Source organism: Pseudomonas paraglycinae, assembly GCF_021601625.1.
GTDB classification, from domain to species: Bacteria; Pseudomonadota; Gammaproteobacteria; order Pseudomonadales; family Pseudomonadaceae; genus Aquipseudomonas; species Aquipseudomonas paraglycinae.
In genome coordinates this window covers 57,672-114,290 of the sequence record NZ_BQHR01000020.1, presented here as the reverse complement: position 1 = coordinate 114,290, position 56,619 = coordinate 57,672, and the positions used below count along the sequence as shown (strand labels likewise).

The window sequence follows — 56,619 nt, the reverse complement described above, 5'->3', positions numbered from 1 at the left end:
AATCACCAACGGCAGATTCCCACCCCGGCTGATCAGATACGGCTTGAGCACGTTATCCACGCCACTGATGATGAACGTCCCCCAGATCCCGAGAAACACCGCCATCCCGTACTCGCCCTTCCAGGCCAGCCAAGCCGTGGCCGGAATCCACACCAGCGGCGGCCCCATCGGAATCAGACTGAGCAGGAACGTCACGATCCCCAGCACCAGCGCCCCCGGCACCCCCGCAATCAGGAACCCGATCAGCGCCAGCACCGCTTGCGCCGCCGCCGTACCGATCACCCCGTTGACCACCCGCTGCACCGTACCGGCCACCAGATCGATGTAGTACCCGGCCCGGTCACCGATCAGGCGCTCCAGCAGACTGTGCACGAACGCCGCCAATCGCGGCCCGTCGCGGTAGAAAAAGAACACGAAGACAATGCTCAGGGTCAGTTCGAGAATCCCGCTGCCGATCTGCGCACTGCGCGCCAGCAACCAGTTGCCGACCTGCCCCAGATAAGGCTTGACCGCCACCATCAGGGCCGCGCCCTGCTGATCGATGCTGTTCCAGATCCCGACAAGCCGTTCGCCCACCACCGGCACGCCACCCAGCCAGCTCGGCGCTTCGGGCAGTCCGTCGACCTGCACATCCTTAATGAACGCCGTGGCATCACGCACATGATCGGCCAGATTGAAGCCCAGCCACACCAGCGGCCCCGCCACCAGCAACATCCAGCCCAGCGTCAGCAGCAGCGCCGCGAGGGATTCCCGGCCGTTGAGCCAGCGGGTCAGCAAGCGCATCAGCGGCCAACTGGCAAACGCCAGCACCGCGCCCCAGAACAGCGCCGACCAGAACGGCGCCATCACCCAGAAACTGGCACCAAACAGCACCAGCAACAGGATCTGCACAAGCAGACGATCATTATTGGGCATGTGAAATCTCGAAAAAAATCAGTCAGGCAAAGAGTAGGCGAACACGTCGAGCGTGTCCGCCAAAGACACCTTATCGCAACAGATCGATGCGCAGACCTTCGCCATCGACACTGCCGGTTTCCATTCGCGCGGCGCGCACGCCCTGCCCGATCAGCGCCTGCCGCCAGGCCTCGGCCTTGGGCCCGGACACCGTCACCCGCAAGGTGGTGTCGAGGTTCAGGCCACGGGACAGCAAGCGCAGCCAGGTGTCATCCGGATCGCCGGCCAGTTTTGGAAAATCCAGTTCGCCGGTGCTTTTCAGTTCCCGCAACAGCGTGGCCGAGGTCGGCAGCAGCTCACCGAGCGGTGCCAGTGCTTCAAACTGTTCAACGTGCAGATAAGCTTTGCGATTGCCGCGGGTGATGCTGTACAGCGCCACCAGCGTGTTGTCGCGCGGGGCCGCGAGCCTCAGCAGCAGATAGGCCTGCTGCTCGTCGGCACCGTACAGCTTGGCATTGCCGAACACCTCGTTGGCCCACAGGCTGCTCTCGCCGCAATCCCGGGCCTGGCACCAGAACAACAGCTGGGCATCCTGCTTTTGCAGGGCTTCGCGAGCGAGAGTGAAGGCTTCGGTGGCGGAATGTTCCGGTGGCAATTCGTAGGTCGCCGAGGTGGTTTGCCCCCGGGCGCTGATCTGGCCGTCAAAACGCAACTGGCCGCTGATCTTGCGGATCGAGCCGAGCGGGTAGATCCGCTCCAGCTCCACGGCGGGGCGATAGTCGACGATCTGCGCATCGGCCAGACGCGGCACGATCGGCAGGTCCTGACTGCCCGGCAGGTCGGCAGCGAATAGAAAGGGACTGAAACAGCACAGCGCCAGCAGACTGATAGATCGCATGGACAGGCTCATCGCAGGGGCATGGCCTGGGTGCCTTGAGGGCAGTTCGAAGTCGCAGCGGTGTAGAAATCCATCTTGGTTGTCTCCCATTTCAACCTGCCCAGCCTCGACAGTTGCCGGGAGCAAGTCAAGGAATGGCGAAGAACCGATTGAAACAGTCTGCGACAAGGTCGGCCCCGGCCTCATTGTTAAGGTGCAGATGGTGCCCGCCCGGCAGCTGTTCCCGGTCAAAGGGTAGACGTTCCAGCAGCTCCGGATGTTTGGCCAGCATGCCATCGGCGGCGACCACCAATTGTGCGGGGCAGGCAATGCGCTGCACGAACGCCATCGCCTGTTCCTGGGTCAGACGCAGCGGCGAAGGCAAAGTCAGGCGGTTGTCGGTGCGCCAGGTGTAACCGCCGGGCACCGGCATCAGACCGCGCTGGGCCAGCAGTTCGGCGGCTTCGCGACTGACCGCCACAAGCCCTTTCATCCGTGCTTCGATCGCCCGGTCAAGGGTGTTGTAGACCGGTTTGCGCTTTCCCCGAAGATCGAGCTGCGCCTGTAAGGCCATGCCCATGCGCTCGGCGGCATTTTCGCCTTTGTCGGTAGGAGGAATAACCCCGTCGATTAACGCCAGATGGGTGATGCGTTCGGGCAACGACCCGGCCAACACCAGCGAAACAATGGCGCCCATGGAATGCCCGAGCAACCCGAAACGTTTCCAGCCCAGTTGCTCGGCGACCTGCAGCACATCATGGGCGTAATCCCACAGTGCGTAACCGGCGCCGTTCGGCCGGTGCCCGGAATGTCCGTGGCCGGCCATGTCCAGCGCGACGATGCGCAAGCCTTTGAGCTTCGGCGCCAGGCGCGCGAAGCTGTTGGCGTTGTCCAGCCAGCCGTGCAGGGCGATCACCGGTAACCCGTCTTCCGGGCCGAACAGGTGCGCTGCCAGTTCGATATGCGGCAGGCTCAGGCGCACTTCTTCGACGCCGGGGTTCATGCGCAATCCTTGTCTTGCCGACGCTCCCAGCGATCGAACAGGTTTTTCAGTAATTGCGCGGTGTCCTGCGGGCGCTCAAGCGGAAACATGTGCCCGCCGGGCACGGTCAGCGCCTCGCCCTGAGGCAGGCGTCCGACGAAGCGGGTGTGGTGGTTCATCACCACGCGGCTCTTGTGTCCACGTACCACCGCCAGCGGCACTTTCAATTGCCGGGTATGCGCAGGACTGGTGTGCGGCACGCCGCGATAGATGCTGATCTCGGTCGCAGGATCGAAGCGCAGGCGCAACTTGTCGCCGACCTTGTGCAGGCCGTGCTGCAAGTAGGCATCGAAACATTCCGGATCAAAGCTGCGGAACAGGGTTTTGCCGGCAAAATAACCTCGGGCGCTGTCCAGATCGGCAAACTCTTCGCGGCGTCCCAGCGTGCGACCGGCCGGGGTCAGTTTGTCGATGAAACCAAAGCGCTTGGCGGCGCGGATCACCCATTGATCGGTGCGGGTCAGCACCGGCGAGTCGAGCATCACCACGCCCCGATACAGTTCAGGGCAACGCAGTGCAGCGTGCAAATGCAACATGCCGCCGAAGGAATGGCCGACGCCCCACACCGGCTCATCTTGCTGTTGCAGGTGATGGATGAGTTCGTCGACCAGGTGGTACCAGTTGTCACCCGCCGGGAAACGCGGGTCATGGGCGTGTTGTTCCAGATGCGCGACCCGGTACTCGGGCGCCAGCGCCGCGAACAGTTTGCCGTAGGTACCCGAAGGGAAACCATTGGCGTGGGCGAAGAAGATCGGTTGCGACATACCGGCAAATCCATGAGCGGAAAACAGGCGTTGATTGTCCGTAAGACCGCGTCCTTCAGCAATGACCGTAACTGCCAGGAATGATGACAGTCCGGTCAGGGCTATGACGCTTCGGCCATCAACGCGCCGGCGGTTGTTCCCCAAGTGGAACAACCGCCATGGTCAGGCGCGACACGCAACTGGCCTTGCCTTCATCGCTGGTCAGACGGATGTCCCAGACGTGGGTGGTGCGGCCGATGTGAATCGGTTTGGCCACCGCCGTCACCCGTCCGCTGCGCAGGCCGCGCAAGTGGTTGGCGTTGATTTCCAGGCCCACGCAATAGAACTTGCTGGCGTCGATGCACAGGTAACTGGCCATCGAGCCGACGCTCTCGGCCAGCACCACCGAGGCGCCGCCGTGCAGCAGGCCGTAAGGCTGATGGGTGCGATGGTCGATGACCATGCTGGCCGTCAGCGATTCTTCGTCGAAGGACTCGAAGCGGATGTCCAGCACTTCGCCGATGGTGTTTTTCTGGATTGCGTTCAACTGCTCGATGTTCGGAGTGGTGCGCCACAAGGTCATCGCAGGCTTCCTTTGTTGTTTTGATCGACGCTCAATCCTGCCACAGCACCGCCTCGCTGCGCTCGCTCCATTCTTCGAAACGTGCTCCGTAGGTGTCTTCGATGATGTTGCGTTTGATCTTCAGGGTCGGCGTGAGGAAGCCGTTCTCCACCGCCCAGCTGTCCTTGACCACTACCAGCCGACGCAGGCGCTCGTGCTTGTCGAGCACGGCGTTGACCTCCTCCAGCAGTTTTTCCAGGCTCGAATGCAGCGGCGCGCGGGGCTCTTCCCGGCCCACCGCCGAGAGCACGCACAACCCCAGCGGCGCACTCAGGCCATCGCCGACCACGCAGACTTGTTCGATCCGCGAATGCACCGCCAGCCGGTTTTCGATCGGCGCCGGGGCGACGTACTTGCCCTTGCTGGTCTTGAAGATTTCCTTGAGCCGCCCGGTCAGGCGCAAGCGCCCTTCGGCGTCCTGTTCGCCCTTGTCGCCGGTGCGCAGGAAGCCGTCTTCGGTGAGGGTCTCGGCGGTTTTCTGCGGTTCCTTGAAATAGCCGAGCATGTTCGCCTGGCTGCGCACCTGCACTTCGCCGGACTCGTCGATCCGCACTTCCACGTCGGGGCATGGCCGGCCGATCCAGCCTTCCTTGTATTGCCCCGGCAGGCAGATGTGCGAATACCCGCAGCTTTCGGTCATGCCGTAGACCTCCAGCACGTCGAGCCCGAGTTTCTGATACCAGCGCAACAAGGTCAGCGGCACCGGCGCCGCGCCGGACAGCGCCACGCGCAACGCATCCAGCCCCAATCCGGCCAATACCTTGTGGCCGATGCGTTTGCCGATAAAGGGCAGACCGAGGAGGAAATCCAGGCGTTTCGCCGGGATCTTGCTGTAGACGCCCATCTGGAATTTGGTCCAGATCCGCGGCACACCGAACATCGCCGTCGGCCGCGCCCGCTTGAGATCGTCGAGGAAGGTGTCGAGGCTCTCGGCGAAAAACACCGTCTGCCCGGTATAGATCGACGCCAGTTCGACGAACATCCGCTCGGCCACATGACACAGCGGCAGATACGACAGCAGCCGGTCGTTCTCATTGAGACCGAACAGTTGCGTGCCGCGCGTCGTCGCGAACCCGAGATTGGCGAAGCTGTGCATCACGCCCTTGGGCAGGCCGGTGGTGCCGGAGGTGTAAATGATCGTCGCCAGTTGCTCGGCGGCGGGACGCGGATCGTCCTGGATCGGCGAACTGCGCTGCACATCGTCCCAGTTGAAATCGAACGTACCCGACGGATGCAGCGGCAGGCTGACGGTGGTCAGGCCAGCCGGTACACCCGGCGACATGCCCGGCCAGTCATCGAGCTTGCCGATGAACGCCAGCACGCTTTCCGAGTGAGTAAGCACCTGATTCACGGATTCGGCAGTGAGGTTCGGATAGAGCGGCACCGAAACGTGTCCGGCCATCCAGATTGCCAGGTCGGCGATGATCCAGTGCGCGCAGTTTTTCGAGATCAGGGCGATGTGGCTGCCTTGCGGCAATTCCCGGGAGCGCAACCAGTGCGCGGCGCAGCGGGCCTGATGGCCGACGTCGGCCCAGGTCAGCGTCTCGACCTGCCCGCCGCCGATCGGCTGCACCAGAAAACGCTGACGCGGGTGCCGGGCCTCGCGTTCGTAAAACACGTCCAGCGGCAAACGGAAGGCGGAAGACATTCGACTCGCTCCTGTTTTTTGGTCTGGAGCAAGCGTAGTCAACCAAGCAAGTGCTTGGTTGACTATTTCGTACAAAAAATTTCAGGGATGTTTAAGGCTGTTGAGCGTCATCGAACCGATCAGCAACTCGCTGTGTTCAAGCTCGGCCAGCCCGGCGGTACTGACCTTTTCCGGTGGGTAGCCCGCACCGTGTTGCAGGTAGCTGAGCAGATTGCCCACCAGCGGATTGTGGCTGACCAGCAGCACGTTGCTCACCGACACCAGTTGCTCGGCCACGCGGTCCGGATCAACTTCCGGGGTCAGCCACTCGACCGTGCGGATCTCCGGCTCGAAGCCGAGGGCTTCGCGCACCAGTTGTGCCGTCTGCTGCGCCCGCAGGTACGGGCTGGCGTAGATGGCGGTCAGCGGCTGGCCCATCAAACGGGCCGCGCTGCTCAACACTTCCTTGCGACCGTGAGCGGTCAGTTCCCGCTCGGAGTCGGGGCGCGAGCCATAAGGCTCGGCCTCACCGTGACGCAATACCCAGAGTTTCATAGCTTGGGTTCCTCATCCCGGGCCGGATGCGGTGCCGGCGCAACAACGTGTGGCGCTTCACCTTCCGGCGTACGCGGCGCCGGCCAGTCGGCGAACGGCCAGGGTTTCTGGTCGCTGTGGAAGCTGCCGAAACGGCCGATCTGCGCCAGAAACTGGCTCAGGCTGTCGCCGAAATTCATCAGGCTGGCGCTCGGGGCGCCATAGATCAAACGATAGATCAACTGCACCAGCACCACCGCGCCGAGGATGAACTGCGCCACCTGCCAGACCAGGATGTAAACAATCATCCACAACACCCGCAGGAGGATGGATTCATATTTGGCTTCGGTTTTCGGATCGTTCATGGCCTGCTCCCTGCTGAATCAGTTGAAACCACTGGTGGAAATAAAGTCGACATCGGTTTTCGGCTCGGCGCGCATCAGCAGACCGATCACCTGCTCAAGCGTGCGCCCTTCGAAGAGGATTGCATGCAGTCCGGCGACCAGCGGCATGTAGACGCCAACCTCCTGAGCCTTGGCCTTGAGCACTTTCAGGGTATTGACCCCTTCGGCCACCTCACCCAGGCGCGACACCGCTTCGTCGAGGCTCAAGCCCTGACCAAGGGCGAAACCGACCTGGTAGTTGCGGCTTTTCGGCGACGAGCAGGTGACGATCAGATCGCCGACCCCGGCCAGACCGAGGAAGGTCATAGGGTTGGCCCCCTGATTCACCGCAAACCGGGTCATCTCGGCCAGGGCGCGGGTGATCAGCATGCTCTTGGTGTTCTCGCCCATTTCCAGCGCCACCGCCATGCCGGCGATGATCGCGTAGACGTTTTTCAGTGCGCCGCCCAATTCCACGCCGAAACGGTCGGCGCTGGCGTAGACGCGGAAAGTGCGGCCATGCAACGCGGCCTGCACGGCTTTGCAGAGTTCTTCGTCTTCACTGGCAACCACGGTGGCAGTCAGCGCGTGCTCGGCGATTTCCCGCGCAAGGTTCGGCCCGGACAGCACGCCGATACGTGCCTGCGGGGCGATCTCTTCGAGAATCTGGCTCATCAGTTTGAAGGTGTGGGCTTCGATGCCCTTAGTCAGGCTGACCAGCATCTTGCCGCTCAGGCGCTCGGCATGAGGCGCCAAAACCGTGCGCAGCGCGCTGGACGGCAACGCGACGAAACACAAATCGCAGGCGTCGAGGGTTTCCTGCAGGTCGGTGACCGCGGTCACGCCCGGCAGAATCTTGATGCCTTTGAGGTAACGCGGGTTCTCGCGATTGATCCGGATGGCCTCGGCCTGTTCGGGGTCACGCATCCACTGCCGGACTTGATGGCCGTTCTCGGCCAACAGATTGGCCACGGCGGTACCGAAACTTCCGCCTCCCAGGACCGCAATCGGGCGCTGTTCAGTCATATGTAATCCGTTAATCCATACCAGTGGCGATGCCGGCATTATACGGAGCGTCCCCTTCTCGGACAGCCCCGGCGTCAATTACCCGCACATGTAGGAAGAAGACCAATAAAACCGAGGAAAATGCCTGTAACGTGACTGGAAAAGTCGTCGAGCTCGGTTAACATGCGCGCCAATTCTTTGCTATCAAGGCTGCGTCGTGTTTTCTGGCCCCCCTTCCCCGCGTTCGTCCCTGCTGCTGGCGCTGCTGTTCAGCCCGGTGCTGCTGGCGGACGACCTGTTTGTCGACAGTGAGGCCTTGCCGCAGATCCTGACCGCCACGCGCCTGAAACAGTCGCCGGCGGAAGTCCCGGGCAGCATGACCGTACTGGACAGCGAACTGATCGCCGCCAGCGGTGCCCGGGACATCAGCGAACTGTTGCGGCTGGTGCCGGGGATGATGGTCGGCAACATCAGCGGCAATCAGGCGGCGGTGAACTACCACGGGACCAACGCCACTGAAGCCCGACGCATGCAAGTGTTGATCGACGGCCGTTCGGTGTACCGCGCCGGTCTGGCGACCGTGGACTGGAGCGACATCCCGGTGGCGATGGAAGACATTGAGCGCATCGAAGTCTTTCGCGGCCCGAACACCGTCAGCTACGGCGCCAACGCGCTGATGGCAGTGGTTAACATCATCACCCGTAACCCGGCGGACAGCCACGGCACGCGGCTGAAGCTGACGCGCGGCCAACGCGGCATCAACGACTTCTATGCCAGCCAGAGCACCGGCTGGAATGGCGGCGACCTGCGTCTGTCGCTGTCCGGCCAGGAAGACGACGGCTTCGACAGCGACCGTACCGGCGCCGATTACCGCGACAACCGCCGCTTGAATCGCTTCAGCCTCGCCGTCAGCCAGACCCTGAGCGACAACCAGAGCCTCGACTGGCAGATCAACGCCAAGGACGGGACCAATCAACGGCCTTACACCTACCGACCGGTGTTCTCCGGGATTACGGCTGCCGGGAACAATTCCGACGTGGTTGCCAAGGACTACGCCGGTTCGGTGCGCTGGAATCTGGACCTCAACCCCGATCACAGTCTTTATGTGCAGGGCTCGGCACAACACTGGGATCGCCAGCAAACCTGGCGCGCCTGTGACGCCGAGGTGTCGTTCAGCCCGCAGCTCACGGAGCTGTGGCAACTCAACCCGAACTACACCGAACGCCTGGCCCGCAACATGACCCTGTTCACCGGCCCCGGCGCACCCGCCGGCACGCCGCAGGAAATGGCCCTGGCCAATCAGGTGCTGGATCAGTGGCGCAACGGCGCGCGCCAGACCCTGTGCGGCGACATCGACCAGAGTGCCCGGGAATCGCGCTACGACCTGGAGTTGCAGGACACCCTCAGCCTGTCCGATAGCCTGCGTCTGGTCAGCGGCCTGAACTATCGTTACGACCGTGCCGATTCCGAGACCTATTTCAACGGCACGCTGGACGACACCACCTGGCGCGCCTTCGGCCAGCTGGAATGGCGCGCCAGCGAACACTGGCTGTTGCAGGGCGGCGCCATGTTCGAAGACACGCAATTGATCGGCAGCTCGCTGACGCCCCGGTTTGCGGTCAACTACCTGTTCAATCCGCGCCACAGCCTGCGCGCGGTGTATTCGGAAGCCATCCGTTCGCCGGACATGTTCGAGAACAACGTCAACTGGAGTTATCAGGTGACCAACCTGCGGCCCGCCGCCTATGGCCAGTCTTCGGCCCGCTACTTCGTCAAGACCCGGGGCCCCGGCGATCTGGACCAGGAACACATGCGCTCGCGGGAACTGGGCTACAACGGCTTTTTCCCGGAATGGGGCCTGGCGCTGGATGTGAAGCTGTTCTACGACGAAATCACCGGGATGATCAGCGAGCCGCTGCGCAACAATCAATACATTGCCAGCAACGCCAACGATTCGCGCTTTCGCGGCACCGAGACGCAACTGGACTGGCGCCTGAGTGCGGCCGACCGCCTGCGCCTGACCTACGCCTTCGTCGACGCCGAGGCGAGCAACCCACTGGACCAGCAATTCACCGCGCGCAACAGCGGCTCGGCGGGCTGGCTGCGCGATTGGGGCCACGGCTGGAACAGCGCCCTCTTCTATTACGGTGACAACGCGCTCAACGGTTACCGCTTCGAGCGGGTCGACACGCGCATCGCCAAACGCATCGCCTTGGGCAAGGCCCAACTGCAACTGGCCGGCGTGCTGCAACAACGCCTCGACCATGAGCCGACCACCTTCGTCGACAACAATTACGACGAACGCCGCGTGGTGTATTTCAGCGCCGAGCTGGAGTTCTAGATGCGCTACGCCATGTCACGGAAGATGCCAACACTCGGCCAATGGCTGGCCGGGCTTTGTCTGTTCCTGACAGCGTGGCTGCATGGCGTGGCGGTGCAGGCGGCCGACATTTTGCTGACCGGCGCCGAGGAAAGCCCCGGCGTGCAGTCCTTCGTTCAGGCCCTGAGCGAACTGCGCCCGACCGACCGCGTGCATTTCCAGCCGCTGGCCAGTTTGCCGGCGCCGGGCAAGTTGCCGTCGAGCCTGCGCCTGATCCTGCTGGATCTCCCGAGTCTCGACTGGCGCATGCAGGAAAGCCAAGGCCCGGCGACGTTGGTCCTGCGCATCAGCCGCCTGCAAGCCCGGCAACGCTTCGGCGACGCGCAACCACCCCACTTGAGCCTGCTGTGGGCCGATCCGCCGCTGAGCCGTCAGTTGCAACTGATCCGCCGGATCCTGCCCCAGGCCGGGCGAGTCGGCGTGCTGTTCGATCAACACAGCGAGTTCCTGCTCAAGGAGCTGCAATCGGCCGCCCAGCCGCTGAATCTGCAAATCGTCCCCCAACGCTGGGACAACACTCACGACAGCCGCCCCCTGCAGACCGTGCTGAAAAACAGCGACGTGCTGCTGGGCCTCGACGACCCAGACCTGTACAACCCGAAAACCGCGAAGAACCTGTTGCTCAGCAGTTACTCTCGGCAACTGGCGCTGGTCGGGCCGAATGTCTCGTTCGTTCGCGCCGGCAGCCTGGCCAGTACCTACAGCGATCAGAACGACTGGCTGGCCGTTCTCGACGAATTGCTCGACCGGCCACCGACCACCTGGCCGCGCACGCTCTATCCCGGGCGTTTTAAAGTCTCAAGTAATGCGCAGGTGGCTCGTTCCTTAGGGATAGAACCGATGAATGAAGCGTCTGTCGCCGCAGAACTGGCCGAAGGAGAGCGCCGCCCATGATTTTCCGCCGTTGGGACATCAACACCCGCACCCAGTTGATCAGCCTGGGCCCTGCGCTGTTGCTGACCTTGCTGCTGATCAGCTTTTTCACCTTCGTGCGCATTCAGGATTTGCGTCAGGAGTTGAACCACACCGGCCAGTTGATCGCCAACCAACTCGCACCGGCCACCGAGTACGGGGTGATTTCCGGCAACAACGAAGTGCTGGAAAGCCTGCTCAAAGCCACGCTGGCCACGCCGAACGTGCGGTTTCTGGAAGTGCAGGACAGCGCCAACCGGATTCTGGCCTACGTCGAACAGCCGGCGGATGCGCACAATCGTCCGCATCAGGTCGAGGTGTTCCAGGCGCCGGTGCGGCTGCAACGCATTGCCCTGCACAACGATTTCTTTCAGGACGGCAAGAGCAATCCCGGCGTGGCCAGCGAGGATTATCTGGGGCGGGTGATCGTCGGGCTGTCGAATGACGCCTTCAGTCAGCGCCAACAGGAAATTTTGCTCAAGGCCGGGATTCTGGCGTTGTTCGCCCTGCTCTTCACGTTTGTGCTGGCGCGGCGGCTGGCCGGCAGCCTGTCGCAGCCGATTCGCGACATCGGCAATGCGGTCAAGGCGATTCAGGACGGCGACTACAAGACCCCGCTGCCGATTGTCGATGACACCGAGCTGGGCGCCCTGTCCCAGCACATCAACAACCTGGCCCAGGCGCTGGAGCAGGCCAGCCGCGAACAGCATCAGGCGATGGCGCAACTGATCCAGACCCGCGAAGAGGCGGAGAAGGCCAACAACGCCAAATCGGATTTCCTGGCGATGATGAGCCATGAACTGCGCACCCCGATGAACGGCGTGCTGGGCATGCTGCAATTGCTGGAAACCACCGACATGACCGAAGAGCAGGTCGAGTACGCGGCGCTGGCTTCCGAGTCCACCGAGCATTTGCTCAAGGTGATCAACGACATTCTGGATTTCTCGCGCATCGAGCGTTCGGAGCTGGAGCTCGAGCACATTCCGTTCAATCTCGCCGAAGTGATCGGCGCCTGCGCCCAGTCGTTCCAGCACAGCGCGGCGCAACGCGGGCTGGCCCTGCAACTGCGGATTCCCGACGACATGCGCGACTTGCAGGTACAGGGCGATCCGACGCGGATCCGGCAGATTCTGGTCAACCTGGTCGGCAATGCGCTGAAGTTCACCGAACAGGGGCGCGTCAGCATCGAGGCGCAGTGGCAGTCGCTGGATCACGAATTGCTGTGGTTCACCTGCGCGGTGCGTGACAGTGGCATCGGCATTTCGCCGGAGAGCCTGGAGCTGATGTTCAACGCGTTCCAGCAGGCCGACAGTTCGATTTCCCGTCGATATGGCGGCACCGGCCTGGGCCTGCCGATTGCCCGCACGCTCGCCGAACGGATGGGCGGCACCTTGCGCGCTCAGAGCGAAGAAGGTCGCGGGTCGGTATTCACCCTGGAAATACCGCTGGCTTTATATAAGCAGGCACTGCCCGCGCTGGCAGCACCGCGCACACTGAACGGCGACAGTCACGGCGAAGGACGCAATGTGCTGCTGGTAGAGGACAACCCGGTCAACCAGACGGTGATCGAAGCGATGTTGCGCAGTCTGGGATTTACCGTCAGCGTCGCCACCGATGGTGTGCAGGCGGTGCGCAGCGCCGGGGACAACCGTTTCGAAGCGATCCTGATGGATTGCCGCTTGCCGCTGATTGACGGTTACGAGGCAACCCGACAGATCCGCCGCCTGCCCGGCTGCGGCCATGTGCCGATCATCGCCCTGACCGCCAATGCGTTGCAGGGCGACCGGGAAAACTGCTTGTCGGCGGGGATGAACGATTACCTGGCCAAGCCATTCAAACGCAATGATCTGCAGCAGATTCTGCAGCGATGGGTGCAGTAACGGGGCCCTTTCGAGCATCTGCGACTGGCGTGAAAAGCGAAAGTGCGGCAGTCTTAGGCACCCGAACGAGCCTCAAAAGGGGCTTGATTAAAAATTTCAGTGCACAAGTGTACATTCATGTCCTTGGTGCTGTGACTTTCACCACAACGCAATAGTCTATGAGTAGGCTGCCGGTTCGAGGCATGAACGCGTCGATCGGCCGGGAAGATTTGCCCCACCTGCCGCATGGGATTATTGAGGAGCTCGCATGACCAAACAAAACGCCTTTACTCGGGAAGACCTGCTGCGCTGCAGTCGCGGTGAGCTGTTCGGCCCAGGTAACGCGCAACTGCCCGCCCCGAACATGCTGATGGTGGATCGCATCACCCTGATCAGCGAAGAAGGCGGCAAGTACGGCAAAGGTGAATTGGTCGCCGAGCTGGATATCAACCCTGACCTGTGGTTCTTCGCGTGCCACTTCGAAGGCGATCCGGTGATGCCGGGCTGCCTGGGTCTGGACGCCATGTGGCAACTGGTCGGCTTCTTCCTCGGCTGGCAAGGCCTGCCGGGCCGCGGCCGTGCGCTGGGTTCGGGCGAAGTGAAATTCTTCGGCCAGGTCCTGCCGACCGCCAAGAAAGTCACCTACAACATTCATATCAAGCGCGTCCTCAAGGGCAAGCTGAACCTGGCCATTGCCGACGGTTCGGTGACTGTCGACGGTCGCGAAATCTACACCGCCGAAGGCCTTCGCGTCGGCGTGTTCACCTCCACTGACAACTTCTAAGGGTTATTCGCATGCGCCGCGTCGTTATCACTGGTCTGGGCATCGTTTCGTGCCTGGGCAATGACAAAGAGACCGTCTCCGCTAACCTGCGTGCAAGCCGCCCTGGCATCCGGTTCAACCCGGAATACGCCGAAATGGGTCTGCGTAGCCAGGTTTCCGGCTCCATCGACCTCAACCTTGAAGAGCTGATCGATCGCAAGATCTATCGCTTCGTCGGCCACGCAGCGGCTTACGCCTACCTGGCCATGAAAGACGCCATCGCTGACTCCGGTCTGACCGAAGAGCAGGTGTCCAACCCGCGTACCGGCCTGATCGCAGGTTCCGGCGGCGCGTCGACCCTGAACCAGATGGAAGCGCTGGACATCCTGCGCGAGAAAGGCGTGAAGCGCGTCGGCCCATACCGTGTAACGCGGACCATGAGCAGCACCGTTTCGGCTTGCCTGGCCACCCCGTTCAAGATCAAGGGCCTGAACTACTCCATCGCTTCTGCCTGCGCCACCAGTGCTCACTGCATCGGTACCGCCATGGAACAGATCCAGATGGGCAAGCAGGACATCGTGTTCGCCGGCGGCGGTGAAGAAGAGCACTGGAGCCAGTCGTTCCTGTTCGACGCGATGGGCGCCCTGTCCAGCAAGCGTAATGACACCCCGGAACAAGCTTCCCGCGCCTACGACGCCGACCGTGACGGTTTCGTCATCGCCGGCGGTGGCGGCATGGTAGTGGTCGAGGAGCTGGAACACGCTCTGGCCCGTGGCGCGAAGATCTACGCGGAAATCGTTGGCTACGGCGCAACTTCCGACGGCTACGACATGGTGGCTCCAAGCGGCGAAGGCGCCATCCGCTGCATGCAGCAGGCGCTGTCCACCGTCGATACCCCGATCGACTACCTGAACACCCACGGCACTTCGACTCCGGTCGGCGACGTTGCGGAAATGAAAGGCGTGCGTGAAGTGTTCGGCGACAAGGCCCCGGCCATCAGCTCCACCAAGAGCCTGTCGGGTCACTCCCTGGGCGCCGCCGGCGTTCACGAAGCGATCTACTGCATGCTGATGATGGAAGGCAACTTCATCGCCGGTTCCGCCAACATCGACGAACTGGACCCTGAAGTGGCCGATCTGCCGGTGCTGACCAAGACCCGCGAGAACGCCACCATCAACACCGTGATGAGCAACAGCTTCGGCTTCGGTGGCACCAACGCCACCCTCGTGCTGAAGCGCTGGGAAGGCAAGTAATTCCCTCCCGCTGAGCCGCACATGAAAACGCCCCGACTGGTTCGGGGCGTTTTTTTTCGCCTGGAGAAAGGCATTTTCAGCGGCGCCAAGATGAAACGTTTGTCATGCAACTTACCGCCCTGCGACTGAATGTCGCGGATTCAGCGGGCTCCAGCGCTGTTGCAGATTTCGCAAGAATACATTGCACAAATCGGGCGTTTACTTAGCAGGCTAACAAAATCTATAAAAGAGTCCTGCACACGCCTTGCTGCAGATAACAGAGATTGGAGCTAGCAGATGACTGTAAAAGTAACTGAACGCGACGATTCACACATGTCCCATGAAGGCGTAGCCGCCGGCGTACGGATCTGGGATGTGCATCAACAAGACTTGCTGGTCGGCATGTTCCACAACGAGATCGACGCCCACAACTACAAGGCCGAACTGGAACTGCAAGAACGCCAGCGGGATCTGAAATCCGCCTGAAGCAAAATCACAGCATTGAAAACGACAAACCCCGCCATGAGCGGGGTTTGTCGTTTATCTCAGGGCCACTTTGCGGCCCGGTGAAATCTTTACCACATCAGATCATCAGGGATCACATAGGCCGCGTACGGATCGTCCTCGGCATTGACCTCTTCGACCTTCTCGTTGAGCTGCACGATGCGCTGTGGATCGCGCTCCTGAATCTTCAGGGCCGCCTCACGAGGAATCACTTCGTAACCGCCGGCATGGTGCACGATCGCCAGCGAGCCGCTGCTGAGCTTGTTGCGCATCAGCGTGTTGACCGAGATGCGCTTGACCTTCTTGTCGTCGACGAAGTTGTAGTAGTCCTCGGTCGTCAGCTTCGGCAGACGCGAGACCTCGATCAACTGCTTGACCTGCGCGGCGCGGGCCTTGGCTTCCGCCTTCTCCTGCTGCTGGCGGTTCAGCTCCTGGTCGCGCTTGACCTTCTCGGCCATGGCTTCCTGGGCAGCACGCTGCTGGGAGTCGTCCAGTTCGATCTGGCCTTTGTGGGCCAGGCGCTGTTGTTTCTGTTTGTCTTTGCTGACCTGCTTGGCCTGCTTTTGGTTGACCAGTCCTGCCTTGAGCAACTGGTCGCGAAGGGAAAGGCTCATTGATGCTTACTCACTTGGGCAACGGCTCAGCCACAGCTGGGCGAATTCTTTTCCTGACGTTTGGCTTCGCCCCACAGGGCGTCCAACTCTTCGAGGGTGCAATCTTCCATGGGTCGGTGGGTGTCGCGCAATGCCTGTTCGATAAAACGGAAACGTCGCTCGAACTTGGCGTTGGCGCCACGCAACGCGCTTTCCGGATCGACCTTCAGGTGCCGGGCCAGATTGACCACGGAAAACAGCAGGTCACCAATCTCGTCGGCCACCGCTTGCGGGTCATTTTCGGACATGGCTTCGAGTACTTCATCGAGCTCTTCACGGACCTTGTCCAGCACCGGCAAGGCATCCGGCCAGTCAAAACCGACCTGCCCGGCGCGCTTCTGCAACTTGGCCGAGCGGGACAGGGCCGGCAATGCAGCCGGCACATCGTCGAGCAGTGACAGTTGCTGCGGCTCGGCGGATTTCTCGGCGCGCTCTTCGGCCTTGATCTCCTCCCAGCGCTGTTTGACCTGCTCTTCGTTCAGGCGCGGCACATCCAGCGGCGCATACAGATCACCGGTGGGAAACACATGCGGATGGCGACGGATCAGCTTGCGGGTGATGCTGTCGACCACGCCGGCGAATTCGAACCGCCCCTCCTCCCGTGCCAGCTGGCTGTAATACACCACCTGAAACAGCAGATCGCCCAACTCGCCCTGCAGGTGGTCGAAGTCGCCGCGCTCGATGGCGTCGGCGACTTCGTAGGCCTCTTCAAGGGTGTGCGGGACGATGGTCGCGTAAGTCTGCTTGATGTCCCACGGGCAACCGTACTGCGGGTCGCGCAGACGGTTCATCAGGTGCAGCAGGTCTTCAAGGCTGTAGATCGGTTTCATGGAGTCCGGTTACGCCGCGTTTCGATGATGTTCGGCAACTGGGAAATCCGCCCCAGCAACCGCCCCAGCGCGTCCAGACCCGGAATCTCGATGGTCAGGGACATCAGCGCGGTGTTGTCCTCCTTGTTCGAGCGGGTGTTGACCGCCAGCACGTTGATCCGCTCGTTGAGCAGCACCTGCGAAACGTCACGCAGCAGACCGGAACGGTCGTAGGCGCGGATGACGATGTCCACCGGATAGGTGAGCACCGGCACCGGGCCCCAGCTGACCTGAATGATCCGCTCCGGCTCCCGCCCGGCCAGTTGCAGCACCGAGGCGCAGTCCTGACGGTGAATGCTCACGCCACGGCCCTGGGTGATGTAGCCGACGATCGCATCGCCCGGCAACGGCTGGCAGCAGCCGGCCATCTGGGTCATCAGGTTGCCGACACCCTGGATCTGGATGTCGCCGCGCTTGCCCGGTTTGTAGCCGGTCGCCTTGCGCGGAATCAGTTCCAGCTGTTCGTTGCCGCGTTCCGGCTCGACCAGTTGTTGCGCCAGATTCACCAGTTGCGCCAGACGCAGGTCGCCGGCGCCAAGGGCGGCGAACATGTCCTCGGCGGTTTTCATGTTGGCCTTGTCGGCCAGCTTGTCGAAATCCACCGCCGGCAGGCCGAGGCGACTGAGTTCGCGTTCGAGCAGGGTCTTGCCCGCCGCGACGTTCTGATCGCGCGCCTGCAACTTGAACCAGTGCACGATCTTCGCCCGCGCCCGGGACGTGGTGACGTAACCGAGGTTCGGGTTCAGCCAGTCACGGCTCGGCGTGCCGTGCTTGCTGGTGATGATCTCGACCTGCTCGCCGGTCTGCAGGCTGTAGTTGAGCGGAACGATGCGCCCGTTGATCTTCGCGCCACGGCAGTTGTGCCCGATTTCGGTGTGCACGCGGTAGGCGAAGTCCAGCGGTGTCGCGCCCTTCGGCAAGTCGATGGCGTGACCGTCCGGGGTGAAGATGTAGACCCGGTCCGGCTCGATATCGACCCGCAGCTGTTCGGCGAGACCACCGATGTCGCCCAGCTCTTCGTGCCACTCGAGGACCTGACGCAGCCAGGAGATTTTCTCTTCGTAGTGGTTCGAGCCGGACTTGACGTCGGTGCCCTTGTAGCGCCAGTGCGCGCAGACGCCGAGCTCGGCCTCTTCGTGCATCGAATGGGTCCGGATCTGGACCTCCAGCACCTTGCCTTCCGGGCCGATCACCGCCGTGTGCAACGAGCGGTAGCCGTTCTCTTTCGGGTTGGCGATGTAGTCGTCGAACTCTTTCGGGATGTGCCGCCACAGGGTGTGGACGATGCCGAGCGCGGTGTAGCAGTCGCGCATTTCCGGCACCAGCACGCGCACCGCACGCACGTCGTAGATCTGGCTGAATTCCAGACCCTTGCGCTGCATTTTGCGCCAGATCGAATAGATGTGTTTGGCCCGGCCGCTGATGTCGGCTTCGACGCCGGTGGCCTGCAATTCGTCCTTGAGCTGGGTCATCACGTCGGCGATGAAACGCTCGCGGTCGAGCCGCCGCTCGTGCAGCAGCTTGGCAATCTGTTTGTATTGATCGGGTTCCAGGTAACGGAAGGACAAGTCCTCCAGTTCCCATTTGATATGACCGATGCCGAGTCGATGCGCGAGCGGCGCATAGATATCGAATACTTCCCGGGCGACCCGGTTACGTTTTTCGTCGTCGGCGGTTTTCACCGCACGGATCGCGCAGGTGCGTTCGGCGAGCTTGATCAGCGCGACACGCACGTCGTCGACCATCGCCACCAGCATCTTGCGCAGGTTTTCCACCTGGCCCTGGGTGCCGAGGACCATCGACTGGCGAGGGCTGAGGCTGGCACTGATCGCCGCCATGCGCAGCACGCCGTCGATCAGCTTGGCGACCACCGGGCCGAAGCGCTGGCTGACCGCCGCGAGTTCGATCTGGCCTTCGCGCACGCCGCGATAGAGAACCGCAGCCACCAGCGAATCCTGATCGAGCTTGAGGTCGGCGAGGATCTCGGCGATCTCGAGGCCCGTGCTGAAACTGCCGCTGCCTTCGGACCAGAGATTCTTCGCCGCATTGGATTGTTGCTCGGCCTGGCGAGCGTACTCGCAGGCCTCTTTCAAGGCTTCGCGATCCAGTGCCAGATCGACACTGACCGCATGATCGAGCCAAGCCTCGAGATTGATACTGCCGTCAGTGTTGATCGGCTGGTGTGCTCTCACCTGTACCATCTTGCTTTACCTTCCCTACGACGCAGATTCAATGCGTCAAATCACTGACCGTCAATGCCCGTTCGCGCTCGCGGGGCCAATGCGAGCGCTACGGACGACCAGTCGGATCAGACGAGCCATCCTGGCTCGCTTCAAATAACGCCATGGCCTCGACATGTGCCGTCTGAGGAAACATATCGAGAATCCCGGCACGTTTTAACCGGTAGCCCTGCTTGATCAATTCGACCGTATCGCGCGCCAGAGTTGCAGGGTTGCACGACACGTACACCAACCGTTTGGCGCCCAGGGTCGCCAGCTTGCGCACCACCTCGAAAGCACCGTCGCGCGGTGGGTCCAAGAGTACCGCAGAAAAGCCGTTTCCGATCCACTGGGCATCGGTCAAAGGCTGGGATAAATCGGCCTGAAAAAACTTTGTGTTATGCAAATTGTTGCTAGCGGCATTGGCCGCCGCGCGATCGACCATGGTCTGCACGCCTTCGACCGCCACCACTTCACGCGCGGCTTTCGCCAGCGGCAGGGCGAAGTTGCCCAGACCGCAAAACAGGTCGAGCACGCGCTCATCGCTCGTCGGTTTCAACCAGTCCAGCGCTTGCGCAACCATGGCCTCGTTGACCCCGGCGTTGACCTGAATGAAATCCCCCGGCCGGTAGGCCAGTTGCAGATCCCATTGTTCCAGGCGATAGCCGAGCGACAGTGCATCATCCACCGGCTGCGGCTCGCCTTCGCCATGCAGCCAGAGTTGCGCTTCATGGAACGCGCAGAAATCCTTGAGGATCGTCAGGTCGGCCTCGGACAGCGGCGCCATGTGACGCAGCAGAACGGCGAGTGACGAGCCACTGAACAATTCGACATGCCCCAGCGCCTGAGGTTTGCTCAAGCGACGAAGCATCTCCGGCAAGCGGGTCATGATCGGCTGCAAGGGCTGTACCAGCACCGGGCATTCGCTGATCGCGACGATGTCCTGACTGCCGGCGGCACGGAAACCGACTTCAAGCTTTTTGGCCTTGCTGTCCAAGCGTACGGCGATCCGGGCGCGGCGACGGTAGCCGAATTCTGGACCGGTCAACGGCGCCGCCCACTCCTCGGGTTCGGCACCGGCAACTCGCGACAACTGCTCGGCGAGCATGCGCTGTTTCAGGGCAAGCTGTTCGTTGTGGGGCAGATGCTGAACGCTGCAACCGCCGCAACGGCCGGCGTGCTGGCAAGGTGCGGGACGGCGCAATTCACTGGCGGTGAATACGCGCTCGGTGCGCGCCTCGACCACTTTGCCGTGGGCGCCAAGCACCCGCGCTTCGACCTCTTCACCCGCGAGGGCGCCGAGGACGAACCAGGTTTTGCCTTCAAAAAACGCGATGCCGCGACCGTCATTGGCCAGGCGCTCGATGCTCAAACGCTGCTTTTTGCCGGTCGGAATTTGCGGGGCCTTGCTGCCGCCGGTGGGCTGGAAGCGCAGGCCTCTCTCGTGCTTGGCCATCAGTTGGGCGCGTCGAAAATGCCGGTCGACAGGTAACGGTCGCCACGGTCGCAGATGATCGCAACGATCACCGCGTTTTCAACTTCTTTGGACAGGCGCAGCATCGCTGCCACCGCACCGCCCGAGGACACGCCACAGAAGATGCCTTCTTCGCGGGCCAGACGACGAGTGACGTCTTCGGCTTCACTTTGCGCCATGTCGACGATGCGGTCGACACGCTCGGCCTGATAGATCTTCGGCAGGTATTCCTGCGGCCAGCGGCGGATGCCGGGAATGGCCGAGCCTTCCATCGGTTGCAGGCCGACGATCTGCACCTTGTCGTTCTGCTCCTTGAGGTAGCGCGACACGCCCATGATGGTGCCGGTGGTGCCCATGGAGCTGACGAAATGAGTGATGGAGCCCTGGGTCTGACGCCAGATTTCCGGGCCGGTGGTGGTGTAGTGCGCTTCAGGATTGTCGCCGTTGGCGAACTGATCCAGCACCTTGCCACGGCCTTCGGCTTCCATCCGCTGGGCGAGATCGCGAGCGCCTTCCATGCCCTCTTCCTGGCTGACCAGAATCAGCTGCGCGCCGTACGCGGTCATCGCCGCTTTACGTTCGGCACTGGAGTTGTCCGGCATGATCAGGATCATCTTGTAACCCTTGATCGCGGCGGCCATCGCCAGGGCGATCCCGGTGTTGCCCGAGGTCGCTTCGATCAGCGTATCGCCTTCGTGGATCTGCCCGCGCAACTCGGCGCGAGTAATCATCGACAACGCCGGACGATCCTTGACCGAACCCGCCGGGTTGTTCCCTTCGAGCTTGAGCAAAAGGGTGTTGCTGGTGACACCGGGCAGGCGCTGCAAACGCACCAGCGGCGTGTTGCCGACGCAATCGGCGATGGTTGGGTACTGCAAGGTCATGGCGTTTTTCGCAATCCGGACAGCGGGGGCGCCTATCATACCGGCAAACCTGCGCAGGCCATATCACGCAAAGTGTGGTGCTTATGGTTTCTTGGAATAAGCAATAAAAGTCGCGCCAGTGGTGCGACTTTTAAATAGTGTCAGCAGCGCTGACACTTTCTTGTGCAGCTCAAACTATCTGCGGGCGGCTCATGTCCACGGTGGGAGCTGGCTTGCCAGCGAAGACGTCGGGACTGACAGCACTGTCATCCGCCACCAACCGCAGATTCAGTCGCAATCCCGACGGGCCGTTCTCGGCCCACAGGGTTCCGCCCTGGCGTTGCACCGCGTTCCTCGCGATGCTCAGTCCCAGACCAAATCCACCGTCCCCCGGCCGCGAGCCGTCGAGGCGAATGAAGGGCGAGAAGATCCGTTCCAGATCCGCCTCGTCCACGCCGCCGCCCTCGTCCTCCAGCCACAGGTGCCAGTAATCGCCATCTCGCCGACCATCGAGCCGCACGATGCCTCCCGGTGGCGAATGGCGAATCGCATTGCGCAGGATGTTTTCCAGAGCCTGGGCCAGGGTGTTGAGATTGCCGCGCACCCAGCAGGAAGCTTCAACCCCGCACTGCAACTGCCTGATCGGGCAGCAACTTTCGTAGCAGGCGTTTTCGGTGAGCATTTCCCATAGCGCCTGAATCTGAATCGCTTCGTCCGGCAACGGTGCGCGTTCGGTGTCGAGCCAGGCCAGTTGCAGGGTGTCTTCCACCAACCGCTGCATCACGTCGACTTCGCGACCGATGCGCTCGCGCAACGGTTGCAGTTGCTGCTCGCTTTCGCTGGCGACCCGCAACCGGCTCAGAGGCGTACGCAGTTCGTGGGACAAATCGCGCAGCAGCTGCTGTTGCAGGGCGACGGTGGATTGCAGGCGTTCGGACATCGAGTCGAAGGCGCGGGCCAGTTCACCGAGCTCATCGGGGCGCTGGGTGATGCCGCTCGACAACCGCACATTCAATTGATCGGCGCGCCAGGCATTGGCCTGCTCGCGAAGATTGTTCAGCGGCACCACCAGCAGGCGATACAGGCCGACGCACAGCAGCAAGGTGAACAGACCGGGAATCACACCGTTGGTGATGACGCGCCAGAACACCCGGTATTTCCCCGGCAGGAATCGCTCGGGCAACTCGATCACCAGACTGCCGGCAGTCGGGTCAGTGGGGAACGGGACCCGCAGCCACGGCCGGCCCTTTTTGTGAATCGGCCAGTCAAGGCCTCGCAGGAAAGTCAGGTGCTGAAGCTCTTGAGTGCTCAACGGCTGGCTGCCCAGCGACTGCAGGTTGCCACCGATCACGCCGACCCAGCCGGCTTCGCGCAGCTCCATGCTTTGCAACCAGCTATCAATGCCATCGCGCTCGCCCTGCTGCCAGGCGCGTTCGGCCTCGGCGGCATAACGGCTCAGCGTGCGGCGGGCGTCGTCGGAGAGGAACTGGTTGCGCTGTTCCATGTACCGGCCCCAAGACCAGCTCAACCAGATCATCAGCAGACAGAACGCCACCAGCAGGCAGGCGAGTTTCCAGAACAGCGAGTGCCGGCCCGGCAGGTCAGACACTTTCATCGACGGCACTCAGGACGTAACCCTTGCCCCACACCGTGCGCACTTCACGCTCGGTGTAGCCGACCGACTTGAGTTTGCGGCGGATCTGGCTGATGTGCATGTCGAGGCTGCGGTCGTGGGCCGCATAACCGCGCTGAAGAACGTGCTGATAAAGGAAGGCCTTGCTCAGCACTTCCTCGTCGTTGCGGTTGAGGGTTTCCAGCAGGCGGTATTCGCTGCGGGTCAGGCCGGCGGGCTGGTCGAGGTAGAACACGTCGCACTGCTCGTCGTCGAAACGCAGCCCGCCGACCGGCACCACCGGGGCGATGGCCGCCGGACGACGGTCTAGGGCGACCCGGCGCAGGATCGCTTCGATCCGCACATGCAGCTCGGCCATGCTGAAGGGCTTGGGCAGATAGTCGTCTGCGCCGAGGCGAAACCCGCTGATACGGTCGGCTTCGGCACCGAGGGCTGACATCAGCAGCACCGGCGTGGAATGGCTCTGACGCAGTTGGGTCAGGACGTTCAGACCGTCCAGCCCCGGCAACAGAATGTCCATCAGCACCACATCGAACGGCTGGCGCCGGGCAATGCTCAGGCCTTCGCTGCCGTTCTGGCACCAGGTAACCTGGAAGCCGCTGCGACCCAGTTGTTCATGGACATAGGCACCGAGGACGGGATCGTCTTCGATGGAAAGAATGCGGGGTTGGCCAATAGAGACAGGAGTCATGACTATCTGCAAATAATTCTCAGTTGGGCGATTATTCAAGATTGCCCGGCGCCCGGCAACCCAAGCTTGACCTGTCGGACAGATGACCGGCCTGCGAGTGAACAACCACGACATCATTTTTCCCAAGATTGCCCGCAAGCAAATCGCTACACTGCGCCGATACCGCGTGCCGGACGCACGTGTGAGTCAACGATCAGCGGGATGCAGGAGAAAGGCGTGCTCAAGAAACTGGGAATCAAAGGTCGCGTGTTGCTGCTGACCCTGTTGCCGACCAGCCTGATGGCACTGGTGCTGGGCGGGTATTTCACCTGGACGCAGCAGTCCGACCTGCAAGCCCAATTGATGCAGCGCGGCGAAATGATCGCCGAGCAACTGGCCCCGCTGGTAGCACCGGCCATGGGCCACGGCGATGCCGAACTGCTCGAGCGCATCGCCACCCAGTCTCTCGAACAACCGGACGTGCGCGCCGTGACCTTCCTCGCGCCCGACCGCTCGCCACTCGCCCACGCCGGCCCGACCATGCTCAATCAGGCGCCCAGCGGCGACAGCGCGCATTTGCTGCGACGCAGCGGCAACGACGCCACGCGCTATCTGCTGCCGGTTTTCGGTAAACACCGCAACCTCGCCGGCGAACTGATCCCGCAAGAGTCCGACCGCCTGCTCGGCTGGGTCGAACTGGAGCTGTCGCACAACGGCATGCTGTTGCGCGGCTATCGAAGCCTGTTCGCCAGCCTGCTGCTGATCGGCGCGGGTCTGGCCGGCGCCGCCTTGCTGGCCTTGCGCATGGGCCGCACGATCAACCGCCCGCTGAGCCAGATCAAACAGGCCGTCGCGCAGCTCAAGGACGGTCACCTGGAAACCCGTCTGCCGCCATTGGGCAGTCAGGAGCTGGATGAACTGGCGTCCGGCATCAACCGCATGGCCGGCACCCTGCAAAACGCCCGCGAAGAATTGCAGCACAGCGTCGATCAGGCCACCGAAGACGTGCGCCAGAACCTGGAAACCATCGAGATCCAGAACATCGAGCTGGACCTGGCCCGCAAGGAAGCGCTGGAAGCGAGCCGGATCAAATCCGAATTCCTCGCCAACATGAGCCACGAGATCCGTACACCGCTCAACGGCATTCTCGGTTTCACCCACCTGTTGCAGAAAAGCGAGCTGACCCCGCGCCAGCTCGACTACCTGGGCACCATCGAAAAATCCGCCGACAGCCTGCTGGGGATCATCAACGAGATCCTCGATTTCTCGAAGATCGAGGCCGGCAAACTGGTGCTCGACCATATTCCGTTCAACCTGCGCGACCTGTTGCAGGACACCCTGACCATCCTCGCCCCCGCTGCCCACGCCAAGCAGCTGGAACTGGTGAGTCTGGTGTACCGCGACACGCCGCTGTCGCTGGTCGGCGATCCGCTGCGCCTCAAGCAGATCCTGACGAATCTGGTGAGCAACGCGATCAAGTTCACCCGCGAAGGCACCATCGTCGCCCGCGCCATGCTCGAAGAAGAAAACGACGACAGCGTGCAGTTGCGCATCAGCATTCAGGACACCGGCATCGGTTTGTCGAACGAGGACGTGCGCGCGTTGTTCCAGGCCTTCAGCCAGGCTGACAACTCGCTGTCGCGCCAACCCGGCGGCACCGGTCTGGGGCTGGTGATTTCCAAGCGCCTGATCGAGCAGATGGGCGGCGAGATCGGGGTCGACAGCACGCCGGGCGAAGGTTCGGAATTCTGGATCAGCCTGAACCTGCCCAAGACCCGCGACGACGCCGAAGACCTGCCCTGCGCGCCGTTGCTCGGGCGCCGGGTGGCGGTGCTGGAAAACCACGAACTGGCGCGTCAGGCCCTGCAGCATCAACTGGAAGACTGCGGCCTCGATGTCACGCCGTTCAATACCCTGGAAAGCCTGACCAATGGCGTTACCGGCGCCCATCAGACCGATCAGGCGATCGATCTGGCGGTGCTCGGCATCACCAGTAACGATATGCCGCCGGAGCGCCTCAACCAGCACATCTGGGACCTTGAGCACCTTGGTTGCCGAGTGCTGGTGTTGTGCCCGACCACCGAACTGACGCTGTATCACCTTTCGGTGCCCAACCCTCACAGCCAGCTGCAATCGAAACCGGCCTGCACCCGCAAACTGCGCCGGGCCTTGTCGGACATGGTCAACCCGCGCCAGCCGCGCAGCGAACCGGGCGAGCCGTTGTCGAGCCGCGCGCCGAAAGTGCTGTGCGTCGACGACAACCCGGCCAACCTGTTGCTGGTGCAGACGCTGCTCGAAGACATGGGCGCCAAGGTGCTGGCCGTGGAAAGCGGTTACGCCGCGGTCAAGGCGGTGCAGAACGAAACCTTCGATCTGGTGCTGATGGACGTGCAGATGCCCGGCATGGACGGACGCCAGAGCACCGAAACCATCCGCCAGTGGGAAAGCGAGCGGCATTGCACGCCGCTGCCGATCGTCGCCCTCACCGCCCACGCCATGGCCAATGAAAAACGCGCGCTGCTGCAAAGCGGCATGGACGACTACCTGACCAAGCCGATCAGCGAGCGGCAACTGGCGCAAGTCGTGCTGAAGTGGACGGGCCTGGCGTTGCGCAATCAGGCGCCGGACCGTGGCGGCGAAAGCCTGCTGGGCAATCAGGAATTGCCAATTCTCGATCACGAAGAAGGTTTGCGCCTGGCTGCCGGCAAGGCGGATCTGGCGGCGGACATGCTGGCGATGCTGCTGGCTTCGCTCGAGGCCGACCGCGAAGCCATCCGCACCGCCCGCGACAGTCAGGATCAGAACAGTCTGCTCGAACGGGTGCACCGTCTGCACGGCGCCACCCGTTACTGCGGTGTGCCGCAATTGCGCGCCGCCTGCCAGCGCAGCGAAACCCTGCTCAAGCAGCAGGACCCCAAGGCATCGACTGCGCTGGACGAGCTGGAGCGGGCAATCAATCGCCTGGCGGCCCAGGCGAAGATCAGCGCCTGATCCACGGCAATGCCGGTCAACGCCGACGCAGCTAAAGTTGTCGCGGGTGATTTGCGCCCGCGTCGATGCTCCAGGAGGATTTCATGCGCACGATCGTTTTCAGCAGCCAGACCTACGACCGCGACAGTTTCCTCGCCGCCGACTGCCCGGCCGGGATCGAACTGCACTTTCAGCCAGCCCGGCTCAGTCTCGATACCGCAGCGCTGGCCGAACATCACGAAGTAGTCTGCGCGTTCATCAACGATGACCTCAGCGCCCCGGTGCTGGAGCGTCTGGCCGCGGGCGGCACTCGCCTGATCGCCTTGCGTTCGGCCGGCTACAACCATGTGGATCTGGCCGTCGCCAAACGTCTGGGGCTGGCCGTCGTGCGCGTACCGGCCTACTCGCCCCATGCGGTGGCCGAACATGCGGTGGCGTTGATCCTCGCCCTCAACCGTCGCCTGCATCGCGCCTACAACCGCACCCGCGAAGGCGATTTCAGCCTGCACGGTCTTACCGGTTTCGATCTGGTGGGCAAGACGGTAGGCATTGTCGGCACCGGACAGATCGGCGCGACCTTCGCGAAGATCATGCACGGCTTCGGCTGCGAACTGCTGGCCTACGACCCTTACCCGAACCCTGCCGTCGAAGCGTTGGGCGCGCGCTACCTCAGCCTGCCGGACCTGCTGGCGCAAGCACGGATCATCAGCCTGCACTGCCCGCTCAACGAACAGAGCAAACACCTGATCAACCGCGATTCGCTGGCGCACATGCAACCGGGGGCGATGCTGATCAACACCGGGCGCGGCGGTCTGGTGGACACGCCGGCGCTGATCGACGCCCTGAAGGACGGCCAGCTCGGTTATCTGGGACTGGATGTGTATGAAGAGGAGGCGCAGCTGTTCTTCGAAGATCGCTCCGATCTGCCGCTACAGGACGACGTGCTGGCGCGGCTGCTGACGTTCCCGAATGTGATCGTCACCGCGCATCAGGCATTCCTGACCCATGAGGCGCTGGGCGCGATTGCCGCGACCACCTTGCACAACATCGCGACCTGGGCGGCGGGTACGCCGCAGAACCAGGTCGAAGGCTGAACGATCAGACTCAGACCGGAGGCGGCGTCGGGGTAATCGCCACGCACAGGATCAACAGCGCCAGCCAGCCGAACCCCAGCAAACGTTGCTTGAGGGAGTGGCCGCTGCGCAGCAGGAACCAGACAAACACCAGCGGCATCAGAAACGCCATGATCTTCAGCCAGCCTTCCACCGGGCGCGAACCGTCCGGGTTCAACACCGGTTCGACAGGCTGCGAACGACGGCGTCGCCCCGCCGCGGCCGGCATGATCTTCGGCCGCTCGGGGGCCGGCGGCGGAACGAAGGCCTCGGGCACTGCCTTGTTACGCGGCAGGCTGCCAAAGGAAATCGTCGACGCGCCCTTTTCGGCGTGAGGAGCCTGTGCATCTGCCAGCGGAGCCCCGCAATGAATGCACGCCGTGGCTTCTGAGCTGATGCTCCGCTTGCATTCATAACATTCGATCAGCGCCATGTTCCGTTCCTTGAAAATGAAGGCGGCAGTTTGCCACGACTGTGGTGTCGATTTGAACCGGATCGAAGGTCGCACGCGCGCATCATTCTGCAATCAAGCCCGTGCTAGCATGTCGCGCATATTTGGAGGACCCATGGTCGAACACGATTTCCGCTACACCCTGATGAACCCGCAACATACCCTCACCGAATGCCGCGCCCTGGTTCCGGGCCGCTATCAGGTCACCGGCAACGGTGGCTCGATCCGCATCGGCGACGTGCTGGTCGTGACCCTCAAAGGCAGCAAGGACTTGTCCATGCGCCTGACCGTCGACACCGTCCGCCACCTGATCAACCCGCCGGGTCAATGGACTGCCATGACCACCGGCCCGGTGTTCGGTGAACTGGCGATCCACACCTGGCAGGTCAACTGCGACAGCTGCGCCAAGGAGCTGAGCTTCGAATTCGCCGTGGACGCCAAGCTCGGCAAACCTGCGGAAAAACCGGCCGCCACGGCACGTATTGCGGAGCTGGGCTGGAAAGCCGTCGGCGACAAGCACCTGTGCTCGAAATGCCAGGAGCCGGCGTGATGAAACACCTGGCCCTGACCGCCGTTGTCGGCGCCGGCCTGATGGGTTGCGCCGCGGAACCTGTGCAACTGCAACAGAACCGCAGCTACATTCTGGAATGGATCGGCGAGCGTCCGCTGATGGACTACAGCCACCTGACAGTGACCCTCGGCGATGATGGCCGGGCGTACGGTAATGGCGGCTGCAACCACTGGTTCGCGCCGTACACTCTGGAAGGCGACAAGCTGAGCTTCGGCAAGATCGGCAAAACCCGCAAACTGTGTGCCCCGGCGCTGATGGAGCAGGAGCAACGCTTCCTCCAGGCCCTGGAACACGTGGAACGCTGGGATATCTCGCCGATCGAGCAGATGCGCTTTTGGCCGGCTGAAGGCAAGCCGTTGCGCTGGTGGCTGGAAGAAGGTTGATGCTTTAGATCGCCAAGCCCCTCACCCTAACCCTCCCGAAACGTCGGACCGCCCAAAGGGAGAGGGGACTGATTGGGGGATATTGGAGAGATACGCCGACCTGAAAGACCTTCACCGAATCCATAACCAACCGGATTCCACTCTGACGAATCTTCAGTCGACCTGATCTTCCAGGTCGATGGAAATCGCCAGACACCTCGGTCGGCCCCCTCTCCCTTCGGGAGAGGGCTGGGGTGAGGGATGCTTTTTAGCGGCAACTCAATTTGTAGCCTGCAACGCCTCAAGCTTCGCCATCACCCCCGCCGCCGTCTGCTCGCCCATCAACTGTTCCCGCACCTTGCCCTTGTTGTCGATGATGTAAGTCACCGGCAAGGCTTCACTGCGCGGCAGCTCGAACAGTTCCGCCGGGTCCTGCGCCAGCACGGTGAACTTGATGCCCAGCTTCTCGCTGGCGCTCTTCAGCTCTTCACCCTGCACGTTGTCGAAGTTGACCCCGAACACGCCGATCTTCTTGCCCTTGAGCTCGTCGGCCAGGTGATTGAGTTCCGGGATTTCCGTGCGGCACGGGCCGCACCATTCGGCCCAGTAATTGAGCACGACCCATTGTTTGTCGAGGCGCTCGGACGCCACTTTCTGTCCGTTCTGGTCGATGCCGTAGTCGTTACCGCAGCCCCCCAGCATCAACGCCCCGATGATCGTCAATGCCGCTACCAGTGCCCGTGTCATGTCGTGTTCCTTGTGAAAAATTGAATGCGCCTGCGACCCATCGCCTCCCAAGGTTCTGGATTGCGCGCTGCACAGTTAGAATAGCCGCCACTCTACGCAAGAAGCGACCCGCCCATGACCGATCTGACGCTTTATCACAACCCGCGCTGCTCGAAATCCCGCGGTGCGCTCGAACTGCTCGAAGCCCGTGGCCTGACACCAAACGTGGTGCGCTACCTCGAAACCCCGCTGGACGCCGCGCAGATCAAGGCCTTGCTCGGCAAGCTGGGAATCAGCGCACGGCAACTGCTGCGCACCGGCGAAGACGAATACAAGACCCTGAACCTGGCCGACGTCAGTCTCACCGAGAAACAATTGATTGAAGCGATCGCGGCCCATCCGAAGTTAATGGAGCGACCGATTCTCGAAGCCGGCGACAAAGCCGTCATCGGCCGTCCACCGGAGCAGATCCTGGAGCTGCTGCCGTGAGTGCGCCGTACATTCTGGTTCTGTATTACAGCCGCAGCGGCTCGACCAACGAGATGGCCCGGCAGATTGCCCGTGGCGTCGAGCAGGCCGGTCTCGAAGCGCGCCTGCGCACCGTGCCGGCGATCTCCACCGAGTGCGAAGCCGTGGCACCGGACATTCCGGATGAAGGCGCGCTGTACGCCACTTTGGATGACCTGAAGAACTGCGCCGGCCTGGCCCTCGGCAGCCCGACCCGTTTCGGCAACATGGCCGCGCCGCTCAAGTACTTCCTCGACGGCACCAGCAACCTGTGGCTGACCGGCGCACTGGTCGGCAAGCCGGCCGGAGTGTTCACGTCCACCGCCAGCCTGCACGGCGGTCAGGAAACCACCCTGCTGTCGATGATGCTGCCGCTGCTGCACCACGGCATGCTGATCACCGGCCTGCCCTACAGCGAATCGGCGCTGCTGGAAACCCAGGGCGGCGGCACGCCGTACGGCGCCAGCCATCACGCCGGGGCCGACGGTAAAAGCGGTCTCGATCAGCACGAAGTGGCGCTGTGCCGCGCCCTCGGCGCACGTCTGGCCAAGACGGCCCGGAAACTGGGGAACTGAGATGGCCAGAAAGCCGAAAGTCCTGCCCGCCGTAGAGTGGCTGGAGCCGCGGGTGCGGGCGATGCGGGTGATCAGTCTGCTGTGCTTTTTCGGCTTGGCCGGACTGCTCGCCGCTTATTACCTGATGTTCGCCGACCTGCACGGCGCGCGGCCGTGGGTGATTCTGCTGATCGAGCTGATCCCGTGGATCGTGCTCGCACCGGCGATGATCATGGGCAGCGCACGCGGGCATTCGTGGATGTGCTTTGTGGTGAATCTGTATTTCATCAAAGGCGCGCTGGCGGCGTATGACCCGAGCCGGCAGCTGTTCGGCGTGCTGGAGATGATCGCCAGTCTGGCGGTGTTCTGCTCGGCGCTGTTGTATGTGCGGTGGCGGTATCAGCTGAATCGCAAACTGGCGGGCGAAGGCGAAGTCTCCGTCGCCTGACTGCTCGCCAGATCGCCGAGCTAACCGAGTTCACCGAGTCTGCCGGGATCGTTCCCACGCTCTGCGTGGGAATGCCGCCCGGGACGCTCTGCGTCCCTGAGACGCGGAGCGTCTCTTTATGCATTCCCACGCGGACGGTTCGACGCCTCGACGTGGGAACGATCGCTTTGAACTCAATGGTTGACGGTGTAAGCCAGCATCATCGAGATCTGGCTCATCGGCCGTCCACCGCTTTCTTCATGCCACTGGTTGAACGCGTTCTGCACCGTCGCCAGATCTCGCAGGCTGCTCGGCACCTTGTCGACGATCTTCTGTGCATTCAGCGCCGCGACCACGTCGTAGCTCGGCACGAACGTATCCTTGCCAACCATCCGCAAGAACCGTGGCGCCGACAGCCCGCCCAATTGATGACCGTGCTTTTTCAGGTAGGTCCACAAACCGACGATATCGGTCACCGGCCAGTCGGCGAGCAACGCACCGAAACTGCCCTTCTCTTTCTCGACGTCCAGAATGAACTGCGCATTGCGCGGCACGCTCTTGAGCTTGCCCAGGTGACGGATGATCCGCGCATCCTGCATCAGTCGCTCAAGGTGTTCGGCGCTCATCAGCACGACCTTTTCCGGGTCGAACTTGAAGAACACTTCTTCGAAGGCCGGCCACTTGGCGTCCACCAGACTGTGCTTGAGCCCGGCACGAAACACCCGCAGGGCCATGGTCGAGAGATAACGGTCGTCGCTGATCTTGCGCAGTTGCGCCGGGGTCTTGGGAACGGGCAGATGGGCTTCCAGTTCAGCCGCCGAACCGAAGCGGTTCAGACAGTATTCGTGCAGCCACTTGTAGTCGCGCATGCCCTCTCCTAAAAAATGAATTGAAAACGGCGCCCGCGAGCGCCGTTTCTTTCGAGCGATCAGATCACTTACAGGTTCACCACATTGACGAAACGCGAAGCCGCCGTCTCGTCGATCTTCAGGCTGGTGAAATCAAACAGGTTACGGTCAGCCAGTTGCGACGGGATCACGTTCTGCAGGCTGCGGAAGATGCTTTCGGTACGGCCCGGGGTCTTGCGCTCCCAGTCCACCAGCATTTCCTTGACCACCTGACGCTGCAGGTTTTCCTGGGAACCGCAGAGGTTGCACGGGATGATCGGGAATTGCTTGAAGTCCGAGTAGGCCTGGATGTCTTTCTCGTTGCAGTAGGCCAGCGGACGGATGACCACGTTGCGGCCGTCGTCGGCGCGCAGCTTCGGCGGCATGGCCTTGAGGCTGCCGTTGAAGAACATGTTGAGGAAGAACGTCTCTACGATGTCGTCGCGGTGATGACCGAGGGCCATTTTGGTCGCGCCGATTTCGTCGGCGAAGGTGTACAGCGTGCCGCGACGCAGGCGCGAGCACAGCGAGCAGGTGGTCTTGCCTTCCGGGATCAGCTCCTTGACCACCGAGTAGGTGTCCTTCTCGACGATGTGGTACTCGATGCCCAGCTCTTTCAGGTAGGCCGGCAGCACGTGCTCGGGGAAACCCGGCTGCTTCTGGTCCATGTTCACGGCGACGATCTCGAACTTGATCGGTGCAACCTTCTGCAGGTGCATCAGCACGTCGAGCATGGTGTAGCTGTCCTTGCCCCCGGACAGGCAGACCATGACCTTGTCGCCGTCTTCGATCATGTTGAAGTCGGTGACGGCTTCGCCGGCCAGGCGGCGCAGGCGCTTTTGCAGTTTGTTCTGGTTGACCGTAAGAGTGCCCATGACGCGAAATCCGTGAGGTGTGACGAAAGGCGGGCATTTTACGCAAAAACACTTCGCTTGTGGCCACAGGTTGTCGCCGCTTACAGCGCCCGTTTGCACAGACCCCGACGCGATTACCCCGCGGTTTTACAGCGCGATTTGCTCTAAGCCCCTATCACCTGTGCGGTTAAGACCTTTCTATACTGCGACATAAGGTCGCACACAATCTGAAGACCTGTATTTGCTCGGCCGCATTGGCCCGTAGGCGCTCCGCTGGGGGGCGATGGCAATAACGAGAGGAGTGACTGGCATGATCCATCACGTAGTGGGACTTTTTACCCACCCCGATCAGGAATGGAAGGAAATCCGTGGCGACCAGGAAGAAAGCATCAGCCACATGTACCTGACGCACACGCTGATTCTGGCGGCGATCCCCGCTGTTTCGGCATTTATCGGCACGACTCAGGTCGGCTGGGTGATCGGCAACCGCGCACCGGTGATGCTCACCGTCGAAAGCGCGTTGTGGATGACGATCATGTCTTACCTGGCAATGCTCGGCGGAGTCGCGGTCATGGGTGCCTTCGTGCACTGGATGGCCCGCACCTATGACGCCAACCCGAGCCTGGCCCGTTGCGTGGCATTTGCCACCTACACCGCGACACCGTTGTTCGTCGGCGGGCTGGCGGCGCTCTATCCACACATGTGGCTGGGGATGATCGTCGGCACGGCGGCCATCTGCTACACGGTTTACCTTTTGTATGTGGGGCTGCCGACCTTCATGAACATTCCGTCCGACGAGGGTTTCCTGTTTTCCAGCTCGGTGCTGGCGGTGGGTCTGGTGGTGCTGGTCGCCATCATGGCGTTTACCGTGATTGTCTGGGGTCTGGGCGTGGGGCCTGTCTACACCAATTAACGACCGGTTCCTCCCGAGAAGAACAAGATCCGCCAACACAGGCCGCCGCAAGGCGGCCTTCTCATGCCTGGAATGAACGTCGCGACCATTCGGCAGTTTGGCGATACGCAACGCCGAAAGGTTGCGGCATACTCCAAATCTCTGGAGATCCATCAAGCATGCCCGAGCAACTCAATACCCGCGTCGAAGACTGTTTCCAACTCGCTGAATCCTTTTTCAAACGTCCCTTCAAACGCCCCGTGGTGAGCCTCAAGCTGCGCGGGCAAAAAGCCGGGGTCGCGCATCTGCACGAGAACCTGCTGCGCTTCAATCCGCAGCTGTACCGGGAAAACACCGAACATTTCCTCAAGCAGACCGTGGCCCACGAAGTCGCGCACCTGATCGCCCATCAACTGTTCGGCGACCGCATCCAGCCCCACGGCGAGGAGTGGCAACTGATCATGCGCGGCGTTTACGAATTGCCGCCGGACCGCTGCCATACCTATGAAGTCAAACGCCGCAGCGTGACCCGCTACATCTATAAATGCCCGTGTGCCGATAGCGATTTTCCGTTTTCGGCGCAGCGCCATAGCCTGGTCAGGCAGGGGCGGCGCTATCTGTGCCGGCGCTGTCGCAACACATTGGTGTTCAGTGGCGAGATGCGGGTCGAGTAACCCACGAGCTACGCGATGACTTTCGCGGCGCGTAATTCGGCAATCCGCTCAGGACTCAACCCCAACTCCGTCAACACCTGATCTGTATGCTGCCCCAGCGCTGCCCCCACATGCCGCGGCGCCGGCAACGCCTCGGAAAACTTCAGCGGACAGGCGATCTGCGCCTGCACCGTGCCATCACCGCGGGGCACCTGGGTCACCAGTTCCCGCGCCTGCAATTGCGGATGCTGCACCGCCTCGCCCAGGTTCAACACCGGCTCGACGCAGGCATCGATCCCGGCGAACAGCTCGCACAGTTCGGCAAAGTCATGCTTCTCGAACTCGATCCTCAAGGCTTCCTTCAGCGCACGTTGCTGCTCGGGTCTGGGTGACAAGCCCTGCGCCGCCAGTTCCGGCCGGCCCAGCGCCGCACACAGTTGCTGCATGAAGGCCGGTTCCAGACTGCCCACCGACATCCAGCGCCCGTCGCGGGAGCGGTAGTAATCGTAGAAGCTGCCGCCATTGAGCATCTGATCCTCCCAGCCCGGCTCCTCGCCGCAGGCCAGATACCCGGCACCGGCCATGGCGTTCAGGCTGAACGCGCAATCGGTCATGCTCACATCCAGATGGGTGCCCTGCCCGGTCTGCTGGCGGGAAATCACCGCCGCCAACAAGCCGATCACCCCGTGCAGCGAGCCGCCGGCGACATCCGCCACCTGCATGCCCAGCGGCAACGGCCCGCTGTCGGCGCGGCCGGTGTAGCTGGAGAGCCCGGCCAGCGCCAAATAGTTGATGTCGTGGCCGGCGCGATCCTTGTACGGTCCGGTCTGGCCGTAACCGGTGATCGACACATAAATCAGCTTCGGATTGATCGCCTTCAGCGCCTCGTAACCCAGCCCCAGCCGCTCCATCACACCGGGGCGAAACTGTTCCAGCACGATGTCGTAATTCACCAGCAACTGCTTCACCAGCTCCAACGCCTCGGGCTGCTTGAGGTCCAGCGCCAGGCTGCGCTTGTTGCGGTTGAGATAAGCGTGACTGGCCGAGACGCCGTGATCGTGAGGCGGCAACACCCGCACCAAGTCGAGGCGGGTCGGCGATTCGATGCGCAGCACTTCGGCGCCCATATCCGCCAGCAGCAGCGAGGCAAACGGCCCCGGCAGCAGGGTCGAGAAATCCAGAATCTTCAGTGAGGCCAGCGGTGCAGACATGGGCAATCTCCATCAACGATGCATGCAGCCTAGGCAGCCATCGGCGATGGGGCAATTACCGGATCCATCAGTTGCGCTGACCGTTGCGCTCAAACAGCAGGCAAGAAAAAACCCGCCGAAGCGGGTTTTTCCATTCAAGCGATGCTTACTTCACATTGCTCGGGGTCGGGCCTTCGGCCACGCCCAGGTCATCTTCCTCACGCTCGTCGGAGATACCACGACCGCCCGAGGCCAGCTCGGATTGCAGCACATCGGTGTCCAGCTCCTTGACCCACTTGGCCACGACGATGGTGGCTACGGCGTTACCGACCAGGTTGGTCAGGGCGCGGGCTTCGGACATGAAGCGGTCGATACCGAGGATCAGTGCCAGACCGGCCACCGGCAGGTGACCTACCGCCGACAGGGTGGCCGCCAGTACGATGAAGCCCGAACCGGTCACACCGGCTGCGCCTTTGGAGGACAGCAGCAACACTACCAGCAGAGTGATCTGGTGAGTGATGTCCATGTGGGTGTCGGTCGCCTGAGCGATGAACACGGCCGCCATGGTCAGGTAGATCGCGGTGCCGTCGAGGTTGAACGAGTAGCCGGTCGGGATCACCAGACCTACCACCGATTTCTTCGCGCCCAGACGCTCCATCTTGATCAGCATGCGTGGCAGTACCGATTCCGAAGAGGAAGTACCCAGCACGATCAGCAGCTCTTCACGGATGTAGCGGATCATCTTCAGCACGCTGAAGCCGTGCATGCGGGCGATACCGCCGAGCACGATCAGGATGAACGCCAGGCAGGTGATGTAGAAGCAGATCATCAGTTGACCCAGCTGCACCAGCGAGCCGACGCCGTAGGCACCGATGGTGAACGCCATCGCACCGAAGGCACCGATTGGCGCGAGCTTCATGATCATGTTGATGATGTTGAACATCACGTGGGCGAAGCGATCGATGAAGTCCAGGATCGGCTTGCCGTAGGCACCCAGGCGATGCAGGGCGAAACCGAAGATCACCGAGAACATCAGCACTTGCAGAATGTCACCGGTGGCGAACGCGCCGACGATGGTGGTCGGGATCACGTTGAGCAGGAAGCCGACAACGCTCTGGTCTGCGCCTTGAGCAACATAGGTCGCGACTTTCGAGGCATCGAGGGTGCTGACGTCGATGTGCATCCCGTTGCCCGGTTGCACGATGTTGACCACGATCAGGCCGACCAGCAGGGCGATGGTCGAAACGATTTCGAAGTACAGGAGTGCGTAACCGCCGGTCTTGCCGACCGATTTCATGTTCTGCATGCCGGCGATGCCGCTGACCACGGTGCAGAAGATGATCGGGGCGATGATCATTTTGATCAGTTTGATGAACCCGTCACCCAGCGGCTTTACGGCCACGCCGAACTGCGGGTAGTAGTGGCCGAGCGCAATACCGATACAGATTGCGACGATCACCTGGAAATACAGGGATTTGTACAGTGGCTGACGAGTCGTCATTGCAAAGTTCCTCAAGAGTCCCGCGTGGCAACATCCATCTGTTGAACGCGAAACCTGAATTGCGAACCCTCCTGCACTGGAGGGATTTGTTGTGTCGAACGGCGCTTTCCGGACCGGCTCGGCGCACGCTTCTGTCGCTCTTATCGCAAACGTCGTGCCACTTTGGTGCAAATCGCTGCAAGCCTTTTGATATCAGGGGATCCGGCTTTTTCTGTGTCACCGTTCGGTTACTCAAGTGTGGCGGATTTCCGCCAACTCGCCCGACCTCGTCCTACAATTTGGCGGAAATCCGCCTTGTTACCGATCAAAGGCAGCCGCTACCATCGGTCGCCAGAGGAAGGATCTGCCGCTCATGCGCGAACGCACCATCGCCAGTCACTTTGCCCGCGCCGCCCTCGGTGGCGCGCGGCGCTCGGGTTACGACTATTCGGACCTGCTGCAGCAACTGGGCATCAGCCCCGAACTGCTCGACGAGCCGCGCGCGCGGATCGCCCCGGAACAATTCACCCAGCTGATCCAGAACCTGTGGCTGGCGCTGGACGACGAATACCTGGGTTTTGGCAACGCTCCGAGCAAACCCGGCAGCTTCGCCATGATGTGCCACGCCATCATCCATTGCCGCAGCCTGGAGAAGGCTCTGCAACGCGGCTTATTGTTTTATAGCCTATTCCCCGAAGCCCCGCGCCTGACCCTGAGCCATGAAGACGAATGGGTACGTCTGAGCCTCGACGATGCGCAATTGTGGGACCCGGATCACTTTCTCAGCGAGAGCCTGCTGGTGATCTGGCATCGCCTCGGCAGCTGGCTGATCGGCCAGCGGATTCGTCTGGAACAGGCGAGCTTCAGCTACCCGAAACCGGCGCACGGGGCGGAATACGATCTGCTGTTTTCCTGCCCGCTGGAATTTTCGGCAACGCAAAGCAGCCTGGTGTTTCACAGCCGTTATCTGCACATGCCGCTGTTGCAGGATGAACGCACCCTCAAGCATTTCCTCGAACGCTCCCCCGCCGACCTGCTGTCCCGCCCGGACGACGGCAACAGCCTGAGCAGCCGGCTGCGCCGTTTGCTTAGCCATGACAGCGCACGCTGGCCGGACCTCGAAGCCGTGGCCGCGCACCTGCACATCAGCCCGCAAACCCTGCGCCGGCATCTGCGCGAGGAAGGCACCAGTTTTCAGGAATTGAAGGATCAGTTGCGCCGGGACATCGCAATTTATCACCTGGGGCGGGCCGATCTGTCGTTGCAACAGATCGCCGAACAGCTCGGGTTTTCCGAGCCGTCGGCGTTTCACCGGGCGTTCAAGAAGTGGACGGGGCTGACGCCGGGGGCTTATCGGGCGCAGGAGCAGTGAGGCCAAAGATCAAAAGCCCCCTCACCCTAACCCTCCCGAAACGTCGGACCGCCCAGAGGGAGAGGGGACTGATTGGGGGATGCTCAATAAATACGCCGACCTGGAAGCTTGCTGTTGAATCCATATTCGATGCAAATCGCTCAGGTCGATCATTTTCTAGAGACACTTCGATCAGTTCCCTCTCCCTCTGGGAGAGGGTTAGGGTGAGGGCCGATCGTTTTCACACCGCAGGAAAATGAATCCTGAATGCCGCCCCGCCCATCGGTGAATCGCCCAGCGTCAGTTTCGCGCTGTAGCTCTCGATGATGTCCTTGACCACTGCCAGCCCGATCCCCTGCCCTGGGTGCTGGCGATCCAGGCGTTCGCCGCGTTCGAGAATCCGTGCGCGCTGATCCGGTGGTACGCCGGGGCCGTCGTCTTCGATGCACAGCTCCATTCCGGAATGGCTTTCGCGCACGCTGATGCGCACTTCGCCCAGACACAGGCGATAGGCGTTTTCCAGCAGGTTGCCCATCATTTCCAGCAAGGCCCCCTGCTCGATCGGCACGTAACAGTGCTCCGGCAGATCGAAGGCGACGCGCACGTGTTTGTCGCGGTAGACCTTGTCCAGCGTGTCGCACAGGCTTTGCAGCACCGGGCGCAGGCGCACCTGATGGCGTACCAGACCGCTTTTGCGCAGGCTGGCGCGTTGCAACTGATAGCCGATCTGCTGGCTCATGCGTTCGATCTGGGTTTGCAGCACCCACGCCTGATCGCGGTCTTCGGGGCGCTGGGCCATGTCTTCGCTGACGCCTTGCAATACCGCCAGCGGGGTTTTCAGGCTGTGGGCCAGATCGTCGAGGGAATCGCGGTACCGGCTGCGCTGCTGGCGTTCGCTGTGCAGCAAGCGGTTGAGGGAACCGGTCAGGCGCAGCAGTTCACGCGGGTGCTGTTCGCTGAGGCTTTCAAGGGTTCCGCCTTCGATTTCGTCGAGTTCCTGACTGAGCCGGCGCAAGGCTTTCAGGCCCCAGGTCAGGCCGATCCACAGCAGCGCCAGCAGCACCAGCAATGCCGCGCCAAAACCGAGGTAGAGATTTTCCCGCAGGCCTTCGAGGGTGGTTTCGTATTCGCGCACCGGTTGCAGGGCCACGATACTGAAGGCTGCACTCTTGCCGCCGAGCAGTTTGACTTCAACGTCGTAGACGAAGAATTCCTGGCCGTTGGCTTCACGGATCCGCGCGAACTCGTTGCCAAGGCCGTCGTAGCGCGGCGTGTAGTTGATCTTCTCTTCCTGGGTGCCCTTCGAGCGCCAGACCAGATGCCCTTCGCGGTCATAGATGTAGCCGAGCAGGCGATTGTCCGTGAGGTTGAAGCGCTCGTCGGGCAACTGTGCCGGCATCATCAAGCGGTTGTTTTCAACCCGCGCGGCGGAGATCAGCGTGGTGACATCGGACGCCAGCCGCTGCTCGATCGAGTCCTGCAGCGCCAGGCTGAACGCGCCCTGCATCGCCGGGAGCAACGCGAGCATGAACAACACCGCCAGGGTCGTGGCGGCAAGCATCAGCCGGACGCGAAGGGAACGGATCAAGTGCAGCGCTCATTGAACAGGTAACCGAGGCCGCGCACGGTGTCGATCGGCTTGAACCCGGCCGGACCTTCGAGCTTGCGGCGCAGTCGGCCGACCAGCACTTCGATCACGTTCGGATCGCGCTCGTCGTCATCCGGGTACAACTGCTCCATCAACCGATCCTTGGGCACCACCTGCTGGTGATGGCGCATGAGGTATTCGAGGATCCGGTACTCGTAGGCGGTCAGCGCCAGCGGTTGCTCGTCGAGGGTCGCCTGCTTGCGATTGAGGTCGAGCAACAGCGGGCCGGCGACGATGGTCGACTGGGTGAAACCGCTGGAGCGGCGCAGCAACGCATTGAGCCGCGCTTCAAGTTCTTCGAACTGGAACGGCTTGACCAGATAATCGTCAGCCCCGGCTGCCAGACCTTCGACCTTGTCCTGCCAGTTGCCGCGCGCGGTGAGGATCAGGATCGGAAACGTCTTGGCGCCCGAGCGCAGCTGGCGGATCAGGTCGAGGCCACTCATGCCCGGCAGTCCAAGGTCGATCACCGCCAGGTCAAAGTTGAATTGCCCGGTCTGGTACAACGCCTCTTCGGCATTGGCCACGGACTCGACCACGTGACCGCTCTCCGTCAGGCGGGTTTGCAGGTGATGGCGCAACAGCGCTTCATCTTCGACGACCAACAGTTTCATGACGCTCTCCCGGGTAAATCGACAACTCCAAAGGCTTTCGCCTCACATGGCTGCGCCGGGTCGCCCCTCAAAGGACGACCCGGCGCGGGCCTGACGCCAATCGCTTAGAAAGCGTAGTTGGCCGACAGGTAAGTCTGGGCGCTGCTGGTCAAATCCAGCGAGCCTTGCTTGCTGCCGCCGCTCTCTTTCATCTCGGTGCTGGCGTTGCTGCGCAGGTAACGGTAACCGAGTTCGACCGAGGTGTTCTGCGAGACTTGCTGCAACACACCGAACTGGCCGCCGACGGCGTAACCGATGTCGCTGTCACGGCTGTAGCTCGGCGAATCCTGGGTCAACTTGGTCAGACCGGCCGTGGCACCGCCGAACAGCTTGGTGCTGCTGCCCACCGGGTAGAACAGATCGTAGCTGCCCAGCAGGTTTTCCTGGCGCAGTTTAATGCCATTGTGCGAGCCGGACACGTTGTCGTAGGTGGCGTAGTAGCGACCCTGGCTGTTTTGCTGACCCAGGCGCAGGCCGTAGGTGTTGTTGCCGTCGATGGCCGCGGTGGCATCCGGATGGCCGAGGTTGTCGTTCAGGGCGTTGGATTTTTTGATCTTGTCGCTGGTCTGGCCAAAGGTCAGGCCGGCGAAGTTGGTGGTGGTGTCGGCGTGGGCGGCGATGCTTGCGCTCATGACGGTGAAAGCCAGCAGCAGTTTGTTCAAACGAGTCATTGAGTGTTCCTCAGTTGTGCTCTTCGGGTATGGCGCAAGGTTACTGGCCCTCCCCTGTACCGCCCCTGAACGCTCTCTGAACCTGGCCTGAATGAAATGAACTAGGCTGTTTTGACCCCTTTATTGTCCGGAGACCCGATCATGCGCCTGCTTCTAACCCTCGCCCTCCTTGTCTTCAGCGGCCTCAGCCAGGCTGCGATCAAGACCGAGGAAATCCCCTACCAGAGCGCCGACGGCACGAAGCTGATCGGGTACTACGCCTACGACGATGCGATCAAGGGCCCGCGCCCCGGCGTGGTGGTGGTGCATGAATGGTGGGGCCTGAACGACTACGCCAAACGCCGCGCCCGGGATCTCGCCGGGCTCGGCTACAGCGCGCTGGCCATCGACATGTACGGTGAAGGCAAGAACACCGAGCACCCGAAAGACGCAATGGCGTTCATGCAGGCCGCCACGCAAAACGCCGATGCGGCCAGCAAGCGCTTTCAGGCCGGGCTGGATCTGTTGAAGAAACAGCCGCAGACCGACAAGGATAAAATCGCCGCCATCGGCTACTGCTTCGGCGGTGGCGTGGTGCTGAATGCGGCGCGTCAGGGGGTGCCGCTGGCCGGTGTGGTGAGCTTCCACGGTGCGCTGGCCACCAAGACTCCGGCTACGCCGGGCAGCGTGAAGGCGAAAGTCCTCGTCGAACACGGCGCGCTGGACAGCATGGTCACGCCGGACAACGTCGCGGCGTTCAAGTCGGAAATGGACAAGGCCGGCGCCGACTATCAATTCGTCAGCCTCGACGGTGCCAAGCACGGGTTCAGCAATCCCGACGCGGATCGCCTGAGCCACGGCGATCACGGTGGCCCGGATATCGGCTACAACAAGGCCGCCGATGAAAAATCCTGGGCGGACATGCAGGCGTTCTTCAAGAAGATTTTTGGCTGAACCCGGTCGCCCCCTCGCGCTGATGCTGATCGCTCCCACGCTCCGCGTGGGAACGATCATGGATCGAGGCTTCGGCGTGGGAACGATCACTTCCTCTGCACTATCCAGCCCGAGGACAACCCGGCAAAATGCCGACATGACTGCCAGCCCTTTCCTCCCCGCCTGCTGTACCCCGCTCGATGCCCATTGGCCGCTGCCGACGGTGTTGCCCGACACTGTGCTGCTGAGCACCCATTTCGATCCGTCGCAATTGCTCGGTGATGACTTCCGCCGCAGCGCCATCGAGTCGCCGCCGAGCATTCAGCGTTCGGTGGCGAAGCGGCAGGCGGAATTCCTTGCAGGGCGGATTTGTGCACGGGCGGCGTTGCAGCAGTTGGAAGGCTCGAGCACTGTTCCGGCGATCGGCGAGGACCGCGCGCCGATTTGGCCGGCACACATCTGCGGCTCGATCACCCACAGCACCGGCCGTGCGGCGGCGATTGTCGCCAACAAACAGCACTGGCGCGGACTGGGCATGGACCTGGAAAACCTGCTCAACGCCGAACGCGCCGAACGACTGGCCGGAGAGATCCTGACCCCGCCGGAATTGCAGCGCATGGCCGCCGGTTCCCGGGATCAGATCGCACTCTGGGTGACCCTGACCTTTTCGGTGAAAGAAAGCCTGTTCAAGGCGCTGTACCCGATCGTGCAGCAGCGCTTCTACTTCGAACACGCCGAGGTTCTGGAGTGGAATGAACAGGGTCAGGTGCGGCTGCGGTTGCTGACGGATCTCTCCAGCGAATGGCGCAACGGCACGGAGCTCGATGCGCAATTCGGCGTGCAGGACGGGCAGTTGCTCAGTCTGGTCAGCATCCAGGCGTAAGCGGTTTCAGCGCCGCTCCTGATTCCTCGGCCAGCTCAGGCTGAAGCACGCTCCGCCCAGGCTCTTGCTCTTGCCGATCAGCGCCCGGCCGTCGTGCCAGTGGATGATCCGCCGCACGATCGACAGGCCCAATCCGTGTCCACCGGACGCCCGGGTGCGGCTGTCGTCCAGGCGCAGGAACGGCGTGAAGATTTTCTCCCAGGCGGTTTCCGGCACGCCGGGGCCGTCGTCCTCGACATCCACCCGACAGCGCATCTGCCCGACCTGATAACTGACCGTGACCTTCGAACGCGCATGGCGCATGGCGTTGCTCACCAGATTCTGCAAGGCACGGTGCAGGTAACGCGGCTCGGCCTCGACCCAGGCGTCATCGCAATCCGCCGCCGACAGGCACAAACCGCGCTGTACCGTGACTTCGGCGCGCAGAGGCGCCAGCTCTTCGATCACCTGATTGACCAGTGCATCCAGGTCGATGCGCTGGAAGGTCAGCGCCGGCGAGCCCTGCTCCAGCCGGGCGTACGTGAGCATTTCGTCGACCAGCTTGTCGAGGTCCTCGATGTCGTGGTCCATACCCTCGCGGTATTTCTCCAGCGCCTGCGGGGTGGTGGCCGAGCCGATCATCTCCAGCCCGAAACGCAGGCGCGCCACCGGTGTGCGCAATTCGTGGGACACCGCGCGCACCAGTTCACGCTGGATGGCGAGCAACTGCTGCAAGTGCTCGGCCATGCCGTTGAACGCCGCCGCCAGCTTGCCCACCGAGTCGGCACCCCGGGCCGGAACGCGAGTTTCCAGACTGCCTTTGGCGATGCGCGTGGCAGCCGCTTCGAGCCCGCGCAAACGCCGTTCGAGCTGGCGCACCAAAAGATAGACGATCAGGCCGATCAGGGTCAGGCCGAGAGCGGCGATCAAAACCAGCCATTCCGGCGGGTACGGATTCATCTGATACAGCGGCCCGATTTCCAGCACCCACGGCGTGCCGACCATGCCGGCGAACACCCGGATCGAATCGCCGCCCTTGCCCAGCGCCATCACCGTATCGCCTTCGGACACTCGACGACTCTGGTCTTCGTCCATGTCGGCATCGCTGACGGTGACCAGCCGCAAATCGAAGCCGAAGCCTTTGTCTTCTTTCAACTGCGCCAGTCGTTTGGGCTGTTCGCCCACGGGCACCCGCACCAGTTCATCGGCCAACAGGTAGATGGTCGCCCGGGCCAGTTGCTCGCTGATCTGCTGCACCTCGCCCACCAGCACCAGTTGATCCTTGTCACTGACCAGCCGATAGACCTTGGCCGCGTGCGGGCCGGTCTGTTCGACCAGCGCCTGGCCGCGCTGCACCCGGGTGCGCTGGGTCAGATCGAGATCGGTCTGGGCAAAGGTCTTCAGCGCCAGCGGAATCCCGAGCAGCCGCTCCCACACCAGCAAGGCGCGATGGCGCTCGGTTTCATTCATCGGTTGCAGGTTGTCGGCCATCAGCGAAAACGTGCCGTGGGCCAGACGCTCGCGGTATTGCTCGCTGCGCACCTGGTTGAGCAGGTGCAGCGCCAGCACGCCGAGCACCGCCACCAGAATCAGCGCCGCGCACATGCCGCCATAGATGCGCAGGAAGATCGAATTCACAGCGGCAGTTCTACGCAGGCTTCCGGCACGAACAGATAACCTTTGCTGCGCACGGTCTTGATCAGGCGCGGGTGATCGGGGTCGTCGCCGATTTTCGGGCGGATGCGCGAGATGCGTACATCGATCGAGCGGTCCTGGCCGTCGTAGCCAATGCCGCGCAGTGCGGTGAAGATTTCTTCCCGGGACAGGATCCGCCCGGCGTTGGATACCAGCAGCCAGAGCAGATCGAATTCGGCGCTGGTCAGCTCGATGCCGCTGTCACTGAGCCAGGCTTCGCGCAAGGCGTTGTCCACCACCAGCGGACCGAACTGCAGACGACGCGGATTGCCCGCTGGCGCCTCCGGTGTGTCACTGCGTCGCAGTAACGCCTGGATGCGCGCCAGCAGCAGTCGTGGGCGCACCGGTTTGCAGACGTAGTCGTCGGCGCCGAGGTCGAGGCCGAGGATCTGGTCAGCGTCATCGGTGCGCGCGGTGAGCATCAGGATCGGGCCGTCGTAACGGTCACGCACCTTGCGGCAGATGCTCAGGCCGTCTTCGCCGGGGAGCATCAGGTCGAGGATCACCAGGTCCGGCTGTTCCTTGATGATCCGCGCCGCCGCCAGCGCACCGTTGCCTTCGATCTCCACGCGCAATCCGTTGGCTTGCAGGTATTCACGGGTCAGTTCGGCCAGACGCTGGTCGTCCTCGACTATCAATACCTGCCAGGCTTCTTGCTCCACGGGTGACCTCTGCTTGCCGATGCTGCTTATAAAGGAAGGATCCTCCCGTCTTTTTGTCATCTTTAAGGAGGATAAGAATGCGTGCGCATGGCCCGATTGTATAAACGGCGTACAGCCAGAACACAAGTCGGTAAATGCGTTCGGACAAGGCGGATTTTTGTGATAGGGTTCGCGCCCTTAAAAATCCGCTGAAGCGTTTTTCCCGACTGAAAAACAGTGACAAACGGTCTAGCTCAGCAGGTTAGCGGCCTACACGGGAATTCCTGGTTTCTTACACAATTTACGCACAGGTTTATCCACAGCTCGTACGTTGCAAGCCCCCTCGAAACGCATTATCTTGTAGCACGGCGCGAGGACAGACCCTACATATAGGGTTTTCCATTCAAGAGCCCAACCACATTTCGGACCTGAAACTCAAGTGCTTTATTGCCAGTTTCCGGTTGAACCAAGCAAGTTTTTCAAAGCCCAAACCGCACTTGCGGATGGCACCGTTTTTCAGGTTGGCAACGACCGGAACGGTACGGGTGTTGCAGTCGTTACTGCCACCCTGGAAGTAATCCGGCTCGAGCCTTGGCTCGCGGCCGAAAACTTCGGCAAGGATGCGGCGTCATTAGCCTTTTTCCTACTGGTCCGAAGTTGTTATGCCCGACACCCGTCGGTTGTAGTGCTTCGGACCAGAACGGTGAGCACCATGATGGTGCCCAAACAAACATAGAGAATGTGGAGATCACCCCCCATGCAAACCGACACAACTCGCGAGAACCCGCAGGGCACCTTGCCGCAGGCCGCCGATTCGAATTCGGATCTGGCTGCCACCGCGCCTGGCCAACTGCGCGTGATCAAGCGTAATGGCACTGTCGTTCCTTACACCGATGACAAGATCACCGTCGCTATCACCAAAGCGTTTCTCGCAGTTGAGGGCGGCACCGCTGCCGCTTCGTCGCGAATCCACGATACCGTTGCCCGCCTGACCGAACAGGTCACCGCGACCTTCAAGCGTCGCATGCCATCGGGCGGCACCATCCACATCGAAGAAATCCAGGACCAGGTCGAACTGGCCCTGATGCGTGCCGGCGAGCAGAAAGTGGCTCGCGACTACGTGATCTACCGTGATGCCCGTTCCAAGGAACGCGCCGTTCGCACCACCGCCGAAGCACCGGTACAGGCGCACCCGTCGATCCGCATCACCCGCGCCGACGGCACTCTCGCGCCACTGGACATGGGTCGCCTGAACACCATCGTCACCGAAGCTTGCGAAGGTCTGGCTGAAGTCGACGGCGACCTGATCCAGCGCGAAACCCTGAAGAACCTGTACGACGGCGTGGCCCTGAACGACGTCAACACCGCTCTGGTGATGACCGCGCGTACCCTGGTCGAGCGCGAGCCGAACTACTCGTTCGTGACCGCCCGCCTGCTGATGGACACCCTGCGTGCCGAAGGCCTGGGCTTCCTGGGCGTGGCCGAGAGCGCCACTCACCACGAGATGGCCGACCTGTACGCCAAGGCACTGCCGGCCTACGTCGCCAAAGGTATCGAGTTCGAACTGCTGAACCCTGTGCTGGCCTCCTTCGACCTGGAAAAACTGGGCAAGGCGATCAACCACGAGCGCGACCAGCAATTCACCTACCTGGGCCTGCAGACCCTGTACGACCGTTACTTCATCCACAAGGATGGCGTGCGTTTCGAACTGCCGCAGATCTTCTTCATGCGCGTGGCCATGGGGCTGGCGATCGAAGAGAAGCAGAAAGAAGACCGTGCGATCGAGTTCTACAACCTGCTGTCCTCGTTCGACTACATGGCTTCGACCCCGACCCTGTTCAACGCCGGTACCCTGCGTCCACAGCTGTCGAGCTGCTACCTGACCACCGTGCCGGATGACCTGTCGGGCATCTACCACGCGATCCACGACAACGCCATGCTGTCGAAATTCGCCGGTGGCCTGGGCAACGACTGGACGCCGGTGCGTGCACTGGGTTCGTATATCAAGGGCACCAACGGCAAATCGCAAGGCGTGGTTCCGTTCCTGAAAGTGGTGAACGACACCGCCGTCGCCGTTAACCAGGGTGGCAAGCGCAAAGGCGCTGTCTGTGCCTACCTGGAAACCTGGCACATGGACATCGAAGAGTTCATCGAGCTGCGCAAGAACACCGGTGATGACCGTCGTCGTACCCACGACATGAACACCGCCAACTGGATCCCTGACCTGTTCATGAAGCGCGTCTTCGATGACGGCAAATGGACCCTGTTCTCGCCGTCCGAAGTACCGGATCTGCACGACCTGACCGGCAAGGCCTTCGAAGAGCGCTACGAGTACTACGAAGCCCTGACCGAGTACCCGGGCAAGGTTAAGCTGTTCAAGACCATCCAGGCCAAAGACCTGTGGCGCAAGATGCTGTCGATGCTGTTCGAAACCGGCCACCCATGGCTGACTTTCAAAGACCCGTGCAACCTGCGTAGCCCGCAGCAGCACGTCGGCGTTGTTCACAGCTCGAACCTGTGCACCGAGATCACCTTGAACACCAACAAGGACGAGATCGCGGTCTGCAACCTGGGCTCGATCAACCTGCCGAACCACATCGTCGACGGCAAGCTGGACACCGCCAAGCTCAAGCGCACCATCGATGTAGCCGTGCGCATGCTCGACAACGTGATCGACATCAACTACTACTCGGTACCGCAGGCGAAGAACTCCAACTTCCGTCACCGTCCGGTCGGCCTGGGCATCATGGGCTTCCAGGACGCGCTGTACCTGCAGCACATCCCTTACGGTTCCGACGCTGCCGTCGAATTCGCCGACAAGTCGATGGAAGCGGTCAGCTACTACGCGATCCAGGCTTCCTGCGACCTGGCCGACGAGCGCGGCTCGTACGAGACGTTCCAGGGTTCGCTGTGGTCCAAAGGCGTACTGCCGCTGGATTCGCAACAGATCCTGATCGAAGCACGCGGCCAGAAGTACATTGACGTCGACCTGACCGAGTCCCTGGACTGGGCACCGGTTCGCGCCCGTGTACAGAAAGGCATCCGCAACTCGAACATCATGGCCATCGCACCGACCGCGACCATCGCCAACATCACCGGCGTATCGCAGTCGATCGAACCGACTTACCAGAACCTGTATGTGAAATCGAACCTGTCGGGCGAATTCACCGTGATCAACCCGTACCTGGTTCGCGACCTGAAGGCTCGCGGTCTGTGGGACTCGGTCATGATCAACGACCTGAAGTACTACGACGGTTCGGTTCAGCAGATCGAGCGCATCCCGCAAGAACTCAAAGAGCTCTACGCGACCGCATTCGAAGTGGACACCAAGTGGATCGTTGACGCCGCCAGCCGTCGTCAGAAGTGGATCGACCAGGCCCAGTCGCTGAACCTGTACATCGCCGGCGCATCGGGCAAGAAACTGGACGTGACCTACCGCATGGCCTGGTACCGTGGTCTGAAAACCACCTACTACCTCCGTGCCCTGGCCGCGACCAGCACCGAGAAGTCGACCATCAACACCGGCAAGCTGAACGCTGTATCCAGCGGCGGCAACCACGGCGACGACTCGGTCCTGGCAGCCCCTGCCGGCCCGGCTCCAGTACCGAAGGCTTGCGCCATCGACGAGCCGGATTGCGAAGCTTGCCAATAAGCTGAGCTGAATCGGGCGTTGCGAAACGCCTGATCCGAGAAACCCCCGACAGACTTCTGGTTTGTCGGGGGTTTTCTTTTGCCCGCGATAAAAGCAAAAGCCGCCCTCACCCTAGCCCTCTCCCGGAGGGAGAGGGGACTGACCGAGGTGTTTGGGAGAGATACGCCGACGTGAAATACCGAGGTGAACTTGGGTTTTGAAACGCATCCAACTCAACTCCCGCATCTTCCTCTCCAAAGCCCCCTCACCCTAACCCTCTCCCGAGGGAGAGGGGACTGACCGAGTTGTTTGGGAGAGATACGCCGACGTGAAAGACCGAGTTGAACTAAAGCAAACATCCCTGCTTCCACCACTCAATACGATGAGCGTTAGCTCGAGTAAGGCTTTTGACGTGCCGGCCCCATCGGAAGGCTGAGTGGAGGGATTTATCCGGGGGTGGGAGCGCAGCGACCGTGCGGCGCAGCCGCATGCATCGAGAGGAGGTGCAGCGAAGCAAACCGTAGGCGATGCCCCCGGATGAATCCCGTAACGAAGGAACACCGAGCCAAAGCGAGGTGCCGAACGCCGGGGCCCAGCGTTTTGGTTCCTTTTGGGCGTTTGCAAAAGGGACTCGCCGTAAGGGCGAAACCGCCAGCGGCAACACCCGCAGAAACGGATAAACACCCCAAACCGCAGCCAAAAAAAAGCCCCTCAAAAAGAGGGGCTCCCATACAAAACCAAACCCAGAAATCAGGTCATCTGAATAATGGTCTGCATAATGGTGCTCTGAGTCGAAATGGTCTTGGCATTCGCCTGATAGTTACTCTGACCCTTGATCAGATCAACCAGCTCATTGGTCAGGTTAACGTTCGACTCCTCCAGCGAGTTCGAAACAACCGAACCCAACGTACCGGTCTCCGGCGCATCGTAGCCCGGAATGCCCGAAGCGTAAGTCTCTTTCCAGCTGGTACCACCAATCGGCTGCAGACCCTGCTCGTTGGTGAAGCTCGCCAGCGCAACCTGGCCGATGGCCTTGCTCTGGTTATTGCTGAAGTTGGCAAACAGCGTACCGGTACCGTCGATGGTCAGGTTGGTGATCTGGCCAGTCGCGTAACCATCCTGAGTCGGGATCGAACGCGCGGTGTCAGCGTTGAACTGAGTGGTCTTGGCCATCGAAATGGTGATGCCAGCCGGGTTCGCCGAAGCACCGTTGGCCTTCCACACGCCGTTGGTGACAGTACCCGGTACCCAGCCAGTGAGTTTCAGGTCGCTGCTGATCACGGCAGGCGGCGTGCTGACCTGAGTCAGTTGACCGGTGGAGTCGAAGGTCATGGTCGAAGCGACAGGTGCGGTGACTTTCGGATCGCTGCCGGTAGCATCCGGGTTACGACCGTCTACCAGGGTGTAGACCTTCCAGGTGTTGGCACCGGTTTTCACCATGTATTGGTCCATGACGTGGGAGTTACCCTGGCTGTCATAGATCGGGGTGCTGAACGACTTGGTGTAGGTCTCGGTCTTGCTAGGGTCGAACTTGCCGGCCGCCACTGTGTCGTCGATCACCGGAGCGGTCGAGTTCAGGTTGATGGTCGAGGTCACCAGCGAGGTGGACTTCGGCGCGAGGTTCGAGGTGTCGATCTTCAGGTCGGTCAACACGCCGTTGATGACCTTGCCGTTGGAGTCCACACCATAGCCTTGCAGACGCGAGGTGTAGTCGGTGTTGGTGATGAAGCCGTCCTTGTCGACCTTGAACGTACCGGCACGGGTGTAGGAGATCGAGCCGTTGTTGCTCAGGGTGAAGAAGCCCGAACCGTTGATGCCCATGTCCAGCACGTTGCCGGTGTTGTTGATGTCGCCTTGGGTGAACTGCTGGGAAACGTTGGCCAGGCGCACACCGTTGCCGATGACCTTGCTGCCGCTACCCAGGCGAGTGGCCGAGTAGACGTCTTCGAATTCTGCACGGGACGATTTGAAACCGGCGGTCGCGACGTTGGCGATGTTGTTGCCGGTCACGTCCAGTTGCTTGTTGGCTGCATAGAGACCGCTAAGGCCGATATTGAAAGACATATTCCACTCCTTTGTGCCGGTTAGTCGGCTCTATATACCAATGGTTTGTACTTTGGACAGGGCAACGGTGCCCTTGCCGGACAGGTTGAGCATCAGCTCGCCACCGGTCTGGCTGATCGTCACGCTGGTGACCGTGGCTGGCAGGTAGGTCGCCATATCGGTCGAAGTACCGTTGATCGAGGCGTTCGCCTTGACGGTGTAGGTACCGGTTTTCACCAGGTTGCCGTCCTTGTCCTTGCCGTCCCAGGTGAAGCTCGCATTGCCCGCGGCGCGACTGCCCAGATCGATGGTGCGAACAACGGTGCCGCTGCTGTCGGTGATGGAGACGGTGCCGCCGGCAATCGACGAAGGAACAGTGACCGAACCGGTCATGCCTTTGCTCGGATCGTCGAGCTGAACCGAGTTGGTCTGCACGATCACGTTGCGGCCAACCAGCGACGAAGCCTGCAGGGCTTGCGACGAGTTGTAGTTGCCGGCCAGCGAGCTGACAGTGCTGTTGAGGGTGGTGATCCCCTCAAGGCTACTGAACTGCGCCAACTGGGCAACGAATGCGCTGTTGTCCTGCGGGTCGAGCGGGTTCTGGTTCTTCAGCTGGGTCACCAGCAGTTGCAGGAACGCGTCCTTGCCCAGGGCCTGGCCGCCGGTCGAGCTGTTGGTGGCCGAAGCGATGCCGCCGGTGGTCGTGCTACTGGTCTTCTTCGAAGAGTTGGCCAGTATGTCGTTCATCGTCAGGCTGCTGGTGGTATCGGTAACACTCATGGCAGTCGCCCCTTATTACTGACCGAGGGTCAGTACCTTCTGCATCATGGTTTTGGCGGTGTTCATCATTTCGGCGTTGGTCTGGAACGACCGGCTCGCGGAAATCATGTCGGCCATTTCTTCCACCACGTTGACGTTCGGGTAGTAGACGTAGCCCTTGGCGTCGGCCGCCGGATGGTTCGGCTCGTAGCGCGCTTCGAGGTTACTCTGGTCTTCAACCACGCCCATGACCTGCACGCCCTGGCCCGCAGCATCCTGGTTCTGGAACAGCGAATTGCTGCCGCCGCTCTGGCCGCCCTGGAACATGGTGGCGAATACCGGGTGACGGGCACGGTAGGTCTGATCGATGCTCGACGAGACGGTCTCGGCGTTGGCGATGTTCGAAGCCACGGTGTTGAGGCGGGTGGTCTGGGCGCTCATGCCGCTGCCGGCAATGTTGAAAACGCTGGACAGGGACATGGATTACTCTCCGCGCAGGGCTGATACCAGCCCTTTGAATTTGCTGTTGAGCAGGGTGAAGCTGGCCTGGAAGCCGACCGCGTTTTCCGCGTAGTTCGACTGTTCCAGCTGGGCGTCCACGGTGTTCTGGTCGATCGACGGCTGCATCGGCGTGCGATACATCAGCGACTCGTCGCCATTGCCCAGGCCTTCAGCTTCGATGTGACGGCTGTTGGTCATGTTCAGGGCGATGGTGCCGTTGGCGTTCTTCTGGCTCTGTGCTTCGAGCACTTTGGAGAACTCCAGATCCCGCGCCTTGTAGTTCGGGGTGTCGGCGTTGGCGATGTTGTTGGCCAGGACTTCGGCACGCTGGGCGCGGAAGCCCAGAGCCTTTTCGTGAATGCCGAGCGCTTTATCGAAGCTGATGCTCATGTCGGGAACCTTCAGGTGACCGGATTTTTCGTAACAGGGTTATAGCAAGCGGCGTGCCAGTTTCAGAAAGCCCCGGATTACGGGGCTTTGCGCGGAACCGGCAACGCGGCAATGCCAGAAAAGCGGCAACCGGTTTCCGCCGGATGCCGCTTTTCTGCCGCCACCTGCCAACGGCAAAACCTTCAGGCATAAAAAAACGGGAGCCCCTGAGGACTCCCGTTTCTGGTGTTGCCGGTCTTGATCACTTCGCCTGGTAGATGATCCCCGGGCTGCACTGAACCATCTGGTAATGATCCGGCAGACCGTTCAGCGCCTCGGAAGCGCCAAGGAACAGATAACCGCCCGGCTTCAGCGTGCTGTGGATGCGCAACAGGATGTCCTTCTTCACCTCGGCGGAGAAGTAGATCAGCACGTTGCGGCAGAACACGATGTCGAACTTGCCCAGGCTTGCGTAGCTGTCGAGCAGGTTGAACGAGCGGAATTCCACCCGGTTCTTGATCGGCGCCTTGATCACCCAGCGTCCCGGCCCTTTCGGGTCGAAGTAGCGCTGCAGACGATCGGCGGACAGACCGCGACCGATTGCCAGGCTGTCGTACTCGCCGGTCTTGCAGTTGGTCAGCATGCTGCCGGACAGATCGGTGGCAACGATCTGCACACCCATCTTCAACTGGCCGATGTTGGTCCGCTCGAACTCGTCGATCGACATCGACAGCGAATAGGGTTCCTGACCCGACGAGCAGGCCGCCGACCAGATCCGCAGACGCTGGCCGGGAGCGGCCTTGATCGCCTCGGGCAGCACCTTGTTCTTCAAGACTTCAAACGGATAGGTGTCGCGAAACCACAGGGTTTCGTTGGTCGTCATGGCATCGACCACCTGCTCGCGCAACCCGCTGCGCGGCTGGGTCTGGATGCGCTGAACCAGCTCACCCAGGGACTTGATGCCTTGCTGCTCCATCAGTTTGTTGAGACGGCTCGACACCAGGTACTGCTTGTTTTCACCGAGCAAAATGCCACAGGCTTTTTCCAGGAAGACCCGGAACTGTTCGAAATCCAAATTACCCGTAGACAAATGATGCCGCCTCTTAAATCGTGTTGAACGCCAGGGGCAAAAGGCCCTTAGCTGATATCTGCTGCTTTGATCCGGTCGACTACCCGGGATGCCAGGTCATCAGGACGGAATTTGGCCAGGAAGTCATCGGCACCGACTTTCTTGACCATCGCCTGATTGAACACACCCGACAACGAAGTATGCAGGATGATATGAAGCTTTTGCATGCGAGGGTCGCTGCGGATCTCGGCCGTCAGGGTGTACCCGTCCATCTCCGGCATTTCGATGTCGGAGATCATCATCAGGAACTCTTCTTCCGGCTTCTTGCCCTCGTCGACCAGCTTGCGCAGGTAATCCAGCGCCTGCTTGCCGTCGTTCAACGCCACCACTTCGACGCCGACCGTCTGCAGGCAACGCGTCACCTGCTTGCGCGCCACCGACGAGTCATCGACCGTCAGCACCCGCAGCGACAACGCCTTGCTCTGGGTCTCGACATCCACCACGCCGACCGAAATCGCTTCCGGCGTCGGCGCGACTTCCGCCAACACCTTTTCGACGTCGATGATTTCGACTAACTGATTGTCGACCCGAGTCACAGCGGTCAGGTAATGATCGCGTCCGGTGCCCTTGGGCGGCGGATGGATCTCTTCCCAGTTCATGTTCACGATACGTTCCACCGAGCGCACCAGGAAACCCTGGGTCTTGGTGTTGTATTCCGTGATGATCACGAACGGACTGTTCTTGTCTTTCAAAGCACCGGAGCCGGTCGCCATCGCCAGATCAAGGATCGGAATGGTCGCCCCCCGGATATTCGCCACCCCGCACACGACAGGACTGGACTTGGGCATCAGCGTCAGTTGCGGGCATTGCAGCACTTCCCGAACCTTGAACACGTTGATCCCGTAGAGCTGCTGGCCGTCGAGACGGAACAACAACAGCTCCAGGCGATTCTGCCCCACCAGTTGCGTGCGCTGGTTCACCGAATCCATTACACCAGCCATGCCCAGACTCCTACACCAACGCCAAGTGTTGTTGCGACGCACATTCATTGCTAAACGGCACGGCGCTTGCTTTTTAACTCGTATGAACGCTCAAACGACATTTTTCCGACGCCTGACATCTCCCCTCCGCAGAGGGCTTTGCGCGATGTCCGCCGTTTGCCTTTTTTTCGCTGGCAGCCCTGCCGGTGCTGATGCGGTTACCTTGCCTGACATGCTTATCGGCGTCACTCAGGGCTTTCTTGAATTCACCGTAGAAGACTATCTGGCTACCAGTCAAACGGAAGGCCGTTATGAAATCGAGGTCAACCAGCTCGATCCACGCATGCGCATGCCTATGTGCGACAAGGAATTGACAGCGACACTGGAGAGTCCGGCACGCCCCCTGGGCCGTGTCACGGTCAAGGTCCGCTGCGAAGGCACCTCCCCCTGGACGGTGTTCGTGCCCGCTCAAGTCCGCCTGTTTCGCGAGATTGTGACCACCACGCGACCACTCAAACGCGCCGGCATCATCGAGCCTCAGGACGTGACTTTGCGCGAACGCGACGTCAGCACGATCAATCAGGGTTTCCTGACGTCGGTGGATGAAGCCATCGGACAAAAATTGACCCGACCAACGGTAGCCGATCAAGTCATTACCCTGGTGCATCTGGAGCAGGCCGAAGTGGTTCGCAAGGGCGATCAAGTGGTGATCACCGCTCGCAGCGGCACCCTCGCCGTCCGAATGCCGGGTGAAGCCCTGTCGAACGGCGGCCTGAAAGAACAGATTCGGGTGAAAAACCTCAATTCCCAACGGGTTATCAAGGCGCAGGTTATCGCGCCGGGCCAGGTGGAAGTTGCCATGTGAACGGCCATGTAGCGGTGATGTGAGCGGCTGTATGAACGGATATTTGAAAAGCCCCTGAGTACCCAAGCAGAAAACTGGCGCTGACCAGAGCTGTTCCCTAAACTGTGCCGCAGCAGGATCTGCAACGGCGCATGCAAGCTCATTGCTAAATGAGCCTAAAGTTTTCCAGGGGATGGCCGAGAACATGGCAAGCGTCCAAATTCCCAGAGGTTTTTAACATGGTCATCGATTTCAGCCGTTTGAACAGCTCCTCGTCACTTACGGGCAGTACACGTACCAGCAACGCCAAGGAAACCGCCGAAACCGGCACCTCCGCGCCGCTGAATACCCCGGCCGAACAGGCCAGTACCGCAAAAAGCGGGGAATCGGTACACCTCAGCAATGAGGCTCAACAGTTGCAGAAGGTCACTGACAAGCTGCGTGATCAGCCTGCCGTCGATAAAGCCCGCGTGGCCGAATTGAAAGCAGCGATTGCCGATGGCAGCTACAAGGTCGACAGCAACCGTGTAGCCAGCAAACTGCTTAATTTCGAAGCCCAGCGCTAGGCCTCGGTCAGCGCCAGGCTTTTGGACGCT

At 61.5% G+C, this 56,619-nt stretch carries 54 protein-coding genes (1 of these 54 cut by a window edge); 21 read left to right on the top strand and 33 right to left on the bottom strand.

The genetic code is table 11. From position 1 onward, the window contains the following. From L6D82_RS24765 to L6D82_RS24725, 9 genes are all read right to left on the bottom strand, one after another. Positions 1-915 carry the 5' portion of an AI-2E family transporter gene (locus tag L6D82_RS24765; protein ID WP_236191843.1) on the bottom strand. It extends 126 nt beyond the left edge of the window, so the window shows 915 of its 1,041 coding nt (coding positions 1-915); the start codon lies at positions 913-915; its stop codon lies beyond the left edge, outside the window. Positions 916-985: 70 nt separating this feature from the next. Further along, entirely contained in the window at positions 986-1,792 is an 807-nt protein-coding gene (locus L6D82_RS24760) for a DUF4892 domain-containing protein (RefSeq protein WP_236191842.1), read from the bottom strand. A gap of 127 nt (positions 1,793-1,919) precedes the next feature. Next, the gene (locus L6D82_RS24755) at positions 1,920-2,774 is read right to left on the bottom strand and encodes an alpha/beta hydrolase (RefSeq protein ID WP_236191841.1); all 855 of its coding nucleotides are present in this window, start codon (positions 2,772-2,774) and stop codon (positions 1,920-1,922) included. Further along, positions 2,771-3,577 carry an alpha/beta fold hydrolase gene (locus tag L6D82_RS24750; RefSeq protein ID WP_085745087.1) on the bottom strand — a complete coding sequence of 269 codons (807 nt, stop codon included), beginning with the start codon at positions 3,575-3,577 and terminating at the stop codon, positions 2,771-2,773. The genes L6D82_RS24755 and L6D82_RS24750 overlap by 4 nt, the downstream gene beginning before the upstream one ends. A 118-nt stretch (positions 3,578-3,695) precedes the next feature. Continuing rightward, on the bottom strand, positions 3,696-4,139 hold the full coding sequence (locus tag L6D82_RS24745) for a hotdog fold thioesterase (RefSeq protein WP_102688130.1): 444 nt from the start codon (positions 4,137-4,139) through the stop codon (positions 3,696-3,698). A 31-nt stretch (positions 4,140-4,170) separates the two neighbouring features. Next, positions 4,171-5,826, bottom strand: coding sequence for an AMP-binding protein (locus L6D82_RS24740; protein WP_236191840.1), 1,656 nt, complete (start codon positions 5,824-5,826; stop codon positions 4,171-4,173). An 81-nt stretch (positions 5,827-5,907) separates the two neighbouring features. Further along, positions 5,908-6,360: a phosphohistidine phosphatase SixA gene (sixA, locus tag L6D82_RS24735; RefSeq protein ID WP_007957806.1), complete on the bottom strand. Its 453-nt coding sequence runs from the start codon at positions 6,358-6,360 to the stop codon at positions 5,908-5,910. Continuing rightward, complete coding sequence (locus tag L6D82_RS24730; RefSeq protein WP_102717787.1) at positions 6,357-6,704, bottom strand: DUF4389 domain-containing protein; 348 nt, start codon at positions 6,702-6,704, stop codon at positions 6,357-6,359. The genes sixA and L6D82_RS24730 overlap by 4 nt, the downstream gene beginning before the upstream one ends. Before the next feature lie 18 nt (positions 6,705-6,722). Further along, positions 6,723-7,748: an NAD(P)H-dependent glycerol-3-phosphate dehydrogenase gene (locus tag L6D82_RS24725; protein WP_236191839.1), complete on the bottom strand. Its 1,026-nt coding sequence runs from the start codon at positions 7,746-7,748 to the stop codon at positions 6,723-6,725. Between the two features lie 196 nt (positions 7,749-7,944). Here L6D82_RS24725 and L6D82_RS24720 point away from each other — a divergent pair, with 196 nt between their 5' ends. The 6 genes from L6D82_RS24720 to L6D82_RS24695 all read left to right on the top strand — a co-directional run bounded on the left by L6D82_RS24720 (position 7,945) and on the right by L6D82_RS24695 (position 15,359). Next, entirely contained in the window at positions 7,945-10,068 is a 2,124-nt protein-coding gene (locus L6D82_RS24720; RefSeq protein ID WP_236191838.1) for a TonB-dependent receptor plug domain-containing protein, read from the top strand. Further along, complete coding sequence (locus L6D82_RS24715; RefSeq protein ID WP_236191837.1) at positions 10,069-11,001, top strand: ABC transporter substrate-binding protein; 933 nt, start codon at positions 10,069-10,071, stop codon at positions 10,999-11,001. Continuing rightward, entirely contained in the window at positions 10,998-12,899 is a 1,902-nt protein-coding gene (locus L6D82_RS24710) for an ATP-binding protein (protein ID WP_236191836.1), read from the top strand. The genes L6D82_RS24715 and L6D82_RS24710 overlap by 4 nt, the downstream gene beginning before the upstream one ends. A gap of 247 nt (positions 12,900-13,146) precedes the next feature. Continuing rightward, complete coding sequence (gene fabA / locus L6D82_RS24705) at positions 13,147-13,662, top strand: 3-hydroxyacyl-[acyl-carrier-protein] dehydratase FabA (RefSeq protein WP_003227150.1); 516 nt, start codon at positions 13,147-13,149, stop codon at positions 13,660-13,662. An 11-nt stretch (positions 13,663-13,673) separates the two neighbouring features. Then, entirely contained in the window at positions 13,674-14,894 is a 1,221-nt protein-coding gene (fabB, locus tag L6D82_RS24700) for a beta-ketoacyl-ACP synthase I (RefSeq protein WP_007957797.1), read from the top strand. Between the two features lie 276 nt (positions 14,895-15,170). Beyond that, positions 15,171-15,359: a hypothetical protein gene (locus L6D82_RS24695; RefSeq protein WP_007957795.1), complete on the top strand. Its 189-nt coding sequence runs from the start codon at positions 15,171-15,173 to the stop codon at positions 15,357-15,359. An 89-nt stretch (positions 15,360-15,448) separates the two neighbouring features. On the opposite strand, the gene L6D82_RS24690 is transcribed toward L6D82_RS24695, so the two are convergent. The 7 genes from L6D82_RS24690 to L6D82_RS24660 form a co-directional block, all read right to left on the bottom strand. Then, the gene (locus L6D82_RS24690; protein ID WP_011335479.1) at positions 15,449-15,991 is read right to left on the bottom strand and encodes a DUF2058 domain-containing protein; all 543 of its coding nucleotides are present in this window, start codon (positions 15,989-15,991) and stop codon (positions 15,449-15,451) included. A 26-nt stretch (positions 15,992-16,017) separates the two neighbouring features. Next, positions 16,018-16,851 carry a nucleoside triphosphate pyrophosphohydrolase gene (gene mazG, locus L6D82_RS24685; RefSeq protein ID WP_085745419.1) on the bottom strand — a complete coding sequence of 278 codons (834 nt, stop codon included), beginning with the start codon at positions 16,849-16,851 and terminating at the stop codon, positions 16,018-16,020. 5 nt (positions 16,852-16,856) lie between these two features. After that, the gene (relA, locus tag L6D82_RS24680; RefSeq protein WP_085745095.1) at positions 16,857-19,100 is read right to left on the bottom strand and encodes a GTP diphosphokinase; all 2,244 of its coding nucleotides are present in this window, start codon (positions 19,098-19,100) and stop codon (positions 16,857-16,859) included. 88 nt (positions 19,101-19,188) lie between these two features. Further along, positions 19,189-20,574: a 23S rRNA (uracil(1939)-C(5))-methyltransferase RlmD gene (rlmD, locus tag L6D82_RS24675; protein WP_102717792.1), complete on the bottom strand. Its 1,386-nt coding sequence runs from the start codon at positions 20,572-20,574 to the stop codon at positions 19,189-19,191. Next, positions 20,574-21,476 (bottom strand): cysteine synthase CysM, encoded by a 903-nt coding sequence (gene cysM, locus L6D82_RS24670; RefSeq protein WP_102717793.1) that lies wholly within the window; start codon positions 21,474-21,476, stop codon positions 20,574-20,576. The genes rlmD and cysM overlap by 1 nt, the downstream gene beginning before the upstream one ends. 169 nt (positions 21,477-21,645) lie before the next feature. Further along, positions 21,646-23,070, bottom strand: coding sequence for a sensor histidine kinase (locus L6D82_RS24665; protein WP_129973966.1), 1,425 nt, complete (start codon positions 23,068-23,070; stop codon positions 21,646-21,648). Next, entirely contained in the window at positions 23,057-23,779 is a 723-nt protein-coding gene (locus tag L6D82_RS24660; RefSeq protein WP_127799380.1) for a response regulator transcription factor, read from the bottom strand. The genes L6D82_RS24665 and L6D82_RS24660 overlap by 14 nt, the downstream gene beginning before the upstream one ends. Positions 23,780-23,995: 216 nt before the next feature. Between L6D82_RS24660 and L6D82_RS24655 the strand changes: the two genes are divergently transcribed. Further along, positions 23,996-26,749, top strand: a complete 2,754-nt coding sequence (locus L6D82_RS24655; RefSeq protein ID WP_085745420.1) for a response regulator — start codon at positions 23,996-23,998, stop codon at positions 26,747-26,749. A gap of 83 nt (positions 26,750-26,832) precedes the next feature. Then, the gene (locus L6D82_RS24650; protein WP_102688138.1) at positions 26,833-27,822 is read left to right on the top strand and encodes a 2-hydroxyacid dehydrogenase; all 990 of its coding nucleotides are present in this window, start codon (positions 26,833-26,835) and stop codon (positions 27,820-27,822) included. 10 nt (positions 27,823-27,832) lie between these two features. Here the strand turns inward: L6D82_RS24650 and L6D82_RS24645 are convergent, their stop codons facing one another. After that, positions 27,833-28,273 carry a hypothetical protein gene (locus L6D82_RS24645; RefSeq protein WP_085607393.1) on the bottom strand — a complete coding sequence of 147 codons (441 nt, stop codon included), beginning with the start codon at positions 28,271-28,273 and terminating at the stop codon, positions 27,833-27,835. A gap of 133 nt (positions 28,274-28,406) precedes the next feature. On the opposite strand from L6D82_RS24645, the gene L6D82_RS24640 reads away from it, so the two are divergent. Together L6D82_RS24640 and L6D82_RS24635 are read left to right on the top strand one after the other, a co-directional pair. After that, complete coding sequence (locus L6D82_RS24640; protein ID WP_236191835.1) at positions 28,407-28,841, top strand: hypothetical protein; 435 nt, start codon at positions 28,407-28,409, stop codon at positions 28,839-28,841. Continuing rightward, the gene (locus tag L6D82_RS24635; RefSeq protein WP_039772881.1) at positions 28,841-29,245 is read left to right on the top strand and encodes an META domain-containing protein; all 405 of its coding nucleotides are present in this window, start codon (positions 28,841-28,843) and stop codon (positions 29,243-29,245) included. Before L6D82_RS24640 ends, L6D82_RS24635 begins: the two co-directional genes overlap by 1 nt. A 258-nt stretch (positions 29,246-29,503) precedes the next feature. On the opposite strand, the gene L6D82_RS24630 is transcribed toward L6D82_RS24635, so the two are convergent. Continuing rightward, on the bottom strand, positions 29,504-29,971 hold the full coding sequence (locus L6D82_RS24630; protein ID WP_236191834.1) for a TlpA disulfide reductase family protein: 468 nt from the start codon (positions 29,969-29,971) through the stop codon (positions 29,504-29,506). Between the two features lie 114 nt (positions 29,972-30,085). Here L6D82_RS24630 and arsC point away from each other — a divergent pair, with 114 nt between their 5' ends. The 3 genes from arsC to L6D82_RS24615 are packed head-to-tail and all read left to right on the top strand — an operon-like array spanning position 30,086 to position 31,459. Further along, entirely contained in the window at positions 30,086-30,439 is a 354-nt protein-coding gene (arsC, locus tag L6D82_RS24625) for an arsenate reductase (glutaredoxin) (RefSeq protein WP_119429776.1), read from the top strand. Then, complete coding sequence (gene wrbA / locus L6D82_RS24620) at positions 30,436-31,032, top strand: NAD(P)H:quinone oxidoreductase (RefSeq protein WP_085745100.1); 597 nt, start codon at positions 30,436-30,438, stop codon at positions 31,030-31,032. The genes arsC and wrbA overlap by 4 nt, the downstream gene beginning before the upstream one ends. Before the next feature lies 1 nt (position 31,033). Beyond that, entirely contained in the window at positions 31,034-31,459 is a 426-nt protein-coding gene (locus L6D82_RS24615) for a DUF2069 domain-containing protein (protein WP_085745101.1), read from the top strand. Between the two features lie 173 nt (positions 31,460-31,632). Here the strand turns inward: L6D82_RS24615 and L6D82_RS24610 are convergent, their stop codons facing one another. Together L6D82_RS24610 and ttcA are read right to left on the bottom strand one after the other, a co-directional pair. Further along, on the bottom strand, positions 31,633-32,307 hold the full coding sequence (locus tag L6D82_RS24610) for a DNA-3-methyladenine glycosylase I (protein WP_085683575.1): 675 nt from the start codon (positions 32,305-32,307) through the stop codon (positions 31,633-31,635). A gap of 68 nt (positions 32,308-32,375) precedes the next feature. Next, positions 32,376-33,200 (bottom strand): tRNA 2-thiocytidine(32) synthetase TtcA, encoded by an 825-nt coding sequence (gene ttcA, locus L6D82_RS24605; RefSeq protein ID WP_064598661.1) that lies wholly within the window; start codon positions 33,198-33,200, stop codon positions 32,376-32,378. Positions 33,201-33,489: 289 nt separating this feature from the next. On the opposite strand from ttcA, the gene L6D82_RS24600 reads away from it, so the two are divergent. Then, positions 33,490-34,092, top strand: coding sequence for a Yip1 family protein (locus tag L6D82_RS24600; RefSeq protein ID WP_007957761.1), 603 nt, complete (start codon positions 33,490-33,492; stop codon positions 34,090-34,092). Between the two features lie 158 nt (positions 34,093-34,250). Continuing rightward, positions 34,251-34,745 carry a SprT family zinc-dependent metalloprotease gene (locus tag L6D82_RS24595; RefSeq protein ID WP_007957760.1) on the top strand — a complete coding sequence of 165 codons (495 nt, stop codon included), beginning with the start codon at positions 34,251-34,253 and terminating at the stop codon, positions 34,743-34,745. Positions 34,746-34,753: 8 nt separating this feature from the next. Here L6D82_RS24595 and L6D82_RS24590 read toward each other — a convergent pair whose 3' ends face one another. Both L6D82_RS24590 and L6D82_RS24585 read right to left on the bottom strand, forming a co-directional pair. Further along, the gene (locus L6D82_RS24590) at positions 34,754-35,935 is read right to left on the bottom strand and encodes a CaiB/BaiF CoA transferase family protein (protein WP_236191833.1); all 1,182 of its coding nucleotides are present in this window, start codon (positions 35,933-35,935) and stop codon (positions 34,754-34,756) included. A 145-nt stretch (positions 35,936-36,080) separates the two neighbouring features. Then, positions 36,081-37,415, bottom strand: coding sequence for a dicarboxylate/amino acid:cation symporter (locus L6D82_RS24585; RefSeq protein WP_064383574.1), 1,335 nt, complete (start codon positions 37,413-37,415; stop codon positions 36,081-36,083). A gap of 352 nt (positions 37,416-37,767) precedes the next feature. Here L6D82_RS24585 and L6D82_RS24580 point away from each other — a divergent pair, with 352 nt between their 5' ends. After that, positions 37,768-38,766, top strand: a complete 999-nt coding sequence (locus L6D82_RS24580) for an AraC family transcriptional regulator (RefSeq protein ID WP_236191832.1) — start codon at positions 37,768-37,770, stop codon at positions 38,764-38,766. A gap of 220 nt (positions 38,767-38,986) precedes the next feature. On the opposite strand, the gene L6D82_RS24575 is transcribed toward L6D82_RS24580, so the two are convergent. From L6D82_RS24575 to L6D82_RS24565, 3 genes are all read right to left on the bottom strand, one after another. Continuing rightward, complete coding sequence (locus L6D82_RS24575) at positions 38,987-40,333, bottom strand: ATP-binding protein (RefSeq protein ID WP_085745104.1); 1,347 nt, start codon at positions 40,331-40,333, stop codon at positions 38,987-38,989. After that, positions 40,330-41,007, bottom strand: a complete 678-nt coding sequence (locus L6D82_RS24570; protein ID WP_085745105.1) for a response regulator transcription factor — start codon at positions 41,005-41,007, stop codon at positions 40,330-40,332. The genes L6D82_RS24575 and L6D82_RS24570 overlap by 4 nt, the downstream gene beginning before the upstream one ends. A gap of 104 nt (positions 41,008-41,111) precedes the next feature. Continuing rightward, complete coding sequence (locus L6D82_RS24565) at positions 41,112-41,717, bottom strand: hypothetical protein (RefSeq protein ID WP_007957751.1); 606 nt, start codon at positions 41,715-41,717, stop codon at positions 41,112-41,114. 141 nt (positions 41,718-41,858) lie between these two features. Here L6D82_RS24565 and L6D82_RS24560 point away from each other — a divergent pair, with 141 nt between their 5' ends. Continuing rightward, entirely contained in the window at positions 41,859-42,650 is a 792-nt protein-coding gene (locus L6D82_RS24560; RefSeq protein WP_102688145.1) for a dienelactone hydrolase family protein, read from the top strand. A 136-nt stretch (positions 42,651-42,786) separates the two neighbouring features. Next, positions 42,787-43,512 carry a 4'-phosphopantetheinyl transferase family protein gene (locus tag L6D82_RS24555; protein WP_236191831.1) on the top strand — a complete coding sequence of 242 codons (726 nt, stop codon included), beginning with the start codon at positions 42,787-42,789 and terminating at the stop codon, positions 43,510-43,512. A 6-nt stretch (positions 43,513-43,518) separates the two neighbouring features. Here L6D82_RS24555 and L6D82_RS24550 read toward each other — a convergent pair whose 3' ends face one another. Then, entirely contained in the window at positions 43,519-45,129 is a 1,611-nt protein-coding gene (locus L6D82_RS24550; protein ID WP_007957745.1) for an ATP-binding protein, read from the bottom strand. Continuing rightward, positions 45,126-45,848, bottom strand: coding sequence for a response regulator (locus L6D82_RS24545; protein WP_085745108.1), 723 nt, complete (start codon positions 45,846-45,848; stop codon positions 45,126-45,128). Before L6D82_RS24545 ends, L6D82_RS24550 begins: the two co-directional genes overlap by 4 nt. A 736-nt stretch (positions 45,849-46,584) precedes the next feature. Between L6D82_RS24545 and L6D82_RS24540 the strand changes: the two genes are divergently transcribed. Further along, on the top strand, positions 46,585-49,479 hold the full coding sequence (locus L6D82_RS24540; RefSeq protein WP_085745109.1) for a ribonucleoside-diphosphate reductase subunit alpha: 2,895 nt from the start codon (positions 46,585-46,587) through the stop codon (positions 49,477-49,479). 729 nt (positions 49,480-50,208) lie between these two features. On the opposite strand, the gene flgE is transcribed toward L6D82_RS24540, so the two are convergent. The 6 genes from flgE to L6D82_RS24510 all read right to left on the bottom strand — a co-directional run bounded on the left by flgE (position 50,209) and on the right by L6D82_RS24510 (position 55,200). Beyond that, positions 50,209-51,522, bottom strand: a complete 1,314-nt coding sequence (gene flgE, locus L6D82_RS24535; RefSeq protein ID WP_085607420.1) for a flagellar hook protein FlgE — start codon at positions 51,520-51,522, stop codon at positions 50,209-50,211. Between the two features lie 30 nt (positions 51,523-51,552). Then, a complete protein-coding gene (gene flgD, locus L6D82_RS24530; RefSeq protein ID WP_085745111.1) occupies positions 51,553-52,281 on the bottom strand; it encodes a flagellar hook assembly protein FlgD in 729 nt (242 codons plus the stop codon). Between the two features lie 15 nt (positions 52,282-52,296). After that, the gene (gene flgC, locus L6D82_RS24525) at positions 52,297-52,740 is read right to left on the bottom strand and encodes a flagellar basal body rod protein FlgC (protein ID WP_007960329.1); all 444 of its coding nucleotides are present in this window, start codon (positions 52,738-52,740) and stop codon (positions 52,297-52,299) included. A 3-nt stretch (positions 52,741-52,743) separates the two neighbouring features. Then, positions 52,744-53,151 (bottom strand): flagellar basal body rod protein FlgB, encoded by a 408-nt coding sequence (gene flgB, locus L6D82_RS24520; protein ID WP_007960328.1) that lies wholly within the window; start codon positions 53,149-53,151, stop codon positions 52,744-52,746. 241 nt (positions 53,152-53,392) lie between these two features. After that, entirely contained in the window at positions 53,393-54,220 is an 828-nt protein-coding gene (gene cheR, locus L6D82_RS24515; RefSeq protein WP_179694059.1) for a protein-glutamate O-methyltransferase CheR, read from the bottom strand. A 47-nt stretch (positions 54,221-54,267) separates the two neighbouring features. Continuing rightward, a complete protein-coding gene (locus L6D82_RS24510; protein WP_007960326.1) occupies positions 54,268-55,200 on the bottom strand; it encodes a chemotaxis protein CheV in 933 nt (310 codons plus the stop codon). An 82-nt stretch (positions 55,201-55,282) separates the two neighbouring features. On the opposite strand from L6D82_RS24510, the gene flgA reads away from it, so the two are divergent. Together flgA and flgM are read left to right on the top strand one after the other, a co-directional pair. Continuing rightward, entirely contained in the window at positions 55,283-56,044 is a 762-nt protein-coding gene (flgA, locus tag L6D82_RS24505; protein ID WP_236191830.1) for a flagellar basal body P-ring formation chaperone FlgA, read from the top strand. A 218-nt stretch (positions 56,045-56,262) separates the two neighbouring features. Then, on the top strand, positions 56,263-56,589 hold the full coding sequence (gene flgM, locus L6D82_RS24500; protein ID WP_007960324.1) for a flagellar biosynthesis anti-sigma factor FlgM: 327 nt from the start codon (positions 56,263-56,265) through the stop codon (positions 56,587-56,589). Positions 56,590-56,619: the final 30 nt, after the last annotated feature.

Coding starts and splice junctions, on each gene's coding strand:
- L6D82_RS24760 (WP_236191842.1), bottom strand. CDS start 1,792: ATGCGATCTATCAGTCTGCTGGCGCTGTGCTGTTTCAGTCCCTTTCTA.
- L6D82_RS24755 (WP_236191841.1), bottom strand. CDS start 2,774: ATGAACCCCGGCGTCGAAGAAGTGCGCCTGAGCCTGCCGCATATCGAA.
- L6D82_RS24750 (WP_085745087.1), bottom strand. CDS start 3,577: ATGTCGCAACCGATCTTCTTCGCCCACGCCAATGGTTTCCCTTCGGGT.
- L6D82_RS24745 (WP_102688130.1), bottom strand. CDS start 4,139: ATGACCTTGTGGCGCACCACTCCGAACATCGAGCAGTTGAACGCAATC.
- L6D82_RS24740 (WP_236191840.1), bottom strand. CDS start 5,826: ATGTCTTCCGCCTTCCGTTTGCCGCTGGACGTGTTTTACGAACGCGAG.
- sixA (WP_007957806.1), bottom strand. CDS start 6,360: ATGAAACTCTGGGTATTGCGTCACGGTGAGGCCGAGCCTTATGGCTCG.
- L6D82_RS24730 (WP_102717787.1), bottom strand. CDS start 6,704: ATGAACGATCCGAAAACCGAAGCCAAATATGAATCCATCCTCCTGCGG.
- L6D82_RS24725 (WP_236191839.1), bottom strand. CDS start 7,748: ATGACTGAACAGCGCCCGATTGCGGTCCTGGGAGGCGGAAGTTTCGGT.
- L6D82_RS24715 (WP_236191837.1), top strand. CDS start 10,069: ATGCGCTACGCCATGTCACGGAAGATGCCAACACTCGGCCAATGGCTG.
- L6D82_RS24710 (WP_236191836.1), top strand. CDS start 10,998: ATGATTTTCCGCCGTTGGGACATCAACACCCGCACCCAGTTGATCAGC.
- fabA (WP_003227150.1), top strand. CDS start 13,147: ATGACCAAACAAAACGCCTTTACTCGGGAAGACCTGCTGCGCTGCAGT.
- fabB (WP_007957797.1), top strand. CDS start 13,674: ATGCGCCGCGTCGTTATCACTGGTCTGGGCATCGTTTCGTGCCTGGGC.
- L6D82_RS24695 (WP_007957795.1), top strand. CDS start 15,171: ATGACTGTAAAAGTAACTGAACGCGACGATTCACACATGTCCCATGAA.
- L6D82_RS24690 (WP_011335479.1), bottom strand. CDS start 15,991: ATGAGCCTTTCCCTTCGCGACCAGTTGCTCAAGGCAGGACTGGTCAAC.
- relA (WP_085745095.1), bottom strand. CDS start 19,100: ATGGTACAGGTGAGAGCACACCAGCCGATCAACACTGACGGCAGTATC.
- rlmD (WP_102717792.1), bottom strand. CDS start 20,574: ATGGCCAAGCACGAGAGAGGCCTGCGCTTCCAGCCCACCGGCGGCAGC.
- cysM (WP_102717793.1), bottom strand. CDS start 21,476: ATGACCTTGCAGTACCCAACCATCGCCGATTGCGTCGGCAACACGCCG.
- L6D82_RS24665 (WP_129973966.1), bottom strand. CDS start 23,070: ATGAAAGTGTCTGACCTGCCGGGCCGGCACTCGCTGTTCTGGAAACTC.
- L6D82_RS24660 (WP_127799380.1), bottom strand. CDS start 23,779: ATGACTCCTGTCTCTATTGGCCAACCCCGCATTCTTTCCATCGAAGAC.
- L6D82_RS24650 (WP_102688138.1), top strand. CDS start 26,833: ATGCGCACGATCGTTTTCAGCAGCCAGACCTACGACCGCGACAGTTTC.
- L6D82_RS24645 (WP_085607393.1), bottom strand. CDS start 28,273: ATGGCGCTGATCGAATGTTATGAATGCAAGCGGAGCATCAGCTCAGAA.
- L6D82_RS24640 (WP_236191835.1), top strand. CDS start 28,407: ATGGTCGAACACGATTTCCGCTACACCCTGATGAACCCGCAACATACC.
- L6D82_RS24635 (WP_039772881.1), top strand. CDS start 28,841: ATGAAACACCTGGCCCTGACCGCCGTTGTCGGCGCCGGCCTGATGGGT.
- L6D82_RS24630 (WP_236191834.1), bottom strand. CDS start 29,971: ATGACACGGGCACTGGTAGCGGCATTGACGATCATCGGGGCGTTGATG.
- arsC (WP_119429776.1), top strand. CDS start 30,086: ATGACCGATCTGACGCTTTATCACAACCCGCGCTGCTCGAAATCCCGC.
- L6D82_RS24615 (WP_085745101.1), top strand. CDS start 31,034: ATGGCCAGAAAGCCGAAAGTCCTGCCCGCCGTAGAGTGGCTGGAGCCG.
- L6D82_RS24610 (WP_085683575.1), bottom strand. CDS start 32,307: ATGCGCGACTACAAGTGGCTGCACGAATACTGTCTGAACCGCTTCGGT.
- ttcA (WP_064598661.1), bottom strand. CDS start 33,200: ATGGGCACTCTTACGGTCAACCAGAACAAACTGCAAAAGCGCCTGCGC.
- L6D82_RS24600 (WP_007957761.1), top strand. CDS start 33,490: ATGATCCATCACGTAGTGGGACTTTTTACCCACCCCGATCAGGAATGG.
- L6D82_RS24595 (WP_007957760.1), top strand. CDS start 34,251: ATGCCCGAGCAACTCAATACCCGCGTCGAAGACTGTTTCCAACTCGCT.
- L6D82_RS24590 (WP_236191833.1), bottom strand. CDS start 35,935: ATGTCTGCACCGCTGGCCTCACTGAAGATTCTGGATTTCTCGACCCTG.
- L6D82_RS24585 (WP_064383574.1), bottom strand. CDS start 37,415: ATGACGACTCGTCAGCCACTGTACAAATCCCTGTATTTCCAGGTGATC.
- L6D82_RS24580 (WP_236191832.1), top strand. CDS start 37,768: ATGCGCGAACGCACCATCGCCAGTCACTTTGCCCGCGCCGCCCTCGGT.
- L6D82_RS24570 (WP_085745105.1), bottom strand. CDS start 41,007: ATGAAACTGTTGGTCGTCGAAGATGAAGCGCTGTTGCGCCATCACCTG.
- L6D82_RS24565 (WP_007957751.1), bottom strand. CDS start 41,717: ATGACTCGTTTGAACAAACTGCTGCTGGCTTTCACCGTCATGAGCGCA.
- L6D82_RS24560 (WP_102688145.1), top strand. CDS start 41,859: ATGCGCCTGCTTCTAACCCTCGCCCTCCTTGTCTTCAGCGGCCTCAGC.
- L6D82_RS24555 (WP_236191831.1), top strand. CDS start 42,787: ATGACTGCCAGCCCTTTCCTCCCCGCCTGCTGTACCCCGCTCGATGCC.
- L6D82_RS24540 (WP_085745109.1), top strand. CDS start 46,585: ATGCAAACCGACACAACTCGCGAGAACCCGCAGGGCACCTTGCCGCAG.
- flgE (WP_085607420.1), bottom strand. CDS start 51,522: ATGTCTTTCAATATCGGCCTTAGCGGTCTCTATGCAGCCAACAAGCAA.
- flgD (WP_085745111.1), bottom strand. CDS start 52,281: ATGAGTGTTACCGATACCACCAGCAGCCTGACGATGAACGACATACTG.
- flgC (WP_007960329.1), bottom strand. CDS start 52,740: ATGTCCCTGTCCAGCGTTTTCAACATTGCCGGCAGCGGCATGAGCGCC.
- flgB (WP_007960328.1), bottom strand. CDS start 53,151: ATGAGCATCAGCTTCGATAAAGCGCTCGGCATTCACGAAAAGGCTCTG.
- L6D82_RS24510 (WP_007960326.1), bottom strand. CDS start 55,200: ATGGCTGGTGTAATGGATTCGGTGAACCAGCGCACGCAACTGGTGGGG.
- flgA (WP_236191830.1), top strand. CDS start 55,283: ATGAACGCTCAAACGACATTTTTCCGACGCCTGACATCTCCCCTCCGC.
- flgM (WP_007960324.1), top strand. CDS start 56,263: ATGGTCATCGATTTCAGCCGTTTGAACAGCTCCTCGTCACTTACGGGC.